The 48,259-nt window shown below is 64.1% G+C and carries 46 protein-coding genes, 1 tRNA gene, 1 rRNA gene and 1 riboswitch (1 of these 49 cut by a window edge); of the genes, 25 read left to right on the forward strand and 23 right to left on the reverse strand.

From position 1 onward, the window contains the following. A protein-coding gene (locus tag AB7F41_RS03675) for an efflux RND transporter permease subunit (protein ID WP_428381663.1) crosses the window boundary here: on the forward strand, positions 1 to 2,571 show its 3' portion. 723 nt of this gene lie to the left of the window's left edge; the window shows 2,571 of its 3,294 coding nt (coding positions 724–3,294); its start codon lies off the left edge, out of view; its stop codon occupies positions 2,569 to 2,571. Between the two features lie 34 nt (positions 2,572 to 2,605). Here AB7F41_RS03675 and AB7F41_RS03680 read toward each other — a convergent pair whose 3' ends face one another. From AB7F41_RS03680 to AB7F41_RS03715, 8 genes are all read right to left on the reverse strand, one after another. Further along, complete coding sequence (locus AB7F41_RS03680) at positions 2,606 to 2,851, reverse strand: hypothetical protein (RefSeq protein WP_428381665.1); 246 nt, start codon at positions 2,849 to 2,851, stop codon at positions 2,606 to 2,608. A 78-nt stretch (positions 2,852 to 2,929) separates the two neighbouring features. Next, on the reverse strand, positions 2,930 to 3,256 hold the full coding sequence (locus tag AB7F41_RS03685; protein ID WP_428381667.1) for a (2Fe-2S) ferredoxin domain-containing protein: 327 nt from the start codon (positions 3,254 to 3,256) through the stop codon (positions 2,930 to 2,932). 8 nt (positions 3,257 to 3,264) lie between these two features. Then, the gene (gene glyA / locus AB7F41_RS03690; protein WP_428381668.1) at positions 3,265 to 4,527 is read right to left on the reverse strand and encodes a serine hydroxymethyltransferase; all 1,263 of its coding nucleotides are present in this window, start codon (positions 4,525 to 4,527) and stop codon (positions 3,265 to 3,267) included. Beyond that, on the reverse strand, positions 4,527 to 4,742 hold the full coding sequence (locus AB7F41_RS03695; RefSeq protein ID WP_428381722.1) for a type II toxin-antitoxin system RelE/ParE family toxin: 216 nt from the start codon (positions 4,740 to 4,742) through the stop codon (positions 4,527 to 4,529). The genes glyA and AB7F41_RS03695 overlap by 1 nt, the downstream gene beginning before the upstream one ends. Positions 4,743 to 4,844: 102 nt before the next feature. Next, entirely contained in the window at positions 4,845 to 7,280 is a 2,436-nt protein-coding gene (gyrB, locus tag AB7F41_RS03700) for a DNA topoisomerase (ATP-hydrolyzing) subunit B (RefSeq protein ID WP_428381670.1), read from the reverse strand. A gap of 153 nt (positions 7,281 to 7,433) precedes the next feature. Next, on the reverse strand, positions 7,434 to 7,646 hold the full coding sequence (locus AB7F41_RS03705) for a hypothetical protein (RefSeq protein WP_428381672.1): 213 nt from the start codon (positions 7,644 to 7,646) through the stop codon (positions 7,434 to 7,436). Between the two features lie 207 nt (positions 7,647 to 7,853). After that, positions 7,854 to 8,990 (reverse strand): DNA replication/repair protein RecF, encoded by a 1,137-nt coding sequence (recF, locus tag AB7F41_RS03710; RefSeq protein ID WP_428381674.1) that lies wholly within the window; start codon positions 8,988 to 8,990, stop codon positions 7,854 to 7,856. Between the two features lie 49 nt (positions 8,991 to 9,039). Beyond that, positions 9,040 to 9,576, reverse strand: a complete 537-nt coding sequence (locus AB7F41_RS03715) for a DUF3124 domain-containing protein (RefSeq protein WP_428381675.1) — start codon at positions 9,574 to 9,576, stop codon at positions 9,040 to 9,042. Positions 9,577 to 9,655: 79 nt separating this feature from the next. On the opposite strand from AB7F41_RS03715, the gene AB7F41_RS03720 reads away from it, so the two are divergent. The 7 genes from AB7F41_RS03720 to dnaA all read left to right on the forward strand — a co-directional run bounded on the left by AB7F41_RS03720 (position 9,656) and on the right by dnaA (position 17,261). Continuing rightward, positions 9,656 to 11,395 carry a cation:proton antiporter gene (locus tag AB7F41_RS03720; protein WP_428381677.1) on the forward strand — a complete coding sequence of 580 codons (1,740 nt, stop codon included), beginning with the start codon at positions 9,656 to 9,658 and terminating at the stop codon, positions 11,393 to 11,395. 64 nt (positions 11,396 to 11,459) lie between these two features. Further along, positions 11,460 to 12,728 (forward strand): bifunctional phosphopantothenoylcysteine decarboxylase/phosphopantothenate--cysteine ligase CoaBC, encoded by a 1,269-nt coding sequence (gene coaBC, locus AB7F41_RS03725; RefSeq protein ID WP_428381679.1) that lies wholly within the window; start codon positions 11,460 to 11,462, stop codon positions 12,726 to 12,728. Beyond that, on the forward strand, positions 12,725 to 13,189 hold the full coding sequence (dut, locus tag AB7F41_RS03730) for a dUTP diphosphatase (RefSeq protein ID WP_428381680.1): 465 nt from the start codon (positions 12,725 to 12,727) through the stop codon (positions 13,187 to 13,189). The genes coaBC and dut overlap by 4 nt, the downstream gene beginning before the upstream one ends. Continuing rightward, the gene (locus AB7F41_RS03735) at positions 13,186 to 13,629 is read left to right on the forward strand and encodes an RrF2 family transcriptional regulator (RefSeq protein WP_428381682.1); all 444 of its coding nucleotides are present in this window, start codon (positions 13,186 to 13,188) and stop codon (positions 13,627 to 13,629) included. Before dut ends, AB7F41_RS03735 begins: the two co-directional genes overlap by 4 nt. Positions 13,630 to 13,668: 39 nt before the next feature. Beyond that, entirely contained in the window at positions 13,669 to 14,442 is a 774-nt protein-coding gene (locus tag AB7F41_RS03740) for an enoyl-CoA hydratase (protein ID WP_428381683.1), read from the forward strand. A gap of 116 nt (positions 14,443 to 14,558) precedes the next feature. Beyond that, positions 14,559 to 14,831: a 30S ribosomal protein S20 gene (gene rpsT, locus AB7F41_RS03745; protein ID WP_428381685.1), complete on the forward strand. Its 273-nt coding sequence runs from the start codon at positions 14,559 to 14,561 to the stop codon at positions 14,829 to 14,831. Between the two features lie 942 nt (positions 14,832 to 15,773). Next, positions 15,774 to 17,261, forward strand: a complete 1,488-nt coding sequence (gene dnaA / locus AB7F41_RS03750; protein WP_428381687.1) for a chromosomal replication initiator protein DnaA — start codon at positions 15,774 to 15,776, stop codon at positions 17,259 to 17,261. 87 nt (positions 17,262 to 17,348) lie between these two features. Here dnaA and AB7F41_RS03755 read toward each other — a convergent pair whose 3' ends face one another. Continuing rightward, positions 17,349 to 18,434, reverse strand: a complete 1,086-nt coding sequence (locus AB7F41_RS03755) for a polyamine ABC transporter substrate-binding protein (protein ID WP_428381688.1) — start codon at positions 18,432 to 18,434, stop codon at positions 17,349 to 17,351. Between the two features lie 102 nt (positions 18,435 to 18,536). On the opposite strand from AB7F41_RS03755, the gene AB7F41_RS03760 reads away from it, so the two are divergent. Next, entirely contained in the window at positions 18,537 to 19,010 is a 474-nt protein-coding gene (locus tag AB7F41_RS03760) for an MmcB family DNA repair protein (RefSeq protein WP_428381690.1), read from the forward strand. Between the two features lie 5 nt (positions 19,011 to 19,015). Here AB7F41_RS03760 and AB7F41_RS03765 read toward each other — a convergent pair whose 3' ends face one another. The 7 genes from AB7F41_RS03765 to yajC form a co-directional block, all read right to left on the reverse strand. Continuing rightward, entirely contained in the window at positions 19,016 to 19,603 is a 588-nt protein-coding gene (locus tag AB7F41_RS03765; protein WP_428381692.1) for an ActR/PrrA/RegA family redox response regulator transcription factor, read from the reverse strand. 68 nt (positions 19,604 to 19,671) lie between these two features. Beyond that, positions 19,672 to 20,997: an ActS/PrrB/RegB family redox-sensitive histidine kinase gene (locus AB7F41_RS03770; RefSeq protein ID WP_428381694.1), complete on the reverse strand. Its 1,326-nt coding sequence runs from the start codon at positions 20,995 to 20,997 to the stop codon at positions 19,672 to 19,674. 37 nt (positions 20,998 to 21,034) lie between these two features. Continuing rightward, positions 21,035 to 21,868: a phytoene/squalene synthase family protein gene (locus AB7F41_RS03775; RefSeq protein WP_428381696.1), complete on the reverse strand. Its 834-nt coding sequence runs from the start codon at positions 21,866 to 21,868 to the stop codon at positions 21,035 to 21,037. Between the two features lies 1 nt (position 21,869). Next, entirely contained in the window at positions 21,870 to 22,247 is a 378-nt protein-coding gene (locus AB7F41_RS03780; RefSeq protein WP_428381697.1) for an Mth938-like domain-containing protein, read from the reverse strand. Beyond that, positions 22,244 to 23,323 carry a protein translocase subunit SecF gene (gene secF / locus AB7F41_RS03785; protein ID WP_428381699.1) on the reverse strand — a complete coding sequence of 360 codons (1,080 nt, stop codon included), beginning with the start codon at positions 23,321 to 23,323 and terminating at the stop codon, positions 22,244 to 22,246. The genes AB7F41_RS03780 and secF overlap by 4 nt, the downstream gene beginning before the upstream one ends. A 13-nt stretch (positions 23,324 to 23,336) precedes the next feature. Beyond that, positions 23,337 to 24,932, reverse strand: a complete 1,596-nt coding sequence (secD, locus tag AB7F41_RS03790) for a protein translocase subunit SecD (RefSeq protein WP_428381701.1) — start codon at positions 24,930 to 24,932, stop codon at positions 23,337 to 23,339. Positions 24,933 to 24,968: 36 nt separating this feature from the next. Beyond that, positions 24,969 to 25,586, reverse strand: coding sequence for a preprotein translocase subunit YajC (gene yajC, locus AB7F41_RS03795; RefSeq protein ID WP_428381702.1), 618 nt, complete (start codon positions 25,584 to 25,586; stop codon positions 24,969 to 24,971). A gap of 277 nt (positions 25,587 to 25,863) precedes the next feature. Between yajC and AB7F41_RS03800 the strand changes: the two genes are divergently transcribed. Further along, positions 25,864 to 26,187, forward strand: a complete 324-nt coding sequence (locus AB7F41_RS03800) for a hypothetical protein (protein ID WP_428381704.1) — start codon at positions 25,864 to 25,866, stop codon at positions 26,185 to 26,187. 72 nt (positions 26,188 to 26,259) lie between these two features. Here the strand turns inward: AB7F41_RS03800 and argE are convergent, their stop codons facing one another. After that, positions 26,260 to 27,417, reverse strand: coding sequence for an acetylornithine deacetylase (gene argE / locus AB7F41_RS03805; protein WP_428381705.1), 1,158 nt, complete (start codon positions 27,415 to 27,417; stop codon positions 26,260 to 26,262). A gap of 9 nt (positions 27,418 to 27,426) precedes the next feature. Next, complete coding sequence (gene apaG, locus AB7F41_RS03810; protein ID WP_428381707.1) at positions 27,427 to 27,819, reverse strand: Co2+/Mg2+ efflux protein ApaG; 393 nt, start codon at positions 27,817 to 27,819, stop codon at positions 27,427 to 27,429. A 189-nt stretch (positions 27,820 to 28,008) separates the two neighbouring features. On the opposite strand from apaG, the gene AB7F41_RS03815 reads away from it, so the two are divergent. The 6 genes from AB7F41_RS03815 to AB7F41_RS03840 all read left to right on the forward strand — a co-directional run bounded on the left by AB7F41_RS03815 (position 28,009) and on the right by AB7F41_RS03840 (position 32,478). Then, complete coding sequence (locus tag AB7F41_RS03815) at positions 28,009 to 28,374, forward strand: DUF2946 family protein (RefSeq protein ID WP_428381709.1); 366 nt, start codon at positions 28,009 to 28,011, stop codon at positions 28,372 to 28,374. Positions 28,375 to 28,530: 156 nt separating this feature from the next. Then, on the forward strand, positions 28,531 to 30,957 hold the full coding sequence (locus tag AB7F41_RS03820; RefSeq protein WP_428381710.1) for a TonB-dependent receptor family protein: 2,427 nt from the start codon (positions 28,531 to 28,533) through the stop codon (positions 30,955 to 30,957). 146 nt (positions 30,958 to 31,103) lie between these two features. Continuing rightward, positions 31,104 to 31,469 carry a DUF2946 family protein gene (locus AB7F41_RS03825; protein WP_428381712.1) on the forward strand — a complete coding sequence of 122 codons (366 nt, stop codon included), beginning with the start codon at positions 31,104 to 31,106 and terminating at the stop codon, positions 31,467 to 31,469. Positions 31,470 to 31,581: 112 nt separating this feature from the next. Continuing rightward, the gene (locus AB7F41_RS03830; protein WP_428381713.1) at positions 31,582 to 31,812 is read left to right on the forward strand and encodes a hypothetical protein; all 231 of its coding nucleotides are present in this window, start codon (positions 31,582 to 31,584) and stop codon (positions 31,810 to 31,812) included. Between the two features lie 4 nt (positions 31,813 to 31,816). Further along, positions 31,817 to 32,224, forward strand: a complete 408-nt coding sequence (locus tag AB7F41_RS03835) for a hypothetical protein (RefSeq protein ID WP_428381715.1) — start codon at positions 31,817 to 31,819, stop codon at positions 32,222 to 32,224. A 116-nt stretch (positions 32,225 to 32,340) separates the two neighbouring features. Beyond that, entirely contained in the window at positions 32,341 to 32,478 is a 138-nt protein-coding gene (locus AB7F41_RS03840; protein WP_428381716.1) for a hypothetical protein, read from the forward strand. 3 nt (positions 32,479 to 32,481) lie between these two features. Here AB7F41_RS03840 and AB7F41_RS03845 read toward each other — a convergent pair whose 3' ends face one another. Further along, the gene (locus AB7F41_RS03845) at positions 32,482 to 33,687 is read right to left on the reverse strand and encodes an O-succinylhomoserine sulfhydrylase (RefSeq protein ID WP_428381718.1); all 1,206 of its coding nucleotides are present in this window, start codon (positions 33,685 to 33,687) and stop codon (positions 32,482 to 32,484) included. A 76-nt stretch (positions 33,688 to 33,763) separates the two neighbouring features. Next, positions 33,764 to 33,842: riboswitch (SAM riboswitch) on the reverse strand. Between the two features lie 108 nt (positions 33,843 to 33,950). Between AB7F41_RS03845 and AB7F41_RS03850 the strand changes: the two genes are divergently transcribed. Then, complete coding sequence (locus AB7F41_RS03850; protein WP_428381723.1) at positions 33,951 to 35,051, forward strand: 2'-deoxycytidine 5'-triphosphate deaminase; 1,101 nt, start codon at positions 33,951 to 33,953, stop codon at positions 35,049 to 35,051. A gap of 8 nt (positions 35,052 to 35,059) precedes the next feature. On the opposite strand, the gene AB7F41_RS03855 is transcribed toward AB7F41_RS03850, so the two are convergent. Together AB7F41_RS03855 and AB7F41_RS03860 are read right to left on the reverse strand one after the other, a co-directional pair. Next, positions 35,060 to 36,010 carry a hypothetical protein gene (locus tag AB7F41_RS03855; RefSeq protein ID WP_428406442.1) on the reverse strand — a complete coding sequence of 317 codons (951 nt, stop codon included), beginning with the start codon at positions 36,008 to 36,010 and terminating at the stop codon, positions 35,060 to 35,062. A 227-nt stretch (positions 36,011 to 36,237) separates the two neighbouring features. Next, a complete protein-coding gene (locus AB7F41_RS03860) occupies positions 36,238 to 36,765 on the reverse strand; it encodes a DUF6345 domain-containing protein (protein WP_428406443.1) in 528 nt (175 codons plus the stop codon). 439 nt (positions 36,766 to 37,204) lie between these two features. On the opposite strand from AB7F41_RS03860, the gene AB7F41_RS03865 reads away from it, so the two are divergent. The 6 genes from AB7F41_RS03865 (at position 37,205) to gluQRS (ending at position 44,249) form a co-directional block, all read left to right on the forward strand. Beyond that, positions 37,205 to 38,197 (forward strand): c-type cytochrome, encoded by a 993-nt coding sequence (locus AB7F41_RS03865; protein ID WP_428385808.1) that lies wholly within the window; start codon positions 37,205 to 37,207, stop codon positions 38,195 to 38,197. Between the two features lie 232 nt (positions 38,198 to 38,429). Beyond that, positions 38,430 to 40,901, forward strand: coding sequence for a TonB-dependent receptor (locus AB7F41_RS03870; protein ID WP_428385803.1), 2,472 nt, complete (start codon positions 38,430 to 38,432; stop codon positions 40,899 to 40,901). Between the two features lie 134 nt (positions 40,902 to 41,035). Then, a tRNA-Gly gene (locus tag AB7F41_RS03875) sits at positions 41,036 to 41,110 on the forward strand. 115 nt (positions 41,111 to 41,225) lie between these two features. Further along, on the forward strand, positions 41,226 to 42,575 hold the full coding sequence (gene aroA / locus AB7F41_RS03880; protein WP_428385801.1) for a 3-phosphoshikimate 1-carboxyvinyltransferase: 1,350 nt from the start codon (positions 41,226 to 41,228) through the stop codon (positions 42,573 to 42,575). A gap of 2 nt (positions 42,576 to 42,577) precedes the next feature. After that, on the forward strand, positions 42,578 to 43,198 hold the full coding sequence (cmk, locus tag AB7F41_RS03885; RefSeq protein ID WP_428385807.1) for a (d)CMP kinase: 621 nt from the start codon (positions 42,578 to 42,580) through the stop codon (positions 43,196 to 43,198). A 112-nt stretch (positions 43,199 to 43,310) separates the two neighbouring features. Beyond that, on the forward strand, positions 43,311 to 44,249 hold the full coding sequence (gluQRS, locus tag AB7F41_RS03890) for a tRNA glutamyl-Q(34) synthetase GluQRS (protein WP_428385800.1): 939 nt from the start codon (positions 43,311 to 43,313) through the stop codon (positions 44,247 to 44,249). Here the strand turns inward: gluQRS and AB7F41_RS03895 are convergent. Further along, a complete protein-coding gene (locus AB7F41_RS03895) occupies positions 44,228 to 44,953 on the reverse strand; it encodes a hypothetical protein (RefSeq protein ID WP_428385798.1) in 726 nt (241 codons plus the stop codon). The two genes, gluQRS and AB7F41_RS03895, sit on opposite strands and share 22 nt — an antisense overlap. Before the next feature lie 196 nt (positions 44,954 to 45,149). Here AB7F41_RS03895 and AB7F41_RS03900 point away from each other — a divergent pair, with 196 nt between their 5' ends. After that, positions 45,150 to 45,416, forward strand: coding sequence for a phosphopantetheine-binding protein (locus AB7F41_RS03900; protein WP_428385796.1), 267 nt, complete (start codon positions 45,150 to 45,152; stop codon positions 45,414 to 45,416). 57 nt (positions 45,417 to 45,473) lie between these two features. Here AB7F41_RS03900 and AB7F41_RS03905 read toward each other — a convergent pair whose 3' ends face one another. After that, the gene (locus AB7F41_RS03905; protein WP_428385795.1) at positions 45,474 to 47,492 is read right to left on the reverse strand and encodes a M23 family metallopeptidase; all 2,019 of its coding nucleotides are present in this window, start codon (positions 47,490 to 47,492) and stop codon (positions 45,474 to 45,476) included. A gap of 664 nt (positions 47,493 to 48,156) precedes the next feature. Here AB7F41_RS03905 and AB7F41_RS03910 point away from each other — a divergent pair. Next, a 16S ribosomal RNA gene (locus tag AB7F41_RS03910) occupies positions 48,157 to 48,259 on the forward strand; the annotation flags it as partial.

Below are 48,259 nucleotides of genomic sequence, written 5' to 3' on the forward strand. Positions count from 1 at the left end.
CGGCTGAGCACGCCGGAGCAATTCGGCGATATCGTCATCCGCGCCGACGCCGACGGCCAGATTCATCTGCGCGACGTCGCCCGCATCGAATTCGGCGCACAGGACTACACGCTCAACGCCTATCTCAATCATGATGTCGCGACGGCGCTTGGCATTTTTCAGCGGCCCGGCTCAAACGCCTTGCAGACGGCTGAAGCCGTGAAGCAGGAGATGGAGCGGCTCAAGAAGGATTTTCCCGCCGGCGTCGATTACGCGGTCGTCTACAATCCCACCGAGTTCATTCAGCAGTCGGTGGACGAGGTCGTCCATACGCTGCTCGAGGCGATCGTTCTCGTCGTCCTCGTCGTCATCCTGTTCCTGCAGACCTGGCGCGCGGCGATCATTCCGGTTGCGGCGATCCCCGTATCGCTCATCGGCAGCTTCGCGGTGATGAAGGCCGCGGGCCTCAGCTTCAACACCCTGTCGCTCTTCGGCCTCGTTCTCGCCATCGGCATTGTCGTCGACGACGCGATCGTCGTCGTTGAAAATGTCGAGCGCTATCTCGCGCAAGGGCTTTCGCCCAAGGAAGCCGCGCACAAGACGATGGATGAGGTTGGCGGCGCGCTGATCGCGATCGCGCTGGTGCTCTGCGGCGTGTTCATTCCTACGGCCTTCATCAGCGGCCTGCAGGGCGCCTTCTACAAGCAATTCGCGATCACCATCGCGAGCGCCACGATGATCTCGGCCTTTGTCTCGTTGACGCTGTCGCCGGCGCTGGCGTCGGTGTTGCTGAAGCCGCACGACGCGGCGGAGAGCGTCGCCAATCATCGGCTGAGCTGGGCGCATGCGCCGTTGCGGCGCTTTTTCGACGCGTTCAATTCCGCGTTCGACAAATTGTCAAACGCATATGGCGCGGCGACGGCCCGTCTTGTCCGGCTTGGCGTCGTGATGCTCGTCGTCTACGCGATCCTGATCTTTTTCGCCTTCGATTTGTTGCGTCGGACGCCGACCGGCCTCATTCCGCAACTCGACCGCGGCTATGTGATCGCGGCGTTCCAATTGCCGCCCGGCGCGACCCTCGACCGAACCGACAAGGTCATGCGCGCGGCGACCGACATCATCTTGAAACGTGCGGGCGTCAAGGACGCCGTCGTCTTCACCGGCTTTGACGGCGCGACATTCACCAATGCGCCGAATACCGGCGTGATCTTCGTCACGCTGGAGGATTTCGCGGCGCGCGCCAAGAAAGGGCTGACGTCCGATCAGATCCAGGCGGACATTTACGGCCAGCTGTCAAAGCTGACCGACGCGTTTGTCTTCGTATTGGCGCCGGCGTCGGTCCCGGGCATCGGCACCGGCGGCGGCCTCAAGGGCTATGTGCAGGACCGCGCCGGGCGCGGTTTGCCCGCGCTCGAGGGCGCGACATGGGCGCTCGCCGGCGCCGCCGGGCATTCGGGCGAATTCACCCAGGCGTTCACGCTGTTCAACACGCGCACGCCGCAAATCTTCGCCGACGTCGACCGTACTAAGGCCGAGCTCATCGGCGTGCCGATCTCGCGCGTGTTCGAGACGCTCTCGATCTATCTTGGCTCGACCTTCGTCAACGACTTCAACGTGCTTGGACGCACCTACCGGGTGATGGCGCAGGCGGACAATCCCTACCGTCTCACGCTGCGCGACATCGCCAATCTCAAGACGCGCAGCGCTTCGGGCGAGATGGCCCCGATCGGCGCCGTCGCCACATTCCGCGACACGACAGGCGCGTTTCGCGTGCCGCGCTACAATCTGTATCCGGCCGCCGAGGTGCAGCTCAATCTGGCGCGCGGCGTTTCCTCCGGCCAGGGCATCGCGGCGACAGAGAAGCTCGCGGCGGAGAAGTTGCCGCAGGGATTCGGCTTCGAATGGACCGAGATCGCCCTGCAGGAAAAGCTCGCCGGCCACACCGCGGCCATCGCCTTCGGCCTCGCAGTGGTCTTCGTCTTTCTGCTGCTTGCGGCGCTTTACGAAAGTCTGCTGTTGCCGATTTCGGTGATTCTCATCGTGCCGATGTGTATTCTGGCGGCGATGCTTGGCGTCGTGTCGAGAGGGCTCGATCGCAACATATTGGTCGAGATCGGGCTCGTGGTGTTGATCGGCCTCGCGGCGAAGAACGCGATCCTGATCGTCGAATTCGCCAAGCAGGCGGAGGACGCCGGGCAGTCGAAATTCGCGGCCGCGGTCACCGCCGCCCGCACGCGTCTTCGGCCAATTCTGATGACGTCGCTCGCCTTTATTCTCGGCGTGCTGCCGCTCGCCGTCGCCGAAGGGGCGGGCGCCGAGATGCGCCAGTCGATCGGCACCGCCGTGTTTTTCGGCATGCTCGGCGTGACGCTGTTCGGCCTGATCTTTACGCCGACCTTCTATGTGGTCGTGCGGATTCTCGCGCAATATCTCCCGTTGGTTGGCGCCCGGGGCGCGACGCCCGTGGCGGGAGAGTCAGGCGGAACGTTTGCGCATGATATTGGCTTGCACGAAGCCAGGAAGATTGACGTCGGTCAAGCCAAGAGACAGGCCAAGCGATGGTTCGACGTCATCCGGCGCAGGATGCAATGACCGAGCGCGGCGAGACGCCGCGTTCGGCGCAGACTCACTGAAAATATTCTTCGCGCAGCTTCGTGGTCCGCGTCGGCGCGAACTCGCGGCGGCAGGCGGGGCTCAACCGCGCCATGTTCTGCTCCAGACAGGCTTCGATCTCTTCGACGAAAGGAATGTCGGAGCTGCAGAATCTCATGGCGTCGCCCATGCAGTCGGAGCGCTCCTGAGCCGTGCCCTGGGCCGAGGCGGACGTCGCGGCCAACGCGAGGAGCAGCGAATACGGAATGAGTTTACGCATGTTGTTCCTTTCACACCTATCGTTCTGATAATGCGCAAAACTTAGAGTAGAGCCGTTTCTTGGAAAAGCAAATGGCGTTTAACTTCGAAGCAATGCTTCTTTGTTAATCATGACTTCGGCGCCTGCGCGATCGCGCTCGGCAAGCGCGAGGCGCGTCAGTCGCAAGAGGTCGTCGAGCGAAGGGTTGGACAAGGCGTCGCCCGACGGCTCGAAACGCGCGACGGGATCACGGGTGCAGAGCCGCAGACAATCGCGCGTCGCGATGACGAGGCTCCCGGACGCGAGCTCCTGCGAAAAGGCTTCCGCGAAGGATGTTTCGACCGCCGCGAGAAGCGCGCGGCCTTTTCCCTCGGCGTCGCAGCGCGGTCCGACGCAGACGAGAAGTCGAACGGGAGAAGCGTTCACGCGCGCGCTCAATAGATCGGATGTTTTTCGCAGAGCGCCGCCACGTCTCGACGGACCTCTTCGATCGAGGCGTCATCGTTCGGGTTTTTCAAGACGCGGTCTATCCATCCTGCAATCGTTTCGAATTCCGCGGCGCTAAAGCCGCGCGTGGTTCCGGCGTTGCTGGAAAGGCGCAGGCCGGAGGGCGCTTGGGGCGGGCGCGCATCGAACGGAATCATGTTCTTGTTGACGGCGAGGCCGGCGCGCTCGAGCGCCTTGGCGGCGACGTCGCCGGTGAGCCGGCGCGCGGCAAGGTCGACGAGCATCAGGCCCATGTCCGTGCCGCCCGTGACGATCCGCAGACCCGTCTTCTCGAGCGCGCGCGCAAGCGCTTGCGCATTGTCGATCACCGCTCTGTTGTAGGCTGTAAACTCAGGCCGCAAGGCTTCGCCGAGGCAGGCCGCCTTTCCCGCGACGCCATGCATCAGCACCGAGCCCTGCACGCCAGGAAATATGCCGGCGTTGATGCGATTGCTGAGAGTTTCGTCGTTCCACAGGACCATGCCCCCGCGCGCGCCGCGCAGCGATTTGTATGTCGTCGTCGTCACGACATGCGCATGGGGCAGGGGATCGGGATAAAGCCCTGTCGCGACAAGGCCGGCGAAATGCGCCATGTCGACGAGAAGATAGGCGCCGACGTCATCGGCGATGGCGCGCAGCGCAGCGAAATCGATCGTGCGCGGATAGGCCGAGCCGCCGGCGATCATCATGCGCGGGCGTTCGCGTCGCGCGAGATCGTGCACCTCGTCGAGATCGATGCGCTCCGTCTCGCGGCTGACGCCATAGGAGACGATTCTATAGTCGCGTCCGGCCAGCGTCGCCGGATGGCCGTGGCTGATATGCCCGCCGGCGGCGACATCCATGGAAAGAATCGCGTTGCCGAGTTTCAGAAGGCCGAGAAAGACGCCGGCGTTGGCGTTGGAGCCGGAATGCGGCTGCACATTGGCGAAGCGGCAGTTGAACAGCGTCTTCGCGCGCTCAATGGCGAGCGCTTCGATGGCGTCGGCATATTCGGCGCCGCCGTAATAGCGCGCATAGGGCAGGCCTTCGACAGTCTTGTTGGTGAGGATCGAGCCCTGCGCCTCGAGCACGAGACGCGAGACGATGTTTTCCGAGGCGATGAGTTCGATGCAGTCCTGCTGTCGCCGCAACTCGCCGGCGATGGCCGAGGCGAGTTGCGGGTCCGAGGAGAGGCCGAGGTTCAAATGGCCGACATGGAGTTTTGGCGTCATCAGTCTCGCGGAAACAATATGGCCTCGTAATCCTGGGCGCCATGCAAAAGATGCAAGATTTCGACCGCCTCTGCGCGGACACGGTGAAAAATGAGATGGTTCCCGTGCGTCGACCGACGCGCGCCAGCGTGTGCGTCACGGGGCGTGAGCGGGAAGCGCTTCGGGAATTCGGCGGGCCGTTCGCACCGTTTGCGCAGTCCGATCACGAAAGCCACGGCCGCAACCGGATTTTCCTTGGCGATGTAATCGCCGATGCGCTCAAGGTCGGACGCGCCTTGCAATCGGCCGCGGTTTCGGGTCAGTCCGGATGATTCATTTTAAACATCCAGATTGGCGACGCTCAGCGCATTCTCCTGAATGAATTCGCGCCTCGGCTCGACGACGTCGCCCATCAGCTTGACGAAAATGTCGTCGGCCTCGGAATCTTCCTTCACCTTCACCTGCAGCAGCGAACGCGCCTCGCGGTCGAGAGTCGTCTCCCAGAGCTGTTCGGCGTTCATTTCGCCCAGACCTTTGTAGCGCTGGATCGTCAGCCCCTTGCGGCCGATCGTGCTCATGGCCTCGTAAAGCGCCAGCGGGCCTGAGAGCGGGGCTTCGTCGCCACGCCGGATCAGAGTCGCCGGGCCGGCGAAAACCTCGCGCAGACTTTCGGCGCGCTCATGGAGCTTGCGCGCCTCGCTCGAATTCAGGAGCGAGGCGTCGAGCGTCACGGCGTGGGTGACGCCGCGCAGCGTGCGTTTGAAGACATAGCCGCCGTCGCGAACCTCGCCCGTCCAGCCGCGCTCGGTCTCTTCCGAAATCGCGTCGAGGCGCCGCGCGATATCTTCGGCGTAGCGCTTCGCTTCCGCCTCATCCATCTCCGGCGTCAGATCGCCGGCCATCGCCGCCTGTTCGACGACGGCGCGGTCGTAGCGCGAATGCAGGTTCAGCATGACATTGCGAAAGGCGCGCGCGTCTTCGAGAGTCTTGCGCAGATCGGCGCCCGCGCGATCCTCCGAGCCGGAGCGCAGCACCGCGCCGTCGAGCAGGCTTTCGATCAGATAATCCTCAAGCGCGCGTTCGTCTTTCAGATATTGCGTCGACTTGCCGCGCGTCACCTTGTAAAGCGGCGCCTGCGCGATGAACACATGGCCGCGCTCGATCAGCTCCGGCATCTGCCGATAGAAGAACGTCAGGATCAGCGTGCGGATATGCGCGCCGTCGACGTCGGCGTCGGTCATGATGATGATCTTGTGGTAGCGCAGCTTGTCGGCGTTGAATTCGTCGCGGCCGACGCCCGTGCCGAGCGCCGTGATCAGCGTGCCGATCTGCTCGGACGACAGCATTTTGTCGAAACGCGCGCGTTCGACGTTGAGGATCTTGCCGCGCAGCGGCAGCACCGCCTGGAATTCGCGATTGCGGCCCTGCTTGGCCGTGCCGCCGGCCGAGTCGCCCTCGACGATGAAGAGTTCGGCTTTCGCCGGATCGCGCTCCTGACAATCGGCGAGCTTGCCGGGCAGATTGGCGACGTCGAGCGCGCCCTTGCGGCGCGTCAGTTCGCGCGCCTTGCGCGCCGCTTCGCGCGCGGCGGCCGCTTCGACGACTTTCGAGACGACGTTCTTCGCTTCCGCCGGATGCTCCTCGAGCCATTGGCCGAGCATCTCGTTGACGACGTTCTCGACCGCAGGCCGCACTTCCGAGGAGACGAGCTTGTCTTTGGTTTGCGACGAAAATTTCGGGTCCGGGACTTTCACCGACAGAACGCAGGTCAAGCCCTCGCGGCAATCGTCGCCGGTAAGATCGACCTTCTCGCGCTTGGCGAGTCCCGAGGATTCGGCGTAGCCGGTGATCTGGCGCGTCAGCGCGGCGCGAAATCCGGCGAGATGCGTGCCGCCGTCACGCTGCGGGATGTTGTTGGTGAAGGCCAACACATTCTCGTGATAGCTGTCGTTCCACCACAGCGCGACTTCGACGCTGATATGGTCGCGCTGGCCGTGGATGAGAATCGGCGCCGAGACGAGCGGCGCCTTGGCGCGATCGAGCCAGCGCACGAAGGCTTCGAGCCCGCCTTCGTAATAGAGCTCTTCGCGCTTGACCTCGGCGTGGCGCGCGTCGGTCAGAACGATGCGCACGCCGGAATTCAGGAAGGCGAGTTCGCGCAAACGATGCTCGATCGTCGCATAGTCGAAATCGGTCATCGAGAAGGTCGCAGGGGAGGGCAGGAAGGTCACTTCCGTCCCGCGCTTCGGCGCGGCGCCAGCGATCGGCGCGTCGCCGACAACCGAGAGCGGCGCAACCGCGTCGCCGTTGGCGAACTCCATGAAATGTTCTTTGCCGCCGCGCCAGATGCGCAGCTTCAGCCATACCGACAGCGCGTTGACGACGGAGACGCCGACGCCGTGCAGACCGCCGGAGACCTTGTAGGAGTTCTGATCGAACTTACCGCCGGCGTGCAGCTGGGTCATGATGACCTCGGCCGCCGAGACGCCTTCCTCATGATGGATATCGGTCGGGATGCCGCGGCCATTATCGCAGACCGTGCAGGAGCCGTCGGCGTTGAGCGTCACCGTGACGTCGGTCGCATGGCCGGCGAGCGCCTCGTCGATGGCGTTGTCGACCACCTCATAGACCATGTGGTGGAGGCCGGTGCCGTCGTCGGTGTCGCCGATATACATGCCCGGGCGCTTGCGCACGGCGTCGAGGCCGCGCAGCACCCTGATAGACCCCGCGCCATATTCCGCCGGGTCGCCGTTCAGATTGTCGGTATCGCTCATAATTTCCGGGGTTTCTGCTCTCTGAAAGAGGCGTGATTCGAACGAACGATCTTACATCAAATAACGATCTCAATGCACGGAAATAGTTGACGATTGAGCCCTTTTGGGCGGCCGGCGCGCTTGTGCCGAGCGCGGTCTCGCCCTGGGGTCCGGCTAATCGTCTGCAGGGTTTTCCGGATCGCGGTCGCGCCCATCGCCGCGCCGGCGGAGAATGTCGCGCGTTACGGCGTCAACCCGCAGCGCGAAGATCAGCGCGACGACCAAAAATGTGGCGCCAATGAACCACGCCGAAAATCCCACGAAAGCGCCCAAAGACAACCAGACCGCAGCGAGCGCCAGTCCTATGATCGCGAGTGCGGTGCTCATTCAGCCCGTGGTTGTTTGGTGTTTGCAAAAACATGAACGCCGTCGCCGCCACGCTCTACACGTCGTGATGCTTACCCCAATTCTTTTCAATTGTGGCGCGAAATTGTTTCAGCTTAGGCCTAGAATTGATCTAAATACACGCTAAACGAGTATCTAATTTAGATTACGCTATTTTTGGTTGTAGATCTGGCTGTTGGCGCGCGTCGGTCAGACATGGGTCGCGCGTCCAGGCGCGACAAGCAGGAGTTCGGCGCCGCCGCGCAGCGGCTCGAACACGGCGAGGTCCGCGCCCGTCATCCAGACCTGGCCGCTGAGCGCATGAAGCTCGCGATACAGCGCCTCCCGGCGCCTGACGTCAAAATGCGCGGCGACCTCGTCGAGCAGAAGGAGCGGCGCCTGGCCGGTCATCGCGGCCACCAATTTGGCGTGCGCCAGCGTCAGGCCCATCAGCAACGCCTTCTGCTCGCCGGTCGAACAGGCGCGCGCCGCCTCGCCCTTCGGTCCGTGACGCACCAAAAGGTCGCTGGCCTGGGGACCGATCAGCGCGCGTCCGGCGGCCGCGTCGCGCCGCCTCGCGGCGGAGAGTTCGCGCCGGAACCATTCCTCGACGGCGAGCGCCGGCTCAATCTCCAAACGCCGCTCCAGCTCTCCTTCAATCGTCGCCTCCGCCCAAGGAAAGGGCGACGCGTCGTCTCTGCCAGCGGCGATCAGCGCGACAAGCCGTGAAACGGTCTCGCGTCGCGCGGCCGCCACCGCCACTCCCGTCGCAGCGATCTCCTGCTCGGTCGCGTCGAGCCAGCGCCGGTCGGGGACGCTCTCCTCAAGGAGCCTGTTTCGGTTGCGCAGCGCCCGCTCCAGCCTGTTGGCGCGCGCGCCATGCTCGGCGTCCACGCCGAGCGCCAGCCGATCCAGAAAGCGTCGTCGCTCGCCGGCCGGGCCGGAGAACAGCCCGTCCATCGCGGGCGTGAGCCAGAGCACGCGCAGATGGTCGGCGAAGGCGCGCGCGGAACCCGCCGTTGCGCGGTCGACGCGAAAAAGCCGCTCGCCGGACGGCGCCAGCCCGTGGCCGAGCTGGGTCGCCATGCCCTCGGCTTCGACTTCGATCGATGCCGCGAAGCCGCCGGCGCCGCCGCGTCGCGCGCATTCGGCGAGTTCCGCCCGGCGCAGACCCCTGCCGGGCGAATAGAGCGAGAGCGCCTCGAGCAGATTGGTTTTGCCGGCGCCGTTCTCCCCGAAAAGCGCAACCATCCTTGAATCGAACCGGCAGTCGAGCGTCGCATAGGAGCGGAAGTCGCAGAGCGTCACACGGCGCACGCGGATCGCGCTCTTGGTCGCAGCGGTCATCGTCGTCGCGCCGTCGCATCGAAGCGACGCGGCGCCAGCGCGCGAGCGGTCATTGCGGACGGGAGACGCGCCGGCCCGGGGAGAGAATGGCGTAGCTGTGGGGTCCGGTGTAGGACGTCATGACGGCTTCGATCAAAGGTTCGTCCGAACCTTCCGCGTTCGACCAGTCGACGGTGAAACTGGCGCCGGTTCCGCCGCGAACGTCGTCTTGCGCAATGATGACCTGCAATGAGGCGTAAGGCTTCAGATAGATGGGCTCACTCAAGTAGTTTTCAATCAATTTCCCCGAGCCGCTGCGATATTCGATCTTCTCGATCGCGAGAACATTTGTCGAAGAGGCGTTGTGAATCGAGAGCGCGCCGGAAAAGTTCAGCCGCGTCACGCCGCCTTGCCCGATCAGCGTCGAATGCAGCGGAATGAACGTGCGCCCCCGAATGGCGAGTTTCTCCGCCGGCGCGGACGTCGTCGCGTCGGGACTGACGATGACAGGCTGAGCTGACGGCAGCGGTCGAGCCGCGCATTCGGCGACAAAGGCGCTCAAGACCAGAGCGAGCGCAAGCGTCCGCGCGGCGCGTCTATGAGGCATTGCGGGCATCTTTTCCTTTCGAATAAACATGTTGCGGCGCCGGCGCACACTATCTCCGCGCCGCGAAAGGTCGAACCGAATGTCATTCGCCACCCATGAAATTCGCGAGGCCGTGGTTTTTCTGGGCGCAGCGGGTCTCATCGTGCCCGCCATACATCGGTTGCGCATAAGCCCGACGTTGGGCTTTCTCGCCGTGGGCGTGATTGTCGGACCGTTTGGGCTGGGTCGACTTGCCGAGACCGTTCCCTGGGTCGAAGCGCTCGTCATCGAAGACAAGCGCACCGTCAGATTCGCGGCCGAGTTTGGCGTGATCTTTCTGTTGTTCATGATCGGCCTCGAATTGTCGTTCGAGCGTCTGCGCGCCATGTGGCGGATCGCTTTTCTGGTCGGCGGCGCGCAGGTCGTTCTTTGCGCCGCCGGCATAGCGGCCATTGCGCATTTTTCCGGTTACCTGCCGGATATCTCGGTCGTCCTCGGCAGCGCTTTCGCGATGTCCTCGACCGCCATCATCATGCACCTCCTCACCGAGACGGGGCGATTGGGCACGCCGGTCGGTCAAATGAGCTTCGGCGTTCTACTGTTTCAAGATCTCGCCGTTGTGCCGATTCTTTTCATGGTGAGCGCATTGCGTCTCGACGCCGACGCCGTCGGTCCGGCGATCGCGTTCGCGCTCGGCAAAGCGATTCTGGTGATCATCGTCATTTTACCGGTCGGTCGACTTGTCGCGCGGCCGCTGCTCAGGATCGTCGCCGGCGCAAAGAGTCGCGAGCTTTTCCTTGCGACGGTTCTTCTGACGATTATCGGCGCCGCGGCGGCGGCCGACGCCGCCGAATTTTCGCCGGCGCTCGGCGCGTTCCTTGCCGGCTTGCTGCTTGCGGACACCGAATACCGCCCACGGATCGCGGTTGACATCGAGCCGTTCAAGGGCCTGCTGCTCGGGGTGTTCTTCGTCGCCGTCGGCTTGAGCATCGACGTCACCGCAATCGTTGCGGATTGGCGCGTGATCCTGGCGTGGGCCTTTGGCGTGATGGCGCTCAAGGCTGTTTGCGTCTACGCGCTCGCGCGCCTCGCGCGCCAGCCGCCGAGCGTCGCCTTCGAGACGGCCGCCCTGCTCGGGCCGATCGGCGAATTCAGTTTCGTGGTGACCGAACTCGCCCAGTCCCTGGGAGTGATTTACGAAGACACGGCGCAATTCGCGCTGATCGTCGCCAGTCTCACCATGGCGATGGCCCCGTTGATGGCGCTGGGCGCGCGCTGGCTCGTGTCGCGCTTCGCACGCGGCGAGCCGGAGTCATTTGATCTTTTTCCGGATCAGATTTCGGATCACGTCATCGTGGTCGGTTACGGACGCGTGGGGCAGGATATCGGCGATCTGCTCGACAGTCAGGAAATCACCCATGTTGCGATTGATGTCGACGCTCGGCGCGTCGCGCAGCTCCGTGCGCAGGGCTTCTCGATCTATCATGGCGATGCACGACAATATGAGATTCTGGCTCGACTTGGCGTCGAGCAGGCGGCCGCTCTGGTCGTCACCATGGACGACGCGAAGACGACGCTCCAGACCGTTGACGCGGCGCATCGCGACTGGCCGGATCTGCCGATCTTCGCCCGCGTGCGCGACGAGGCGCATGCGGCCGCGCTGCTGAAGGCCGGCGCAACTTCGGTCATTCTCGAGGCCCGCGAGGCGGCGCTGCAATTGGGCGAGACCGTCCTCGTCGGCGTAGGTCTGCCGGAAAGCGTCGCGCGCGATCTTGTCGCGGAGCGGCGAATGATCGCACAAGAGCCCTCTGCGAGCGAAAAAACTATCGTCGGCCAATGAGCGAAGACGTTTGGTATTGCGCGTAAAATCTGTATTCTCCGGCTGCGGCGATCGGAGTTTTTCAGTGGCGGGCGTGGGTCATGCGCGAAGCCTTGAGGGTAAGCGCGTCTTACTGATCGTCGGCGGGGGGATCGCGGCGTACAAATCGCTCGACCTGGTGCGCCGCCTGCGCGAGCGCGGCGCGCTGGCGCGCGTTGTCATGACCGCGGCGGCAAAGGAGTTTGTGACGCCGCTCGCCTTCGTCAGCCTCACGAGCGAGAAAGTCTACGACGACCTTTTCTCATCGACCGACGAGCAGGAGATGGGCCATATCCAGCTGTCGCGCGACGCCGATCTTCTCGTCGTCGCGCCGGCGACGGCGCACATCCTCGCGCGCGCCGCGCGCGGTCTGTGCGACGACCTTGCGACGACCCTGCTGCTCGCGACCGACAAGCGCGTTCTGTATGCGCCGGCGATGAACGTGCGGATGTGGCTTCATCCCGCAACGCAGCGCAACATTTCCACGCTGCACGGCGACGGCGCGTGGTTCGTCGGTCCGAGCGTCGGCGAGATGGCCTGCGGCGAATATGGACCCGGCCGCATGAGCGAGCCGCTGGAGATCGTCGAGGCGATTGAAGCCGCGCTCAAGCAGAATACGCGGCTGCCCACGCCCGAAGGCCTGTCGCCGCATGGCGGCGCGCTTGCCGGGCTTCATGTTCTCGTCACGTCCGGACCAACTCATGAGCCGATCGATCCGGTTCGCTACATCGCCAATCGCTCGTCGGGGCGACAGGGGCACGCCATCGCGGCGGCGGCGGCGCGCGCCGGGGCCCGCGTGACGTTGATTTCAGGGCCGGTCGCTCTCTCCGATCCGCCCGGCTGCGAGGTCGTACATATAGAGAGTGCGCGAGATATGTTGGCGGCGACGGAGGCTGCGCTGCCGGCGGACATTTTCATCGCGGCGGCGGCCGTCGCCGATTGGCGCGTGGAGCGGGCGGACGACAAGATCAAGAAAGGCGCGCGCGGCGCGCCTTCTCTAACGCTGGTTGAGAATCCCGATATTCTCGCGAGCGTCTCGCGCGGCGCGAAACGGCCTCGCATCGTCGTCGGCTTCGCCGCCGAAACGCGCGAGCTTATTCGGCATGCGCAGGAAAAGCTCGCCCGGAAGGGCTGCGACCTGATCGTCGCCAATGACGTCAGCGAAGGGACCGGCGTTTTCGGTGGTCCGACCAATGAGGCGCATCTCGTTTCTCGCGCGGGCGTCGAGGACTGGCCGCGGGTTCGCAAGGAGGAACTCGCGGAGATGCTGGTGGCGCGTCTGGCGCAGATGATTGGCGACGGAGCCGCGGCATGAAGGTCGCCATCCGTCGCCTGCCGAACGCCGACGGCCTGCCGTCTCCCGATTATGCGAGCCAAGCGGCGGCCGGCGTCGATCTCTACGCCGCGCTGGCGCCGGGCCAGAAACTGGTGCTGGAGCCCGGCGCGCGCGATCTGATTCCGACAGGTCTCTCGATCGCGCTGCCTCACGGCTATGAAGGACAGGTTCGACCGCGCTCGGGCCTGGCGGCGGACCACGGCGTCACCGTGCTCAACGCGCCGGGCACGATCGACAGCGACTATCGGGGAGAGATCAAGGCGCTCCTGATCAATCTCGGGGCGCAGGCCTTCGAGATCGTCCGCGGCATGCGAATCGCGCAGCTCGTCATCGCGCCGGCGCTGCGCGTGACGCTCGTCGAAGTCGACGATCTCGACGCCACAGAACGCGGCGCCGGCGGCTTCGGATCGACGGGACTCGGCGGAGATGGCGCGCAATGAAGCTGCTGCCGCGCTCCGCGCGCTTCGCGCTGATGGCGACGCTCGACGTTGCGCTGCATGCGCGCGGGCGGCCGGTGTCGTCCAAGCAGCTCGCCGCGCGTCACGATCTTCCGCCGCGACGATTGGAGACGATTTTGCAGGCCCTGGTGCGCGCGGGGATTTTGAAAAGCGTCAGAGGGCCGGCGGGAGGCTATGCGCTGGCGCGGGAGAGACGCCGGCTTCCGGTCGGCGAGATCGTTCGCGTCGCCTTGCGCGCGGAGGAGGAGGCGCCCGACGGCGCGCCGCCGTTGCTCTCCGCCGTGCTGGAGCCGATCTTCGCCGAGGCGGAGGAGAGCGCCCTGCGCCGACTGGACGATGTGACGCTCGATGATCTGCACGGCCGCGCTGTCGCCCTTGGCTTTGGAGAAAGGCCGGACGCGAGCGGAGATTTTGAGATATGAAGCGCGCGAGCCGGCGGAGCCGCCGGCGAGGAGGCGCGCATGACCTATGAAACGATTCAAGTGGAGACGCAGGGCCGCGTCGGATTGATACGTCTCAATCGTCCCGAAGCGCTCAATGCGCTCAACGCTCAACTCATCGCCGAACTCGACGACGCGCTTTCCGCGTTCGACTCCAACGACGGCGTCGGCTGCGTGGTGCTGACCGGCTCCGAAAGGGCCTTCGCCGCAGGCGCCGACATCAAGGAAATGTGCGACAAGGGATTTGTCGACGCGTTTCTGGACGATTTCATCGGACGATGGGACGTCGTGGCGCGGACGCGAAAGCCGATCATCGCCGCCGTCGCCGGCTTCGCCCTGGGCGGCGGCTGTGAAATCGCGATGATGTGCGACTTCATTCTCGCGGCGGATACGGCGGTTTTTGGCCAGCCGGAAATCAAGCTCGGCGTGATTCCGGGCGCAGGCGGCACGCAGCGGCTGACCCGCGCCGTCGGCAAGGCGAAGGCGATGGAGCTTATCCTCACCGGACGGATGATGGGCGTCGAGGAGGCGGAGCGCGCCGGCCTTGTCGCCCGGATCGTTCCGGCCGCCGATCTCGTCACCGAGGCGATCAAGACCGCCGCGACGATCGCGTCCATGTCGCTCCCAGCGGTTCTGATGGCCAAGGAAGCGGTCAACCGCGCCTATGAGTCGACGCTCGCCGAGGGAATCCGGCACGAGCGTGGGCTTTTCTATTCGCTTTTCGCGACGGCCGATCAAAAGGAAGGGATGGGCGCCTTCGTGGACAAGCGGCGGCCGATCTTCGCCAATCGGTAGGGGCGCCATTGACGAGAGGCGGGCGGCGCGCTTATAAACCCGCCACTTGGCCGCGATTTCGCGGCCCTTTGGTTTTTGGGCGGCCCGACGCCGTCTCTTTCAAGGACAAGCAAAGCATGGCCAATACGAGTTCGGCCAAAAAAGCCGTTCGCAAGATCGCGCGCCGCACCTCGGTCAATCGGGCGCGTCGCAGCCGCATGCGCACCTTCATGCGCAAGGTTGAGGAGGCGATCGCTTCGGGCGACGCCACGCTGGCGGCGGACGCGCTGCAGAACGCGGTGCCGGTCGTCATGCGCGCGGCGCAGCGCGGCGTCATTCACAAGAACACCGCCTCGCGGAAAGTGTCGCGGCTGACCGCGCGCGTGAAGGCGCTGGCGACGCAGGCGTAGCGCAACGCGCTTTCATCGCACGGCAGGCGCTGTCGACATTGAGAACCCGGCCCGAAAGCGCCGGGTTTTTTTGCGCGCGCATCGCGACATCCCGATGACGCATGAAGCGCAGATGACACGATCCGGAATTTTTTTGGCGGCCAAAATTCGTGAGCATTCAAAATTCTCCTGATTCAATCTCTTGCAATCAAGCTGTCACGAACGGGAAATGGCGGGGGACTTGACAGTTTTTTTGGCCATTGTTTGACGGGCGACCGCATGCCGAACGCGTCGACGGCCATCATGCCGCGAAGGGTACGTTATGGGCGGCGAATCATCGGTTTATGGCGAGCACAAAAATTGCGCATGGCGCCACGGCGGAAAACTTGGTTCAGCGTGACAGATTTAATCACGAGCGTCGTTGCGCGCGATGGCTCTGGCGTGTAGCCTCGGAGGATCGAACGAAAGACAGTCGTCGTCAGTTTTTCGCAGGCGCGCAAACAGTGGGGGGAGCGACCTGCGCTCTCCGGCGCAAAAGCCCAGAGCAAGACGTAACGCTGTCTTCCAGCCGTTCGGTTGAAATTCAAGTGATCAGTTCGCAAGGGCGTAGAGTGTAGTCCGTTTCCTGCGACGCACATCGATCTGGGATTCTCGTCGATCCCGGGCGAGGGGAGGCTTTGTCATGGCGAAGGGGCGGTTGGCCGAGACAGTCGAGGGAGTGTGCAGCAGCGACGATCGCGAGATTGAGCGATCGTTCGCCGCGCGCCGCGGCGGTTATTTTCAGCGAGAGGCCAACCTGGGCAGATGCGTGCGGCTCGCGATAGGGCCACCTTCAAGACGTCCGTTTTAGCGCCCTTAGCGGCGACGATTACTCGATCCAAATAGGTTCCTTTCGATCAGCGCCTGCGGCGGCCATCCGCCGGGGGGTCTCCTTTTTGGCGCTCGTTTCGGAAAAGGTCAGTTATGTCAGAACATAGAGAACAATTGGCGAATGATGCCGTTTCCGCTGAAGATCGCTCGAAATGGGACCGAGTGCGACACAGATTGAGGACGGATCTCGGCGACGCCGTTTACAATTCCTGGTTCACGCGGTTGGAGCTCGAGCGCATCGACGGCGGGGCGGTGCATCTGACGGTGCCGACCAAATTTCTCAAGAGCTGGGTTCAGTCGCATTATGCGCCGCGCATCAAGGCGCGCGTGGCGAGCGAATTCACGAAGATCGAGCGCGTGGTGATCGACGTTCGCTCGCCTGCGCGCAAGCCGCGTTTGCGTGAAGAGGGCGCAGATCAGGGCGAGACCGACGCGCTCGCCGAGCGCGTGATCGCGCCATCGCTTGAAACGGCGCATGAAGCGAATGGACGGCGGCCCGTCCGGCCAGCGACGCTGCGTCACGACGCCGACGGATTCGTCGGCTCGCCGCTCGATCGCAGGTTGTGCTTCTCGACGTTTCTCGTCGGACCGTCCAATCAGCTCGCCTATGCCGCGGCCTGCCGCGTCGCGGAGGCGCGCGCCGGCGATCTTCCCATGTTCAATCCGCTGTACGCTCATGCGGCGGTCGGGCTTGGCAAGACACATCTGCTGCAGGCGCTGGCGCATGCGACGAACGACAATCGCCGCCATACGATCTACCTGACGGCCGAACGATTCATGAGCGGCTTTGTCTCTTCGCTGAGCGCTCAGACGTCGCTGGTCTTCAAGGAAAGGCTGCGCGGCATCGACATGCTGATCATCGACGACGTGCAGTTTCTCCAGGGCAAATCGATCCAGCAGGAGTTCTGTCACACGCTGAACGCGCTGATCGACGCCGGCCGTCAGGTCGTGGTCGCCGCCGACCGGCCGCCCTCGGAGCTCGACACGCTCGACGAGCGGGTGCTGTCGCGGTTCAAAGGCGGGCTCTGCGTCGACATCGGGCCGCTCGACGAGGCGTTGCGCATCAAGATTTTGACCGCGCGCATCACGACGGCGAAGGAGTCGCATCCCAATTTCCACGTGCCGCCGGAGGTCATCGCCTACGTTGCGCGCACCATCGTGACGAACGGCCGCGATCTTGAAGGCGCAGTGAACAGGCTTCTCGCCCACGCCACTCTGACCGGCGCGCCGCTCACCGTTGACACCGCGGAAGCGGCCATACGCGATCTGGTGCGCACGCAGGATCCGAAGCGCGTCAAGATCGACGATATTCAAAAGCTGGTGGCGAGCCACTACAACATCTCGCGCGCCGACATTCTGTCGTCCCGCCGCACCGCCAATGTGGTGCGCCCCCGGCAGATCGCCATGTATCTGTCCAAGGTGCTGACGTTGCGCTCGCTGCCGGAGATTGGTCGTCGATTCGGCGGTCGCGATCACACGACCGTGCTGCATGCGGTGCGCAAGATCGAGGAGCTCGTCGCCAAGGACAAGGGGCTGGCCGAAGTCATCGAACTGCTGAAGCGCATCTTGAGCGAACAGTAGCGCGCGCGAGAGACCGTCGCCCTTTCAGCTCGGCGGCGTTGCGGGCAATGCGCGGCGCGCTTCAGCGACTGAGTGGCGCGCCGTCGCTTATCGTCCGGTCTTCACGGTCGTCCACATTCGGGTGATCAGTTTCTGAGCGTTCTGATCTGGCGCAGTGACCGTAAACAGGCGGCGCATGGTGAGATCGTTCGGATAGACCGACGGGTCGTTCGACACCGCTTTGTCGATCAGCGGCCGTGACGGCGCGACGCCATTGGCGAAGTTCGTGGCCATTGAATTGCGCGCGGCGATGTCCGGCCGCAGCAGATAGTCGATGAAGAGATAGGCTTCGTCGAGATGGCGCGCATCTTTCGGAATCGCCAGATTGTCGAGCGAAAGCAGCGAGCCTTCGCTCGGGACGACATAGGCGATATCGACGTCGGTTCCCGCCTCGCGGGCGCGGTTGCGCGCCTGCAGACTATCGCCCGACCAGCCGATGGCGACGCAGATGTCGCCATTCGCCAGCGCGTTGATATATTCGGATGAGTGAAACTTCTTCACATATCTGCGTAGGCTTCCGAGGAGATCGGCGGCGCGCCGCAGATCCTTGGGGTTTTTCGAATTCGGATCGAGCTTCAGATAGTTGAGCGCGATCGCAAACATATCCTCAGGGCTGTCGAGCATATAGACGCCGCAGTCGGCGAGCTTTTTGAGCGCGTCGGGCCGCAGGACCTGCTCCCAGCTCGTGATCGGCTTGCCCAGCCGCTCCTGAACTTTTGCGGCGTCGTAGGCGATGCCCGTCGTGTACCACATGTAGTTGATGGCGTGCCGGTTGCCGGGATCGAAACGCGCAAGCCGGTTGTCGATCTCCGGCCAGATGTTGCGGGCGTTGACGAGCCTGCTCCGGTCGATCGGTTGCAGCACGTCCGCCGCGATCTCACGCTGAAGGAACGTCGCCGAAGGCACGACGATGTCGTAGCCGGTGTCGCCGGCCAGAAGCCGCGCCTCGAGCATCTCGTTCGAATCATAAGTGTCGTAGATGACTTTGATTCCCGTCTCTCGGGTGAAGTCCTCGAGCACGGTCGGATCGATGTAATCGCTCCAATTGAAAATGTTGATCACGCGCTCGGCGCCGCGGACCGGCGTCGTCGCGGCGACGAGCGCGAGGAGACATGCGAGAAGAAGCCGTTTCATGCGATCAGCCATGTAGCGGAACGATCCGGCGAACCTATCATGGTTGCGCGCGCTTTGGCGACGCGCCAAGCTCGCGCAGGAACACGCCGCCGGGAGAGGACCATGACCGCTTTTCCGCCGGAAGGCGCAACGGCCTTGCAGGGGCGTCCCGACGCCACGAGATGCGTCGCGCGCGGCGCGCGGCGCTACCTGCGGTCGTGCGGCTTTTCGGTTGTGTGCGAGGCGCTTTTGCCGAATGGGCGGCGCGCCGATCTCATCGCGCTCGCGCCGGACGGCCTCTTGCGCATCGTCGAGGTCAAGTCGAGCGCCGCCGATTTTCGCGCCGATCTGAAATGGCCGCAGTATCGCGCATTTTGCGACCGCTTCTATTTCGCGGCGCCCGCCTCGCTCGATCCGTCGATTTTTCCGCAGGATTCGGGCCTGATCGTCGCCGACGCCCATGGCGCGCTGCTCGCGCGGGACGCTCCAGAGTTTCGTCTCGCGCCCGCCCGTCGGCGCGCGATGCTGCTACGCTTCGCGCAGATGGCGGCGGACCGCTACTGCATGCTGGCGTTCGGCGATGAACTTGCGACTTGAGCCTGTCAGCGCGGCGCGCGTTTGGCGAGAATGCGCTGCAGGGTTCGACGATGCATGTTGAGCCGGCGCGCCGTCTCCGACACATTGCGGTCGCAGGATTCAAAAACCCGCTGAATATGCTCCCAGCGCACGCGATCGGCGGACATTGGATTTTCCTGCGCGTCCGGCTTGTCGAGCTGCGTCGCCATCAGCGCGTGGTATATTTCGTCGGCATCGGCCGGTTTCGCCAGATAGTCGAAGGCGCCGAGCTTAACCGCGGTGACGGCCGTAGCGATATTGCCGTAGCCCGTGAGAATGATTCCCCGCGCGTCGGGCCGCGTCGCCTTCAGCTTGGAGATGACGTCGAGGCCGTTGCCGTCGTTGAGCCGCATGTCGATGATGGCGAAAGCCGGAGGGTTTGTCTCGAGCGCGGCGAGTCCCTCGGCGACCGATTCGCACGGCGTCACGACGAAGCCCCGAGCCTCCATCGCCCGCGTCAATCTGCTAAGAAAAGGCTTGTCGTCATCGAGGATCAGCAATGAACGATCCTGCGGCGAGTTAAGGTGCTCATCCGGACCGCTTTCCCGATCCGCCTTCAATTCTTCGGCCGACATCGTGCGTTTCCACCCGTGATTTTTGTCAAATCTAACTTATCGGCTGCGTCGCGTCGATTCCATTTGTCTTACTGAGCCGCCCTTGGCCTGGCGGCGGCGGGCTCGAGCGCCGCCCGCGGCCAGGTGACTTTGACGATTGCGCCGGTTCGCGGCGGCGAAACATTCGTCGTCTCGACGAACGCCCCCGATCGCTCCAGGAGCGTCTTGGCGATGAAGAGGCCGAGACCCAGACCCGACTCCGCGTCGCTCTTTTTCCGTCGTTCCGTCGGCCGGCCTCTTAGATAAGGATCGCCGAGACGGTCGAGAATGTCGGGAGAGAAGCCTGGACCATCGTCCTGGATGGCGATGGTGACATAACTCGGGCTCCACCAAGCGTCGATTTTTACGTGGGTTTCCGCAAAATCCATGGCGTTTTCAACGAGATTGCCGAGGCCGTAGAGAATGGCGGGGTTGCGGGTCAACACGGGCGCGTCCGACGGTCCGTGTTTCGAGATCTCTACCTCGACGCCAATCTCCCGCTGCGGCTCGACCACTTCCTGAATCAACGTATCGATCGAGAGCAGATTCATGACGCTGCTCTGATCCGTCGCGCCGAGAGAGGCGAGCTTGCCGAGGATTTCCCGGCAGCGCGCCGTCTCCTGGGCGAGGAGCGTGAGATCGTCTCGCAATCCCGGCGCATTGTCCTGTGCGGTATTCTGCAACTCTCTGATGATCAGGGTGATGGTCGCGAGCGGGGTGCCGAGTTCATGCGCGGCGGCGGCGGCGAGGCCGTCGAGCTGCGAGAGATGCTGCTCCCGCTCGAGCACCAGTTCCGTCGCGGCGAGCGCGTCGGCCAGGAGTCGCGCCTCGTCGGACACCCGCGCGGCGTAGATTCCGATGAAGACGGCGCTGAGCGCGAGCGCCGCCCAGATCCCGGTGCGATACAGGAGCGGAAACGTCAGCTTTTCATCGGGATACCAGGGCAACGGATAATACTCGACCGTCAGCACCGTTGCGATCGCAATCATGACGATGCCAAGCAGCAGCGTCAGATTGCTCGGCAGCGACACCGCCGAGATGATCACCGGCGTCAGGAAGAGCATCGCGAAACTGTTGGTCAGTCCGCCCGTGAGATAGAGCAGGAAGCCAAGCTGGATGATGTCGTAGCCAAGCAGCACGGCGGCCTCGACGTCGCCCAGACGAAAGCTGCGCGGCGTGCCGTAGCGCAGGCCGATGTTGAGCGTCGCCGACGCCGTGATGAAAACGAAACAGAGGCCGACGGGGAAATCGAATCCGAGTACGAAGTAGACGCCGAGGCACGCCGCCGCCTGCCCGGTGATCGCCACCCAGCGCAGCATGAGCAGCGTCTCCATGCGCAGGCGCCGGGAGTCATAGTCATATTCGATGGTTGTCATTTCAGTTGGTCCATGGGAGCGCCGGCTCGGGCGCCTGTCACAATCCGATGCCGCGTGACGCGCGCCAGATGCGCCACTGTCGTCGCAGCGGCGAGGGCTCGCCAAGCAGGCAAGCCGGATCGTAATCGCTTCCCGCCAGCCGCTCCAGATAAAGCGGAACAATGGCGCAGGGGAGCAAGGCGGCGCGGGCGGCGCCGAGATCCGCCGCCAGACGGCCGGCTTCGTCATAATGCGCCAGCGCCCGCGTCCGCATCTCCTTCAAAGCGCGCCGCAGGCCGTCGTCGCGAGCGTCGGAGCGAGCGTCCGCGAACGCCTCGTCGGGCAGGAATTTCTCCTGTTGCGGGCTTTGAACGAGTGCGCGCATGATTCGCGTCAGGCCGAGCGCGAGCCCCGCCTCCGCGAAAGCGCGCGCCGAGGGCGCCCGAAGATCGGCGCCGAGGATATGCGCCGCCCAGCGCAGCGGGGCGGAGGCCGTCGCGCGGCAATAGTCTTCGAGCGCCGCCCAGCTCGGCATCCTGTCGTCATAGAGATCGAAGACATGCGCCTCGGCCAGATCGATGAACTGGGCGCGGGGCAGGGCGAAGCGCTCGATCGTGTCGATCAGCGCGTCGGCCGCGGGATTGGCGCGGGGGCCCTCGCCCTGCGCGGCGACGCCCTCAAGCGCGTCGATCCACCACTGCAGACGCATCTCGCCCAGGAGCGGCTGCGTGACTTTGGCGCTGACGTCCGCGGCTTCGAGGGCGAAGGCGTAGAGCGTATGAATGTGCGGTCGAGCGTCCCGCGGCGCGAACAGGCAGGCGAGCCACAGGTCGCGGTCGCGCGCGCGCAGAAGCTCCTCGCATTGCGCGTAATGTTCCTGCAGGGCGGTCATGTCACACGGCGATCAGCAGCGCGCCGACTCGGCGATCCTCGTCGACGAGCATGTTGTAGGTGCGCACGGCGGCTCCCGTCGCCATGGTTTCGCAGCCGACGCCGGCGGCGCGGAGCTTGGCGCGCAGGGCTCCGGCAAGCGGCAGCAAATCTTGTCCGGTGCCGACGACGAACAGGTCGAGGCCGCCGCTCTCTGCGAGCGCGTCGTCGATCACGGCTTCGTCGATTTCCGCGGCGTTCGTCAGAGGCACGGCGCGCACGCCGGACGGCAGCGCGAGAATGGAGCCGCGGTGGGACATGTCGGCGAAGCGGAAGCCGCCGCCGCCGTACTCCTCGATCCTGTGGCGGCCGGGCACATAGCCGCCGCCGCGAGCGGTCAAGCCGGCCTCGACTTGGCGCGCCTGGCGGAGGATTTGCGCGCCTGCGCCGGCGGCTTCCTTTCGCCGTCTTTGGGCGGGCTCGACGGCGTTGCGGCCGGCGTTTCGGCCACGCTTTCCTCATCCGCGACAGCCGTCTCGGGCTTGCGCTCGGCCTCGTGCTTCTGGGCCGCCTTGTCGGCGTCCTCGTTGCGTAGCCCGAGATAGATGAGCATCGGCGAGCAGATGAAGATCGACGAATAGGTCGCGACGAAAATGCCCCAGATCATCGCGAGCGAGAACGAGCGGATCACCTGACCGCCGAAGGCGACGAGCGCGAACAACGCCAGCATGACGGTCGTCGCCGTCATGATCGTGCGCGGCAGGACGGCGTTGATCGACATGTCGACCATCTGCGCCGTCGCCAATTTCTTGTATTTGCGCATGTTCTCGCGAATACGGTCGAGCACCACCACGGTTTCGTTCAACGAATAGCCGACGATGGTCAGAATCGCGGCGATCGACGTGGTGTTGAATTCGAGCTGCGTAATCGAGAAAAAGCCGACCGTGAGCAGCAGATCGTGCATCGTCGCAATGACCGCGCCGACCGCGAACTGCCATTCGAAGCGGAACCAGAGGTAGGTCAGCACCGCGATGATCGACAGCACGACGCCGAGCGTGCCCGATTGCACCAATTCGTTCGAGACGCGCGGGCCGACGACTTCGACGCGGCGCAAATTGTAATAGTCGCCGACCGCGTCGCGCACCCGCTCGACCGCCGCCTGCTGCGCGACGTCGCCGCCCGGCTGCAGACCGAAGCGCAATGTCGCGTCGGCAGGATTGCCGAAAGCCTGCACTTCGATGTCGCCGAGATTGAGCCCTTCGCCGATCGTCCGCAGCGTGCCGACCTCGGCGGCGCCGGATTTCGCCCGCAGTTCGATGACCGTGCCGCCGGCGAAATCGATGCCGAAATTCATGCCCTTGAAGATGAAGAGGGCGACCGCGATCAGCGACATCAGGGCCGAGAACGGGTAGCTCACGCGGCGGAACCGCATGAACGGGAATTTGGTGTTCTCCGGGGCGAGGCGCAGAAGTTTCATAAATGTCGCCCCTTCAGATCGGCAGCTTGGTCGGACGCGCGTAATGATACCAGACGGCGATCATCATGCGCGTCATGGTCACCGCCGTGACGATGGTCGTCAGAATGCCGAGCGCAAGCGAAACGGCGAAGCCGCGCACCGGTCCCGACCCGAGAAAATACAGGATGGCCGCCGCGACGAACATTGTGACGTTGGAGTCGACGATGGTCGCGAAGGCGCGCGTGAAGCCCGCATCGAGCGACGCGAGGATTGACCGTCCGGCGTGATTCTCCTCGCGGATGCGCTCGTAGATCAGCACGTTGGAGTCGACCGCCATGCCGATCGTCAGCACGATGCCGGCGATGCCCGGCAGCGTCAGCGTGGAGCCGAGCAGCACGAGACCGGCGAAAATGAAGGCGATGTGCACGAAGAGCGCGAGATTGGCGAAGACGCCAAAGACGCCATAGGTGACGAGCATATAGACCACGACGAGGCCGGCGCCGACATAGGCGGCGCGCTTGCCGGCGTCGATCGAATCCTGGCCGAGGCCCGGACCGACAGTGCGCTCTTCGACGATGTTGAGCTTGGCGGGCAGCGCGCCGGCGCGCAGCAGGATCGCGAGGTTGTTGGCCTGTTCGACGGTGAACCGACCCGAAATCTGTCCTGAGCCGCCAGTGATCGGCGTCAGAATGCGCGGCGCCGAAATCACCTTATTGTCGAGGACGATCGCGAAGAGGCGGCCGACGTTCTTGGAGGTGACTTCGCCGAACGCCTGGGCGCCGCGAATGTTGAAGCGAAAATTGACCACCGGCTCGCCGCTTCTTTGCTGGTCGAAGCCAGGCTGCGCGTCGGTCAGATCCTCGCCTTTGACCATCACCTGCTTTTCGACGGCGATCTTGCCTTCCTGCTCGACCTGATCGAGTTCTTCGACCTCGGAGGGGTTCTGGCCCGGATCGGCCACGAGGCGGAATTCGAGCTTCGCCGTCTTGCCAAGGATTTCCTTGAGCGTTTCAGGGTCCTGAAGGCCGGGCACCTGCACCAGAACGCGGTCGTCGCCCTGGCGCTGGATGCTCGGCTCGCGGGTGCCGAGCGCGTCGACGCGGCGCCGGATGACCTCGATCGATTGCTCGACGGCCTTGCGCGACTTGTCCCTGATGCCGGCGTCGGTGATGGTCACGCGGATCAGGCCGTCCGGCGACGCCTCGACGTCGAGCGGCGAGGCCCCGCCGCCCATGAGCGCGTTGCTGAAGGCGTTGCGCAACTGCCGCAGTTTCGGAAGGATCTTCTCGCGGTCGGCCGGATCGGCGACGCGCGCCTGGACGCCGCGCGCGGTCGCGCCGATGCCGCCGGTGATCGCGACCTTTTCCTCGCGCAGGATCCGGCGCACGTCGTCGCGCAGATTTTTGACCTGCGTGCTGATCAGATCGGCCTGGTCAACTTCGAGCATCACATGCGAGCCGCCCTGCAGATCGAGGCCGAGCACGATGGTCGGCGGAACGAGCCAGGACGGCAGGCTTGATTTCAGCTGCTCATAATGCGACGGCGACAGCATGCTCGGGACGACGACCAGCACAGCGGCCAAGGTCATCGCCACAATGGCGAAGAATTTCCAGGTCGAGAATCGCAGCATCGTCCTGCTATGGGCTAGGTGATCGAAAAAATCGCGTTAGCTCTGTGAGCCCGATTTGGCGTCGCCGGGCTTGCTGTCGCCGGCCTTGCCGTTGCCCGATTTGACCTCGCTTGTCTTGGTCTCGCCGGACTTCGCCGATCTCGCGCTTTTGGCCGCGCCAGTCTTGGCTGGCGGCGGCTCTTCTCGGACCGGCTCGCCCTTGGCGCGAACTTCGGCGATGGCGGTGCGCAGCATGCGGACCCGCACATTCGGCGCGAGCTCCACCTCGACTTCGGCGTCGTCGATCGATTTCGTCACTTTGGCCACAAATCCGCTCGTGGTGACGAGCGTGTCGCCGCGACGGACGTTGCGCAGCTGTGTGATCGCTTCCTTCTCCCGGCGCGAGCGCGGGCGGATCACCAAGATATAGACGATGCCCATCACCACGAAGATGGGGATAAGTTGCCCCAGCATCTCAGGCATGGTCGGAGGCGGCGCAGCCTCCGGCTGGGTCTCGACCGTCTGGCCGGTCTGGGTCGCGGTCGGCGGATGCGGGGCAGCCGGCGGCGGCGACGCAGCCGGCGTATTCGGCTCAGCCGGCGGGATTGCAGGCGTTTCGGCGGCGGGCGGTGAGGGCGTCTGGGCTTGCGCCAAAGCGTCCGGGATCAGCTTCATCGCGAAATCTCTTAAGGCTCGGAGCCCGGCGCGGATAGGTTTTTCAAAGCGCCGGAACGGGCGCGGACTATAGCCGCTCACTTCACGAAAGCAATGGCGCGCAGACCACTTCACGCAATGCGCGCGGCTCGGCGCGCGTCCATGCGCGAGTCCATGAATGTGTGGCCGCGCACGGCCCTGCAGCGCAGGGAGGCGTAGGCAGTCCGAGGCGCCTTGGGGCGTCTTTGTTGTTAGGAGAGAGGCGCCTTGGGGCGTCGTTGTTGTTGGGAGACAAGTCATGTCTAAGAAAGTTTTATGCGCCGCGCTGCTTACGGGAGCGCTCTTCGCCGTATCGCCGGCGGCCGCTGGACACGGAGGTCATGGCGGACACGGAGGTCATGGCGGTCATGGCGGTCATGGCGGTCATGGACACGGCGGCGGCTGGCATGGCGGTGGGCATGGCGGCTGGCATGGCGGCTGGCATGGCGGGCACGGCCCTGGCTGGCACGGCGGCTGGCACGGCGGCGGCTGGGGACGCAGAGGCTGGGGCTGGGGCGGTTGGGGCGGCCACAGCGGCGGCTGCTGGCGCTGGTGGTACGGTCGCTGGCACTGGGTGTGTTGATCGGCGCCCGGACAGGAATGTCTGCGCTGACGCGGTCAGACCGCACGTGGTCCTGCGGCTAAGGCTGGATCTTTAGATCTGCAGCTGTTGCGCCAGGCCGCGCAGGAACGCGAGACAGGCGGCCAGCTCGGCGATGTCGATATATTCGTCGGGCTGGTGCGCCTGGTCGATCCGGCCGGGGCCGCAGACGACCGCTGACATTCCCGCACGCTGAAACTGTCCCGCCTCGGTCGCGTAGGGAACGGCGATCGTGGCGTTGCGCCTGGCGAGCCGCAGGGCCAGCGTCTCCGCCTCCGAGCCCGGCTGCGGCGCGAGGCCAGGCACCTCATTTTCCGTCGTGGTTTCGACGCCTGCGTCGGGAAAGCCCACAAAAACCGTCCGCCTCAGCTCGTCGCAATAGGCTTCCAGCCGGTCGCGGGCGAAGTTCGGCGACGCGCCGGGCAATCCGCGAAACTCCCAAAGGAATTCGCAGTCCTTGGCGACGATATTGCGCGCCGTTCCGCCGTGAATGACCCCGACATGAACGGTCGAGAAGGGCGGATCGAAGCGCCCGGTCAGATCGCCCGTCACGCGGAGCTCCTCGCCGAGATGGTCGAGCTCGCATACGAGCCTGCAGGCGACATGCACGGCGCTGACGCCTCGATGCAGGTTTGCCGAATGGATCTCGAAGCCGCGCACCCGCGTCACAAAGGTGGCGACGCTTTTATGCGCGTCGGCGACCTCCATCGACGTCGGCTCGCCGACGATCACGGCCGACGGGCGCGGCAGGTCGGCGCCAAATCGGGCGATCACGTCGAGGGGACCGAGACAGGTCGTTTCCTCGTCATAGCTCAGGAGGATGTGGATCGGCCGCGACAGCCGCGCCGCTTTGAACTCCGGGATCATTGCGAGGCAGGCGGCGTCGAATCCCTTCATGTCGACGGCGCCCCGCCCATAGAGGCGGGCCGCGTCGCGTCGCAGCGTGAAAGGGTCGGCGCTCCAGGCTTGCCCAACGACCGGCACGACGTCGGTATGGCCCGAGAGCAGCACGCCGCCGTCGACGTCGGGGCCAATCGAGACGAACAGCGCGGCCTTTTCCCCGGAGGCGTTGGGCGCGCGCACGAAACGCACATCCTGCTCGCGCAAATAGGATTCGACGAAGTCGATCAGCGGAAGATTGGATTTGGAGCTCACCGTGTCGAAAGCGACCAGCCTGGCGAGCATGTCGATCGCGTCTTCGAGGCGTTCCATGGCCTCCGCCTAATTCAGCGTCGGGTGGGACAGGGGACTGTCAAGCGAGAAGGCGGGAACTTCGACGTCGAACGTCTCGCCGGAGTCGGTCACCATGCGATAGCTGCCCTGCATCATCCCCGAGGGCGTGCTGAGCGGACAGCCGGAAGCATAGCGAAACGTCTCTCCGGGCTCCAGCACGGGCTGTTCGCCCACGACGCCGGGGCCGCGCACTTCCTCGCGGCGTCCGTTGGCGTCGATGACGACCCAGTGTCGCGACAGGAGCTGCACCCGCATGCGGCCGAGGTTGGCGATTTCGATCGTATAGGACCAGAAGTAACGGTCCTGATCCGGGTCGGAGCGGTCCGGCAGGAAGTCCGGAAGCGCAGTGACCTGAATGTCTCTGGTGATGGCGATATACATGGGCGCGAGATTAGAGCGCGCGCAGGCAAAGGGAAACGTCTTTGATTAGGCAATGATCGGCGCGCAAGCAGCGGTTGACTGTGTCGGAATAGACACAGTGATTGTTTTTCAGCGCATCGGATCGCGCCGCGACTATCCGCGACGCAGTCAATTGTAAATAGTGCGTCGTCGGTTTTGACGGGAATCAATATGCGGCCGAAGACGCTCCGCACGCTGTTGATCGTGCTGGCCATGGTCATCCAGACCGTCGCCGGCGGAGCCGGGCTTGCGCGCGCTGCTTTGATGCCTTCCGGGGACGCGCTGTCAACCCGATGTCATCAGTTGAGCGCGGCGGAGCAGTCTGCGCCCAACGACCGGGACGGCCACGAGCACCACTGCCAGTCCTGCCTTATGTGCTGCGAGCCGCCCGCAGCCTGGGTTTCGCTGCTTACGGACTATGTCGTCGCGCTTGCCGGATATGCGGTTGTCGACACGCCGACCTACGCCGTTCGGCCGCTTGCGGCCCGCCCGTCACGCGCGCACAGCGCGCGGGCGCCGCCCGTCACGCGCGCCTGAGGCCATCGGCGCGCGTCGCGCGCATTCCAGCTCTCGATCGCCGCTTCAGCAGCATCCTTAACAGCATCCTCGTCAGTCCGCGTGCGCGTCGAGTCCAACGCCGTCGCGGCCGCTCCCCATCATGCCCGGCTCGCGTCGGCGCCAAGGAATACCGTCATGCTTCGTCATTCCCGCCTCTTCGGAGGCGCCTCTCTCGCTGTGCTCAGTCTCATCGTCACATCCGCCGCCGAGGCGCAACAGGCGCTGCCCACCATCAGCATCGGCGGCGCACGCGGCCCTGCGCGGCCTGGCCGCGTCGGCCATCCCGTCTCGGGACCGGCGCGGGTCACGACCGCCGCGCCAAATCCTTCCCAGCCGGCGCCTCCGGGCTTCAGCCCGCGCAAATTGGCGTTGCCTGTCTATCGCGATCCGACCGGACAGACGTTCACGACGATTCAGGGCAAGGATTTCGACAATATGCCGCTGCTCTCCGTTCGGGAGATGCTGCAATACAGCCCGGGCGTCTCCTTCAAACAGGGCAACGGCCCGCGCGACATCGTCATCTCGATCCGCGGCTCTTCCGCGCGCAACGGCTTCGGCGTGCGCAACATCGTGATTCTCGAAGACGGCTTTTCCGTCACCCAGCCGGATGGTCTGTCGCGCACCGACCTGACGGACCCGCACGCCTATGCCGGGGTCGACGTCTATCGCGGCCCATCTTCGGCCCTGTTCGGCAATTTCGCCAATGGCGGCGCGATCAACTTCCGCACCAGAACCGGCGCCGAAATCGACGGCGTGCAGGTCGGCAGCGAATTCGGCTCATATGGATATCTCAATAATTTCACGTCCATCGGCAAGAAAGTCGACAATGTCGATATTGCGATTTTCGCCAGCGACGTGCGCGGCGACGGTTGGACGCTGCACAATCGCTATGACACGCAGACCGTGAACGCCACCATGCGGTTGCAGGTCACGCCCGACGACCTTCTGACCTTCAAATTCATCCATAATCAGCTTTACGCCGACCTGTCGTCGCGGCTGTCGCTCAATCAATATTACCTCAATCCCTACCAGAGCGGCTGTTATGTGATGACGCAACTCGGAGCCACGACTCCGCTCGGATATTTCAATCGATCCTTGTGCGGAAGTTCGGGCGTCCCGCTCACCGGCCTCAACGGGACCGGCGGGCCATTCTTTCAAACGACGGGCTATCTGGCCGGCTTCAACCGCAACGATCGTCGCGACGTGCTTGGCCTGCGCTGGGAGCATAATTTCGACGCCAACACGTTTTGGCGCACGCAGGTCATTTATGACGACAAGAACATTTCTCAGCCGACCGGCAACACCGCCGCCTTGCAGGACGAGCCGGCCGTAAACGCGAGCACCGACATCACGCAACTCGGCTCGCTGGCAGGCTTTGAAGCAAGGCATTTCGCGGGCCTGTATTTCAACCGGGCCCGCTATACGAGCTACACCAACAACACGCTGCCGATCGGGAGCGGCGCGACCGGCGCGATCCAGGCCAAGCAAAACGCGATGATGCAAAATCTCGGCGCGCGCGGCAGGGAGGAGGTCGCGCTTTCCAAGGATGTGACGCTGGTCCTTGGCCTCTCCGCGGAAATGACGAAAATCGCAGCCATTCAGGAACAGTTTACATATGTGAGTGCGCCCGCGAATCCCGCATTCGGTCAAATCGCGACCTGGCAGGGCATTCCCGTCAACAAGACCTACTGGAACTTCGGCCCCGAAGCGTCGGTGACCTGGCGCGTCATGCCCGAACTGCTGACGCATTTCCGCGCGTCGAGCGGATATGGCACGCCCAATCCAGGGCAGTTGTTCGTCAATCAGCAAGGTCGGCCAGGCGCGAATACCGACCTGAAAACGCAGCGCAACACCGGCATCGACATCGGCTTCGATTGGCGGCCCGACGAAACGCTGCTCTTCAGCCTTACGGGCTTCCACGAATGGTATCAGAACGAGCAGATTTCGCAGAGCCCCGGCGCCGGCCTGCTCAACTTCACCTTCAATGCGCCGGGTTCAGTGCATCGCGGAATTGAATCGCTCGTCGACTGGCGGCCGATCGACGGATGGAAGGTGCTGGCGAATTATACCTATAACAATCAGATCTTTACCAACTTTAACGAGCAGCTGGCCGCAGGCGGAGTCACGTCGTATTTCAATCGCGCCGGCTACAAGATACCGAATGTCCCCACGCATAACGCGACCGCGCGTCTTGGCTATGACCAGCCTTTTGGCGACTTCAGGGGCTTCGGCGCCTTCGTGGAATATGTCTATCAAAGTTCATATTACCTCGATAACGCCAATGTGCTGACGATCCCGAGCTACGGGCTCGTCAATGCCAACGTCCATTTCGACAGAGACCTGGAGTTGTGGCCGGTCAAGAACTTCTCGGTCTATTTCGAGGTTCGGAACATCTTCGACCGCAATTGGGTGGCCTCGGCCAACAACATTACGAATTCGGCGGCGCTCGTTAACGGCGTTGTCGTTGTGAACGGGTATCCGCAGCTCGCCCAAAACGGAACGGGCTCGATCTACGCCGGCAATCCGCGCCTGTTCCAGGGAGGCGTGAAGTTCAAATTCTGATCCGCGGCGATGTCGCTCCACTGAGACGCTTTGCCGCGGCGTGGCGGTTGCACGAAGATTAACTTGTCGCGGCCTTCTCTTTTTGCTTAACATCGCGGCGCGCATGTGAATTGGCATGCGCGCCGCTATCCAAGGCTCAGGATTTTATGCGTCGTAACTGGCTGACAGTTCTGCTGTTTGCGCTCGCGCTGACCGTTCAGGCCCTTGCGCCTGCGGCGGCGCATGTCGCGCCGCGGCTGGGCGCCGGCGACGTGATCAAGGCGTTCTGCTTGAACGACGTCGCCGCGAGCGACGACGACCAGGGGCCGGCCCGTGTGAAGAGCCACCGGGACGCCTGTCTTTTCTGTCAAACCTATTGCAATGGCGTGGCGCCGCTTGCGGCGCGAGTCATTCATCTTGGCAAGGCGCCCGTCCAGTGGACTGCGCTTGATTGGACGGTGGCGGACCGCGCCCTGCCGACACATCCGCAGGACTATTCACGACAGGCGCGCGCGCCGCCCGCCAACTCCTGATCCTTCGCACGCTGTCGCGCCGCTTTGCGTTCCTGCCCGGACTCCGGGCGCGCAAGGACGGGGCGCAGCTTAAGGACAACGCCGCGTCAAGCGGCGGATCGGGAGTGAACCCATGTTCCGTAAACGTAAGCAGAACGGTCGAGAAAGCGTCGTCGCCGGCGCGACGCTCAAATCCTTGACCAAGCGGGAAGCGACGCAGCCGGGCCACGCGCCTGGCATGGCGGCGCTCGCCGCCATCGTGCCGACGACGTCGCTGTGGCGTGGAAGCGACCAGCGCGTCATTCGCCTCATCGACCTCGAACGCCGCGCGCGATTCTCGCGGCCTTTGCCTGACGCGTCCTGACTCGATGTCCGCATCGGCGTTCAGGCTCGCTTCGCTGCGTCGCGCGAATGCGCGGGCCGGCGCGACGCTGCTGTTCTTGGCGGCGTCGCTCTGGGCCGTCGCGCCGCTCGCGCGCGGCGTCGGCGAGTCGGGCGTCGGCGGACGTCTCGTCGCTCAATTCTTTATCTGTTTCGCGTCGGGGGCCTCCCAACCCGACGCGCTTGCGGGGCGGCTAGGCTCCGAAAACGATCGCTCCGCCTGTTCCCTCTGCCAGGCGTTTTGTAGCGGTCTTGCGCCTCTCGCGGCGCGGCCTGGCCTGATCGGCGCGACGCCCGTCCCGAGCTTTCAGCTCGTGTGGACGGTGGCGGACCGCGTCGCGCCGACGCCCCGTCCCGACCCTGCCAACCGCCCACGCGCGCCGCCGTCGGTCTAGAGGCTCAGTCGCAAACGGCCTGCGTCGGCGTCGATTCTCTTCTCACGCCGCCGCCGCGGGCCGCCGCACGAAGATGGTCGTCCACTCCGCATCGAATGCTTTCCGGGGACATGATGATGAACGAACTGATCACGGGCGTCGTGCTTGAGACGCTTTGCGCAATACTCGCCGCATCCTATTTCGTCGCCGAATGCGCGATGCAGGAGGCGAAAATTCCCCTGCGGCGCGAACGGCGGGACAGCGCGCGGCGGTAAGGCTCAGGCGCGCGCGGCCGCCCACAGTCCGCGCGCGAGATCGTCGACAAGGTCGTCGGCGTCTTCAAGGCCGACCGAGAGACGCAGCAGCCCGTCGCCGATCCCAAGCGCGGCGCGGGCGTCCGGCGTCAGCCGCTGATGGGTCGTCGTCGCCGGATGGGTGATGAGGCTTTTCGCGTCGCCGAGATTGTTGGAAATCTTGATCACTTCGAGCGCATTGGCGAGACGGAACGCCGCCGCCTTGCCGCCCGCCATATCGAAGCTCACCAGCGTGCCGCCCCCCGACATCTGACGGCGCGCCAGATCGACCTGCGGGTGATCGGCGCGGAACGGGTAGAGGACGCGGCCGACGGCTTTCTTGGCAGCCAGGAAGTCGGCGATCTTCGCCGCGCTCGCGGTCTGCTGGGAGACCCGCAGCGGCAGGGTCTCCAGACCCTTCAGCATCACCCAGGCGTTGAACGGCGACATCGCCGGCCCGGTCTGCCGCAGAAAATTATGGACGTTCTCTTCGATCAGCGCCTGCGAGGCGAGGATCACGCCGCCAAGACACCGGCCCTGGCCGTCGATGTGCTTCGTCGCCGAATAGACGACGACGTCGGCGCCGAAGTCGAAGGGCTTCTGCAGCAAGGGCGTGGCGAACACGTTATCGACGACGAGCTTCGCGCCGGCGTCATGCGCGAGATCGGCGATCGCCTTGAGGTCGTAGACGTCGAGGCCGGGATTGGTCGGACTTTCGAGAAAGAAGAGCTTCGTCTCGGGACGGATGGCGGCCTTCCACTGCTCGAGGTCGGCGCCGTCGACGAGCGTCGAGGCAATTCCCAGTCGCGGCAGCAAATCCTCGACGACATAGAGGCAGGAGCCGAACAGCGCGCGCGCCGAAACGACATGGTCGCCCGCTTTGAGCTGCGCGAGCAGGCTCGCCGTCACCGCCGCCATGCCGCTCGCCGTGGCGCGGGCCGCCTCGGCGCCTTCCAGAAGGATCATGCGCTGCTCGAACATCGCCACGGTCGGGTTCGAGAAGCGCGAATAGATGAAGCCCGGCTCGTCGCCTTTGAAACGCGCCTCCGCCGCCTCCATCGTCGGATAGGCGAAGCTCTGCGTCAGATAGAGCGCCTCCGACAATTCTCCGAAGGAAGAGCGCTGCGTCCCGCCATGCACGAGTTGCGTCGCTGGTTTGAGCGGCCTGCGCGGCGGGATGTCGGCGGACATTGGTTCTCCCTCGGCGCCAGTCGCGCCATTCCTGATGCGCGCCGAACGGCGCTCTGCTGCGCAAAAAGCGGGGCTTCCTTCGGGAGACCCGGCCTTTTAGCGCGTTGTTTTTCGTGGCGGCAAGCCGGCCGGCTCAAATAACCACGTGCGCCTATAGAGTGCAGTCGGACGCAAGCTGTCAACAGCGGCGGCTTGAAAGGCGACGCAATTTGGCGCTTATGCGGCGCAAGGGCCGCTTCATGGCGGGCGACAGGACGACACGAATGGGCGGCGTGCTTTCCAGCCGGCAGATTCAGGCGATGGCCGACGCCGGGCAGATCCGCCTCGCGACGCCGCTGGCGCATGGACAGATTCAGCCGGCGAGTCTCGATCTGCGGCTCGGCGCCAAGGCCTATCGCGTGCGCGCGAGTTTTCTGCCGGGGACGCGGCGCAGCGTCGACGAGCTTCTTTCGGCACTCAAATATGACGAGATGTCGCTCGAAGGCGACGGCGCGGTTCTGGAGCGCGGGTGTTTCTATGTCGTGCCGCTTCTGGAAAGTCTGGCGCTCGACGATTCCGTGGTCGGCGCCGCCAATCCGAAAAGCTCGACCGGGCGTCTCGATATTTTCACGCGGCTGATCACCGATCGCGGCGATCGCTTCGACGAGGTCGCCGCCGGCTACCGCGGGCCGCTTTACGCCGAAGTGTCGCCGCGCAGCTTCTCGGTGCGCGCCCGCAAGGGCACGCGCCTGAACCAGCTGCGGTTTCGCGCGCAGGGGCGGGGCGGATCGTCAGGCGTCGCGCTCGGCGATTCGGCGCTTGCCGAATTGCACTGCAAGTCGCCGCTCGTCGACGGGCCGCTCAATCTGCGCGACGGCGTGGTTTTGCGGGTTGCGCTCGATGCGGGCGCCTTCGGCGGCATCATCGGCTATCGCGCGCAGAAGCACACCGACGTGATCGACGTCGATCGGATCGGCGCCTATCACATCGACGATTACTGGGACCGGCTGCCGGCGCGCGACGGCAGGCTCATTCTCGATCCCGGCGACTTCTACATTCTCGCCTCGCATGAACGGCTCGCGATTCCGCCCGATCTCGCCGCCGAAATGGCGCCGATGGACGCCGCGATCGGCGAGTTTCGCGTGCATTACGCCGGCTTCTTCGATCCAGGCTTCGGCGCCGGGCCGGATGGACGGCCAGGGGCGCGCGCCGTTCTTGAGGTGCGCTCGCGCGAAGTGCCGTTCATCCTGGAGGACGGCCAGTTCATCGGCCGCCTCGTCTATGAGCAAATGGCGGAGAAGCCCGAAGCGCTTTACGGCGAAAGCGGCGTCTCGAACTATCAGGGGCAGGGCCTGAAGCTCTCCAAGCATTTCAGGGCAGGATAGAAGCCTCCTCAGTCGATCCTGTCGACGAGATAATCCGCGTAGATCCCCGCGGCGGCGCACTCCTTCTGCGAGACGGCGTTGTAGGCGCGCGAAAATTCGGTCGCTTCGCGCCGCTGCGTTGCGCCATGGAAAAAAATGACGCCTTCGACGAGCAGCACCGGATAAACATAACTTTGCGCCGCATCGGGATGCAGAGCCCAATATGCGAGGTCGATTTTCCGCAATTCGATCCGGTCGCCGCGCTTATCGGCAAACTGAATTTGCGGATCATGCAAGACTGTGCGCTCGAGGATTTCCTCGACGCTCGTGACGCGAATACCGCGGCTGTCCTTCACGGGGCGCCATGCGTGATAGGCGCTGACGAATTTTGGGGCGTCTGCACCGGGGTTGAAATATGCATAAGTTTTCGCGCCTGGACCTGCGACGTCGATCGTTTCAAGGCGATAGAGGAAACGCGCACTCGCTTCGCCGACGCCGCGCTCGATTTCCCGGCCCTTTGCGTCGAGTTTCGCGACCTGGTCGAGCACGACGCCTGAAAAGTGCGCTTCCGGCGAGAGAAGGCCCGCTTCCGCAAACAAATTCTTCGCCTGCTGCGCAAGACGTTTGCGTTCCTCGTCCGGGAGAACAAACCTCTTGTTTTTCGCATTGTCTCTGTCGGGTTCGTCTACGACTCGCCACGGCCGGCGTTCGTCGGGGAAGTCAGCATCCGCTCGGCCGTTTTCCGCCCATAGCGAACCGGAGGCGCGGTAGAACTGAACACCCGCCGATCCGTTTTCAAAGAAGATCGAGCCGTCCTCGTCGACCGTCTTGAATTTGTCGAGCTTTAGCAGTGACCGAAAACGGTCGATTGCGGGCCGCCGTTCTTCTAACGACGGCGTATGAACTAGAAAAACCGGCAGTTCGGTCGGGACTTCAGGTAAGGGCCCGCGAATTGCGATGTCGTTAAGCTGAATCGCCATGACGACTCTCCCTGTTTGGCGTCGCGCTTCAGCACTCCCCATGAGCGGTCCAGAACTCGCGCGCTCGTGTCGGGTCTCGCGGTTCCGAGGTTGACAGAACCTCGCCATACGTATCGACCCATACACCGCCAGACGTTTCGCCATTGGCGCGCAGATAGGCCCATTCCTTGCTGTTGCTCTCAGTTTCAACACAGGCGCGTCGCCAGGACCGCCGCAGAGAAAATGCGTCATATCCATCTAAGTGGCGGCTCGAATAGCGCGCGAATTTTTTTTCCGCGATAGGCGGCCTCGCCGCCGCTCGTCGAACGGGTGTGGAAGCCGAACATGTAGTGCAAGCGCCCGAATGCCCCGACCCATCGTCCGACCGAATTTGTTGACGAGTGGTAGAGCAGGCGACATGCGTGCGAGGAAAAGAACTCTAGATCGTAGTCGCCCCAATTGATGTCGTTGTCGTAATAGACGCCGCCATCGTAGCAACGAAAGCCCCGACCATATGTGCTTTCATCGTCCGGATCGAAGTCGCCATGCGAGCACATGTACATGAAGTCGACGCGATCAACGACTTCATCCGCCGTTTCGGCGCTGAGGAAATGGCTGCGAACGACTTCTTCGTCGCCATGGTCCTGTTCCCACCTGACGTCGGGGCGCTCTTCCAATCTTTCTGAAAACCGGCGCGCCTCTCGGCGTCGGGCATTGAGGCCATCACGGATCCACCAGCAGCCGACGCTCAGCATTTGGCCCTCCCGCTCCGCCATCCTTGGGCTTCTCGAGAAAAATTCTATGTGCTCTGCGCATTCTGGAAGCGCTGTCGATAAGAGCGACGAGCGCTACTCTACGCCAACGTGTCATCAGTGATACAAAAAAACATTGTTAAATTGCGGCTTTATGGCGCAGTGCCGTATCGGCGCGCCTCCGTTCGCAGGAGGTTTCGAAACATGCGCTTCGAGTGAGTCAGTTAAAAAAACTGCGTGGAGCGCCAGCTAAACTCGCGTATGTTTTACTATGCGCTCAAATTCATCATCCCAGCGCTCATCGTCGTCGCTCTTTCGCCAAGCGCTCGACGGCGCTCGCGGCTTTTGTCGCGTCGCCGCCGCTGACTTCGCTCCTCGCGTTCATCTGGCTGAAGACCGACGGCGAGGCGCCGCCGATCCGGTGGGGCCCGCAGACATTTTTCGCAGGGGTGTTCCGAATTACATACTTTTCTGCGCGACGGTCGCCTCGTTTGTTTTTCTCATCGTTTCCGTCCTCGCCGCGGAGCGTAACCCGTCAACCGCGAAGTTCTGGTGGGTTCCGCAAGTCGACGCTCTGCCGTATGACGCCCATAGCCGGCTGATTCGTCGGGGGCGCGATCTCATCACCGCGACCTATTCCCACATCGGTCCCGACATGCCGAACCGCGCGCAGCGCTATTCCGGCAACAATCTCGCCTGCGGAAACTGCCATCTCGACGCCGGCGTGAAGAAATTCGGCCTGCCGATCTTCGGGCTCGCGGCGGATTTTCCCGCCTATAGCGCGCGCTCGGGCGCCGAGATCACGCTGCAGGAGCGCATCAACTCCTGCATGACGCGCAGCATGAATGGCCGCCCTCTGCCGGCGTCGTCCGAACCGATGCGCGCCATCGTCGCCTATATTCAGTTTCTGTCGAAGGGCGTGCGCAAGGGCGAGAAGCTCTCGGGCCTCGGCGCCGGGACCATGCCGGAGCTCGACCGCGCCGCCGACCCGGCGCGTGGACGCGACATCTATCAGGCGCGCTGCATCGGCTGCCATAACGTCGACGGCGCCGGCGTTCAGAACAGCCTGCCGGGGCTTGGCGCCGGCTACGCGTTTCCGCCGCTCTGGGGCTCCGACAGTTTCAACGACGGCGCCGGCATGGCGCGGCTGATCACGGCGGCGAATTTCATCCATTCCAACATGCCGGACGGCGTCGACTATCTGCATCCGCGGCTCTCGCCCGAGGAGGCTTGGGACGTCGCCGCGCTGATGATCTCGAAGCCGAGGCCGCATCGGGCCGGTTTGGACAAAGATTTTCCGGACCTTTTGAACAAGCCGATCGATGCGCCGTACGGCCCTTACGCCGACGGCTTTTCACAAGAGCAGCACACCTACGGACCGTACGGCCCGATCCGCGCGAAGCTGAAGGAAATCGAGAAGGAACGGGCGGACGTAAGGAATCCGAATGTGAAGTAAGCGAGAGCCCGGCTCTCTCGTCGTCAGGAAACAGGCTCATGGAGCGCGTCGGGACGCAAGCGCGGCATGCGCAGCGGTCCGTCGAACCTCGTTCGATCTGAAGGACATGTGTGACCCGTTTGCAACAGGGCGCCTGCAATCGCGTCGCAGCATCCAAAAACACTCTTCAACTTTGGCGGACAACCGCTGAGAATAAGCTGTCCTGGTCCTTTTATCATACAAGAGCCGCCGAATGGTCCGACGTCATCCAAGCTTCGCCTCTGTTTTTGCGCTCGTGGCCGGATTGACGTCCATATCTACGTCCGACGCGTCGGCTCAGACCGCCCTCCCCACAATTGAAGTCGGCAGGCATGCCACGCGGTCGACGGCGAGACATGCGGCGCGCGAGCGTGGTCCTGCGCGCGCGACGCATCTGGTCGAGGTTGCGCCGGCGCCTTCGGGGCCGTCCACGGAGCAGGACACCGCTCTCGGTCCGAAGATCGACTATCCGACGGGTCCGAAGGACATGTCGTCGTCGAGCGAGCGGTTTTTTACCGGCGGACAGGTCAACGCCATTCCCTTCTATCGGCCCGGCGAAGCGCTCGAAATCGTGCCGGGCCTCGCCGTGACCCAGCACAGCGGCGAAGGCAAGGCGAACCAGTATTACTTGCGCGGTTTCGATCTCGATCACGGCACCGATCTCGCGCTTTATCTCGACGGCATGCCGCTCAACATGCGCACCCACGGCCATGGCCAAGGCTATGCGGACGCCAATTTCGTGATGCCCGAACTGCTCGCGTCGATCGATGCGCGAAAGGGTCCGTACAACGTCGAAGACGGCGACTTCTCGAACGCCGGCACCATCCGCATGCAGTATCTGAGCCGGGTGCCGACCGGCGTCTTTACGTCGAGCGTCGGCGAATTCGGATACGCCCGGCAGTTCGGCATGAAGTCATGGGATTACATGGGCGGCGATATCCTCGGCGCAGGCGAGATGTCGGTTTATGACGGCCCGTGGCTGACGCCCAATCGCGTGCGCAAGATCAATGCCGTGTTGCGCTGGAATCGCGGAACGGAGGCCGACGGTTTTGGCATAACGGGCATGGCCTACGCCAACCGATTTAACGCGACGAACCAGATCCCGTTGCGCGCCGTCCAGCAGGGATTGATGTCGCGCTGGGGCGCTATCAACCCAACCGACGGCGGCGACACGACCCGCTTCAGTCTCTCCGGCCATTGGGCTCAGCTCAGCGAGACGAATTATTCTCGCATCGAAGGTTACGCCGTTCACTCCACCTTGGATCTCTTTAACGACTTTACCTATTTTCAGAATAATCCCGTTATCGGCGATCAATTCCGTCAGTTCGACCGGCGAACGATACTGGGGTCGAACGGCGTTCACGGAATCAAGTTCAACGTGGCCGAAACGCCGTTTGAATTGCGCTTCGGCTATCAGACGCGTTACGACGACATCCGCGTCGGGCTGCAGGACACCTATGTCCGCAGGCCTTACGACACCATTCGCAACGACCACGTCGGCGAAGCAAATTTCAGCCTCTACAGCGACGTCAAAACGAAATGGGCGCCCTGGCTGACGACGGTCGTCGGCACGCGCTGGGACTATTACTGGGCGAGCGTGGGCAGCCTTCAGAGCTACTGGGCGTCGCCGATCGTCGGTTACGTCGACGATAATCCTGCGCAACCGGTCCGGCTTTGGACCGCGCCGTTCAATAACGGCGGGAGCAGCGCTCAATTGCTTAGCCCCAAGGCGTCGGTGATCATCAATCCGTTCGACGACAAGACGGATTTCTATTTGAACTTCGGCCGCGGATTTCATTCGACCGACGCGCGCGGCACGACGCAGACGTTCTCGACGACGGAAGCCTCGGATGACCTCGGCTATGTGTTCGCGCAACGCCGGCCGCTGCTTTCGCCGTCGACCGGCGCCGAAGTCGGCGTGAAGACCAGAGCGATTGACAAGCTCGAGTCGGCGCTGACGCTCTTCTGGATACAGCTGCAGTCCGAAAACGTTTTTGCCGGCGATGAAGGAAATACGGTGTTCGGCCCGCCGAGCCGCCGCATCGGATTCGAGTTCACCAATCATTACCGGCCGTTTTCATGGTTGAGCTTCGAAGGCGACTTGACCATGGTGAACGCCCGTTTCCTCGGTTTCGATAAGGATCAGGCGGACCTCTATTACCAGCTGCTACAGCCTGATGCGCTGCCCTGGGGCACGTTTTACGGCAATAAGGCGGGGAATTACCTGATCAATGCGGCGCCGATCATTGCGACGGCGGTGTTGGAACTCGGCGAGTCGACAGGCTGGTTTGGCGCGCTCAAATATCGTTACATCGGCCCGAGAGCGTTGACCGCGGACGGATTCTTCAAAAGCCCGGCGATCGGCACCGTGAATGCGCGGGTCGGCTATCGTTGGAAGGAGGGTTGGAAACTCCAACTCGACGTCTTCAACATGTTCAACTCGCGTTCGCAGTTGATCGCTTATGGATATGGCTCAATGATCGGCACCGACCCGCTCTATCGAGCCTGCAATGGTCTTCTCAATGCGGCGGTGAGCGCAGCCAATTGCGGAGTCGGCGTGATGGACGTCGTCGGTCATCCGATCGAGCCGCCGACCTGGCGCCTCACCTTCGGAGGACCGATCGACTTTGGCGTCAAAGGCCCCGATCTGACGGAGCCGTTCAATCTGGTGAAATTCTGGGAGTGAGCGCGTCGCCCTGAGGCTTCGCCTCGTCCTCGCAGCGCGCCTCCGGCATTCCTGAGCAGGGCGACAACCGCCGCCAGGCCGCCGGATCGGCGTTCCGTTGAAAGTGGCCGCCAGCCGCGTTACACAGGAGGGGCGCGGGCGTAGTTCAGGGGTAGAACGTCAGCTTCCCAAGCTGAATGTCGTGGGTTCGATTCCCATCGCCCGCTCCAATTTCCAGCATGATGCGAGAAAGCCGCCCGCGCGCCGCCGGCGGCGGCTGTTGAGCATCTTCGCCAAAAGTGCGAAGCGGATGGCGATTGAATCGCGCTCGACCGAAAGCGACCTATGCCGCACGCCGCCGTCCACGCTCACGCTCCCGCCGCGCCGCTCAGCGCCCTTGCCTCCGGGCCGCTCTCGGGCCGCGTGCGGCCGCCGGGCGACAAATCCGTTTCGCATCGCGCGCTGATCTTCGGCCTGCTCGCCATCGGCGAGACCAAGATCGAAGGGCTGCTCGAGGGCGAGGACGTGCTGCGCACGGCGCAGGCCTGCCGCCAGCTCGGCGCCAGGATTGTGCGCCATGCCGACGGGAGCTGGAGCGTCTGGGGCGCGGGGCTCGGCTCGCTCCTGCAACCCACGGAGACGCTCGATTTCGGCAACGCCGGCACCGGCTCGCGCCTGATGATGGGCGTCGTCGCCGGCCATCCGATCGTCGCGCGTTTCGACGGCGACGCCTCGCTTCGCAAGCGGCCGATGAAGCGCATTCTCGATCCCCTGGCGCTGCAGGGCGCGCAGGTTCTGGAGCAGGCCGAGGGCGGGCGTCTGCCGCTCGTTCTGCTGGGATCGAGCGAGCCCTTGCCGGTCGAATACAAGACGCCGGTCGCCTCGGCGCAGATCAAGTCCGCGGTGCTGCTCTGCGGGTTGAATTCGCCGGGCCAGACGACGGTGATCGAGGCCGAAGCCTCGCGCGACCACACCGAGAAAATGCTCGCGCATTTCGGCGCCAGGGTTGAGAGCGAGGCGTACGGACCTCATGGGCGCAAGATCACGCTCGAAGGACGTCCGGAGCTCATCGCGCGCGACGTGCGGGTTCCGGCCGATCCGTCGTCGGCCGCCTTTCCGCTCGTCGCCGCGCTGATCGTCGAGGGCTCCGACATCGTGATCGACGGCGTCATGACCAATCCGCTGCGCAGCGGGCTGCTGACGACGCTGCAGGAGATGGGCGCGGAGATCGCGTTGGAGAACAGGCGCGTCGAGGGCGGCGAAGAAGTCGCCGACGTTCGCGCGCGCTTCTCGCATCTCGCCGGCGTCGATGTGCCGGCGGCGCGCGCGCCCTCGATGATCGACGAATATCCGGTCCTCGCGGTCGCGGCCTCCTTCGCCAAGGGCGAGACGCGCATGCGTGGGCTTTCCGAGTTGCGGGTGAAGGAATCGGATCGGCTGGAGGCGGTCGCCGCCGGGCTCAAAGCCAATGGCGTCGACTGCGAGATCGTCGGCGACGATCTCATCGTGCGCGGCGGCCGGGTCGCCGGCGGCGGCATGGTCGAGACGCATCTCGATCATCGCATCGCCATGAGCTTTCTGGTCATGGGACTCGCGGCGGAGAAGAAGGTCACGGTCGATGACGAGACGATGATCGCGACGAGTTTTCCCGCCTTTCGCGGCCTGATGGAGCGGCTTGGAGCGCGCTTCTCGTGAGCATCGTCATCGCGATCGACGGCCCCGCGGCGTCGGGGAAAGGCACGCTGGCGCGGCGGCTCGCGGCGCATTATGGCCTGCCTCATCTCGACACGGGGCTGCTCTACCGCGCCACGGCCTGCGCGCTGCTCGAAGAGGGCCTGCCGCTCGACGACGTCGCGGCGGCGGTGGCCGCCGCGCGCAGCCTGTCGCTCACCGACTTCGACGAAGCGCGGCTCCGCGCGCGCGACATGGGCGAGGCGGCGTCCGTCGTCGCCGCCATGCCGGCCGTGCGCGCGGCGCTCGTCGACATGCAGCGCGGATTTGCGGCGCGGCCGGAGGGCGCGGTGCTGGACGGGCGCGACATCGGCACGGTGATCTGCCCCGACGCGAAGGTGAAGATTTTCGTCACCGCCGCGCCGGAGACGCGCGCCACCCGGCGGGCGCTGGAGCTTGCGCGCGCCGGCGAAAACGCCGACTACGCGGCCATTCTCGAAGACGTCAGGAAGCGCGACGCGCGCGACAGCGGCCGTAGCGCCGCGCCGCTGAAACCGGCCGCCGACGCCGTGACGCTCGACACCACAGACTTCGACATCGAAGAATCCTTCGCCGCCGCGCTGTCGATCGTCGAGTCTCGGCGCTGAACGCTACAGGCCCGTCTGAACCGGAAAGTTCGTTGCTTTGAAACAGCGCCGGCGCGCGACGCTGCAAGATCGATTCGCGGCGCTCTGAGAGGACGATCCGGCGAGGATGCTCATGGCTTTCGAGGAACGTCGCGTCTTCCGCTTTGCGCCGTCGCCCAACGGCTATCTGCATCTTGGCCACGCCTATTCGGCGCTGCTGAATTTCGATCTGGCGCGCCATCGCAACGGGCGCTTTCTGTTGCGGATCGAGGACATCGATACGGGTCGCGCGCGGCCCGAGTTCGAAGCGGCGATCTATGACGATCTCGCGTGGCTCGGCCTCGATTGGGAGCGGCCGGTCCGGCGCCAGTCCGAGCATTTCGGCGATTATGCGCATGCGCTCGAGCGGCTGGACGCGATGGGGCTCATCTACGCCTGCGACTGCAAACGGTCCGACATCGCACGGGCGGCGCCGCCGGACTGGCCGCGCGACCCGGACGGTTCGCCGCTCTATCCGGGAACATGCCGCGTCAAGCCACGCCGCCCGGCGCGCGAGGTTCTTGCAAAAGGAGGCGTCGCGCTGCGGCTCGATATGCGCATGGCGTCGACGCTCGCGGGGCAGGGGCTCAGCTGGCGGGAATTCGGCGCGGTTTCGCGGTCATCGCCCGCAGCCGGGCAAGAGGGGCAAGAGGGCCAAGAGGGCCAGGCGGGGCAGGGAACGGCGATCGCCGCCGATCCGGCGCAATGGGGCGACGTCGTCCTCGCGCGCAAGGACACGCCCGCGAGCTATCATATCGCCGTCGTCGTCGACGACGCCCTCCAGGGCGTGACCGACGTCGTGCGCGGCAGGGATCTGTTCGAGGCGACAAGCCTGCACCGTCTGCTGCAACGCCTCCTCGATCTGCCCGCGCCGGATTACCGGCATCATGGCCTGGTCATGGACGCGCGTGGCGAAAAGCTCGCGAAGAGCGTCGCGTCGACGGCCCTGCGCGCGTTGCGCGCACAGGGCCTGTCGCCTGAAGATATTCGCGCGAAGCTCGCGTTGGTCGATCAGACTGCGCCGGGCTCGTGACTCGAATGGGTCTCGTGGCCGCCGTCGGGTCGGCTCAGACAGCCCCGCACCACGCTGCAGACCGCCGCGATCGTCTGCGTCACGACAAGCTGGCCGGAGGGGGCGATCCGAGCGTCTCGCCAACGGAAAAAGGTCGGAACGGATTGGGTCAACGCTTCGTCCGTCGCATCGACGGCGCGACATGTCAGGATCCGCGCGCGCGAATCGCATGTTTCGAGAAGCATGGACGACAAGCCCGCCGAGAGCGGGTCGTGAATCAGGCGCAACCCGAACCTGTCGAGTTTCGCGTGTCGCTGCAAGATCGCTCTAACGCCGTCGAGGACCTGCGCGTCGTTGGACGTTATCGGCGCGACGCCGCCGAGATTTAAGGCGAATTCCAGAGCGACCAATCCATTTCCGCGATCGTCCGCTTCGCTAAAGCGGACGAGGATCGGCTGCGCCGACTCGTCGGCGCGCTCCGGTCGAAGGCGGATCAGGCCTGCCTCGCCATCGACGGTTTCCACCATCATCTCGCCGTCGCGCACGGCAAAATGCTGGTGCAGCAGGGAGACGCCGAAGCGTTCGGATGCTTCGACGGCCACCAGGAATTCTCCCAGTTCGTCGAGACAGGCGAGGTCGCAATGATCGAGACGGCCGACGCCATCCGCATCGATATGCGGAAGGTTGGCGTAATCGAGCTCAGTATGATGGGCGATGCTAATCAAGGCTTTAGTCCTCCCAAATCGATTGCGATGAGCCAATGGCCGCCTCGCCGAGGGCGCGCGGCCGTGACGCTAACGTCAAGGTCGGCTGATTGGTTCCGGCGCGTCGCGCGCCAAACGTGTGCGTCTGCGCACGAACATTTCTCCGAGCGTTCGATAGTTTTGAATCATCGAGTTCAAAGCGGCACGGGAGAGCGAAATGTTCGAGATGATCCAACGCCTGATCGACCAGGAAGCCCAAATCTGCATTCCGGCGGGCAATCTGACGCCGCGCGCCAATCTCTATGAATTGGGAATGACGCCTTATACGGCGATCCGTCTGCTGCTCGCGATCGAGCGCGAATTCCGGGTCGAGTTCCCCCGCGAGTCGCTCAATCGCCAGACGATGGCGACGCTGGAGAACATCGTTCGCGGCGTGCGCGCCAGCCAATTCGTTCCCGCCTACGAATGGCGCGAGGCGGCCTGAGATTGTTCGGCCGCCATGTGCGGCGGCCAATGACCGGGTCGAGGCTGACGGGCGAGACTAACGGGTCTGTCGAGTCGCCACCTTGGCGCCGTTGTTCGGCGCTTTCGCCATCAAGCCGTCGATGCGATCGCGCTCCTTCCTGAATTCGGCGAGCAGCCGGCCCTCGATTTCGCGCGTGCGCGCCAGCTTGACGCGCATCGGATCCACGAAATGGCCGTTGACCATCACCTCGTAGTGGAGGTGCGGCCCGGTGGACAGGCCCGTCGATCCGAGGAAGCCGATGACCTGCCCCTGCTTGACTCTCAAGCCTTCCTTGACGCCGCGCGCGAAGCCGGACATGTGGTTGTAGGTGGTGATGTAGCCGTTGGCGTGCTGGATCTCGACCCGCCGTCCGTAACCCGAATCCCACTGCGCCTTGATCACCGTGCCATTGCCGGCGGCCAGAATCGGCGTGCCGATCGGCGCCGCCCAGTCGACGCCGGTGTGCATCTTGTAATAGCCGAGGATCGGATGCCGGCGCATGCCGAAGCCCGAGCGCGTCTCGCCGATCGAGATCGGCTTGCGCACGAGAAATTTGCGGCTGGAGCGGCCGTTCTCGTCATAGTAGTCGAGCAGCCCGTCGTCGGACGTGAAGAAGCGGTAGTAGCGATACGTCTCATTGCGGGTCGTCAGTGAGGCGTAGAGCAGGGCGTCGCGCCCGACGTTCGCGCCCTCTTCGCCTTCGTCGTAGAAGACGTCGAGCGTATCGCCGCCGGTCACGCCCCGCTGCAAATCCACGTCATTCGCGAAAACGCGCACGAGCTCGTTGATGATCGGGCGCGGGATCTGCTGCTTGAGGGCGGTTTCATAGACAGAATCGTAAAGCCGCATCGCGCCGTAGTCGTCCTCGACCTCGTTGCGCGACTTGGAGCGGCCATTTTTTGCGAGAGGCGTCGGCGCGGTCGGCGTCTGCACGAATGTGCCCTTGTCCGTCGCCGCGACGATCGAGTCGATCGTCTCGTCGTTGTAGACGGACATGCGGGCAAGCTGCATGTTCTTGCCCGATCCGTCGAAATCGGCGAAGAGCAGCTTGACGCGCTGACCTTCTCGCACCGGCTCGCCGCGCTTGTTCTTGAACGCGGCGGCGACCGCGTCGGCGCGCGCCCGGGGCACGCCGCCGGTGTCGAGGACATCGGCGAGCGTCTGGCCGCGCTTCACGATGATCAGCTTCTCTTCCATTTGCGTCGGCTGCGGCGTGTCGCGCGGCGCGATGGTGACGTTTTCCGCCACCATCCGAACTTCGATTCCTGAAAATGGCGTGGTGAGCGACTCGCCGGGCGTCGCATAGGCGAGCGCCAGCGGGTCCATCGCTGCGCGGCTCGTGCGCGTCAGCAGCATCTGGCCGGGCAGGGGGAGCGCCGCCGATTGAGGTCCCGCCGCCAGGCTGGACTTCGCCTGCTCAACGACTTGCGCCTGCGCTTCGGCGAGCGTCAGCTGGGCGCCCTGGGCGTTGATGGAAATGGCGGCCAGGTCGCGGGTTTCGAATGAGACTTCCGCCTGATCCGGCGCGAGTTCGGCCTCAGCGGCGGTTTCGGGCGCGCGGGCGTCGGCAAGAAGTTTGAGCGGATTATAGGCCGGGACCTCGGCTGAGAAATTCGACGGGGCGAGCGTGAGCGTGGCGGCGACGCGCGTGAACGCGCGGTTGCGCACCACCTCCTTGTCGCCGGCGCGCGATGTGGTGGCGGCGCGAAACGTCTGCTTCGCCGCAACCACGTCGACCGCGCGCATCAGCCGGTCGCCTTTCTTCGGATTGACGGTCTGCTGCTCCTCGGCGTCGGCGCTGCGCATCGGCTGGGCCCGGGTCGGCGCTTCGGCGAAGCGGGTCTGCTGATCCAGCGCCGTATAGGCGGCCGCGCTGATCAGCAGCGCGCCGGACAGCCCGGTCAGCACCGTGCCGGTGAGCCAGCGCGCCGAGACGCGTCGCCTGTCGTCCGGCGTATGCCGGCGTCCATCAACCTCTATCGCGGGCTCGTCGCCCAGCCAGTCAGCGCCGCCTTGCGTCGCGGAGACGAGGCGGCCGGTCATCTGCAACACCATTCAACCTAGCCGTTACGTTTTCGGTCATTCGTTGGGGGAGGGCCAATGGCTGGCGTCTCCCGCGCTTGCTGTCGACGCTTGGCGTCGTCCAGTCGTTTCCTCCGGCCCGCTTCACTCTTGCCGCCGGATGCTCAAATCATGCGCTCGGCTCTTCAAGCCGACGCATAGGACGAAGCCTTCGCATTATGGCTCATTTGGGGCCGGGCCCGAAATGGGTTTTCCACCGCCTAAGACTATGAATTTCATAGGCTCCGGCTGAGGCGCGACAAAAATGTAAAGTTTTTTTAGAACCGTGTTGACACCGAAATGGGAGCCGAATATATACCAATCCATCGACGGCGGCGCTGCCAACGAGCAGCGAACGGTGTCGCTTCTTCGTCTTCGGCAGAAACCAGCCGCCCGGCTGTTGCTCGGGACGAAGACGCTTCGCTGGAAAAGCGCGAGCTTTTCGCCTCAGTGAATGCGCTGTTTGACAATCGAATCGGAAGAAAGAGAAACGTGGACGGCGGAGGTCCTTGCGGACCGCCTCTCCTCGGAGAGCGGTCGAATGAGACACTCTGACGGTCACGTTTTCTAAGTACACCATTGTCTTCATCGTCGTGAGACGAGAAGGCGAGTGTGCTTGGGACTCGTCAAGAGAAAGTGACCAGTCAGGACAAATCTCAAACTTGAGAGTTTGATCCTGGCTCAGAACGAACGCTGGCGGCAGGCCTAACACATGCAAGTCGAACGCCCTAGCAATAGGGAGTGGCAGACGGGTGAGTAAC

The organism is Methylocystis sp. (genome assembly GCF_050251305.1).
GTDB lineage: Bacteria > Pseudomonadota > Alphaproteobacteria > Rhizobiales > Beijerinckiaceae > Methylocystis.

Coding starts and splice junctions, on each gene's coding strand:
- AB7F41_RS03680 (WP_428381665.1), bottom strand. CDS start 2,851: ATGCGTAAACTCATTCCGTATTCGCTGCTCCTCGCGTTGGCCGCGACG.
- gyrB (WP_428381670.1), bottom strand. CDS start 7,280: ATGAGCGATACCGACAATCTGAACGGCGACCCGGCGGAATATGGCGCG.
- AB7F41_RS03720 (WP_428381677.1), top strand. CDS start 9,656: ATGTCATTCGCCACCCATGAAATTCGCGAGGCCGTGGTTTTTCTGGGC.
- AB7F41_RS03815 (WP_428381709.1), top strand. CDS start 28,009: ATGCGGCCGAAGACGCTCCGCACGCTGTTGATCGTGCTGGCCATGGTC.
- gluQRS (WP_428385800.1), top strand. CDS start 43,311: ATGGCTTTCGAGGAACGTCGCGTCTTCCGCTTTGCGCCGTCGCCCAAC.
- AB7F41_RS03840 (WP_428381716.1), top strand. CDS start 32,341: ATGAACGAACTGATCACGGGCGTCGTGCTTGAGACGCTTTGCGCAATA.
- dnaA (WP_428381687.1), top strand. CDS start 15,774: ATGTCAGAACATAGAGAACAATTGGCGAATGATGCCGTTTCCGCTGAA.
- AB7F41_RS03715 (WP_428381675.1), bottom strand. CDS start 9,576: ATGCCTCATAGACGCGCCGCGCGGACGCTTGCGCTCGCTCTGGTCTTG.
- recF (WP_428381674.1), bottom strand. CDS start 8,990: ATGACCGCTGCGACCAAGAGCGCGATCCGCGTGCGCCGTGTGACGCTC.
- rpsT (WP_428381685.1), top strand. CDS start 14,559: ATGGCCAATACGAGTTCGGCCAAAAAAGCCGTTCGCAAGATCGCGCGC.
- secD (WP_428381701.1), bottom strand. CDS start 24,932: ATGCTGCGATTCTCGACCTGGAAATTCTTCGCCATTGTGGCGATGACC.
- AB7F41_RS03830 (WP_428381713.1), top strand. CDS start 31,582: ATGTTCCGTAAACGTAAGCAGAACGGTCGAGAAAGCGTCGTCGCCGGC.
- AB7F41_RS03850 (WP_428381723.1), top strand. CDS start 33,951: ATGGGCGGCGTGCTTTCCAGCCGGCAGATTCAGGCGATGGCCGACGCC.
- AB7F41_RS03770 (WP_428381694.1), bottom strand. CDS start 20,997: ATGACAACCATCGAATATGACTATGACTCCCGGCGCCTGCGCATGGAG.
- argE (WP_428381705.1), bottom strand. CDS start 27,417: ATGGAACGCCTCGAAGACGCGATCGACATGCTCGCCAGGCTGGTCGCT.
- AB7F41_RS03835 (WP_428381715.1), top strand. CDS start 31,817: ATGTCCGCATCGGCGTTCAGGCTCGCTTCGCTGCGTCGCGCGAATGCG.
- AB7F41_RS03705 (WP_428381672.1), bottom strand. CDS start 7,646: ATGAGCACCGCACTCGCGATCATAGGACTGGCGCTCGCTGCGGTCTGG.
- AB7F41_RS03765 (WP_428381692.1), bottom strand. CDS start 19,603: ATGTCGGCCGAAGAATTGAAGGCGGATCGGGAAAGCGGTCCGGATGAG.
- AB7F41_RS03800 (WP_428381704.1), top strand. CDS start 25,864: ATGTCTAAGAAAGTTTTATGCGCCGCGCTGCTTACGGGAGCGCTCTTC.
- secF (WP_428381699.1), bottom strand. CDS start 23,323: ATGAAACTTCTGCGCCTCGCCCCGGAGAACACCAAATTCCCGTTCATG.
- aroA (WP_428385801.1), top strand. CDS start 41,226: ATGCCGCACGCCGCCGTCCACGCTCACGCTCCCGCCGCGCCGCTCAGC.
- AB7F41_RS03900 (WP_428385796.1), top strand. CDS start 45,150: ATGTTCGAGATGATCCAACGCCTGATCGACCAGGAAGCCCAAATCTGC.
- AB7F41_RS03760 (WP_428381690.1), top strand. CDS start 18,537: ATGACCGCTTTTCCGCCGGAAGGCGCAACGGCCTTGCAGGGGCGTCCC.
- AB7F41_RS03820 (WP_428381710.1), top strand. CDS start 28,531: ATGCTTCGTCATTCCCGCCTCTTCGGAGGCGCCTCTCTCGCTGTGCTC.
- AB7F41_RS03845 (WP_428381718.1), bottom strand. CDS start 33,687: ATGTCCGCCGACATCCCGCCGCGCAGGCCGCTCAAACCAGCGACGCAA.
- dut (WP_428381680.1), top strand. CDS start 12,725: ATGAAGGTCGCCATCCGTCGCCTGCCGAACGCCGACGGCCTGCCGTCT.
- AB7F41_RS03870 (WP_428385803.1), top strand. CDS start 38,430: ATGGTCCGACGTCATCCAAGCTTCGCCTCTGTTTTTGCGCTCGTGGCC.
- AB7F41_RS03775 (WP_428381696.1), bottom strand. CDS start 21,868: ATGACCGCCCTGCAGGAACATTACGCGCAATGCGAGGAGCTTCTGCGC.
- AB7F41_RS03740 (WP_428381683.1), top strand. CDS start 13,669: ATGACCTATGAAACGATTCAAGTGGAGACGCAGGGCCGCGTCGGATTG.
- yajC (WP_428381702.1), bottom strand. CDS start 25,586: ATGAAGCTGATCCCGGACGCTTTGGCGCAAGCCCAGACGCCCTCACCG.
- AB7F41_RS03825 (WP_428381712.1), top strand. CDS start 31,104: ATGCGTCGTAACTGGCTGACAGTTCTGCTGTTTGCGCTCGCGCTGACC.
- glyA (WP_428381668.1), bottom strand. CDS start 4,527: ATGACGCCAAAACTCCATGTCGGCCATTTGAACCTCGGCCTCTCCTCG.
- apaG (WP_428381707.1), bottom strand. CDS start 27,819: ATGTATATCGCCATCACCAGAGACATTCAGGTCACTGCGCTTCCGGAC.
- AB7F41_RS03855 (WP_428406442.1), bottom strand. CDS start 36,010: ATGGCGATTCAGCTTAACGACATCGCAATTCGCGGGCCCTTACCTGAA.
- AB7F41_RS03860 (WP_428406443.1), bottom strand. CDS start 36,765: ATGGCGGAGCGGGAGGGCCAAATGCTGAGCGTCGGCTGCTGGTGGATC.
- AB7F41_RS03755 (WP_428381688.1), bottom strand. CDS start 18,434: ATGAAACGGCTTCTTCTCGCATGTCTCCTCGCGCTCGTCGCCGCGACG.
- AB7F41_RS03905 (WP_428385795.1), bottom strand. CDS start 47,492: ATGGTGTTGCAGATGACCGGCCGCCTCGTCTCCGCGACGCAAGGCGGC.
- AB7F41_RS03735 (WP_428381682.1), top strand. CDS start 13,186: ATGAAGCTGCTGCCGCGCTCCGCGCGCTTCGCGCTGATGGCGACGCTC.